The organism is Lawsonibacter faecis (genome assembly GCF_014287675.1).
Taxonomy (GTDB): domain Bacteria; phylum Bacillota; class Clostridia; order Oscillospirales; family Oscillospiraceae; genus Pseudoflavonifractor; species Pseudoflavonifractor faecis.
Genome location: NZ_JACOPQ010000003.1, coordinates 1 through 57671, shown reverse-complemented (window position 1 = coordinate 57671; position 57671 = coordinate 1). Strand labels below are relative to the sequence as shown.

Annotated in this window: 41 protein-coding genes, 1 tRNA gene and 1 pseudogene (1 of these 43 running past the window's edge); 22 read left to right on the top strand and 21 right to left on the bottom strand. The window is 56.9% G+C overall.

The window, feature by feature from the left end; all coding sequences use genetic code 11:
* The 6 genes from H8S62_RS04675 to H8S62_RS04650 form a co-directional block, all read right to left on the bottom strand.
* A protein-coding gene (locus H8S62_RS04675) for a carbohydrate ABC transporter permease (RefSeq protein ID WP_186918640.1) crosses the window boundary here: on the bottom strand, window positions 1-14 show its 5' end (the start). It extends 820 nt beyond the left edge of the window; the window shows 14 of its 834 coding nt (coding positions 1-14); it begins with the start codon at window positions 12-14; the stop codon falls past the left edge of the window.
* A 26-nt stretch (window positions 15-40) separates the two neighbouring features.
* Window positions 41-922 carry a carbohydrate ABC transporter permease gene (locus H8S62_RS04670; RefSeq protein ID WP_155147837.1) on the bottom strand — a complete coding sequence of 294 codons (882 nt, stop codon included), beginning with the start codon at window positions 920-922 and terminating at the stop codon, window positions 41-43.
* A gap of 83 nt (window positions 923-1005) precedes the next feature.
* The gene (locus H8S62_RS04665; protein ID WP_186918639.1) at window positions 1006-2466 is read right to left on the bottom strand and encodes an ABC transporter substrate-binding protein; all 1461 of its coding nucleotides are present in this window, start codon (window positions 2464-2466) and stop codon (window positions 1006-1008) included.
* Between the two features lie 31 nt (window positions 2467-2497).
* A complete protein-coding gene (locus H8S62_RS04660) occupies window positions 2498-3874 on the bottom strand; it encodes an FAD-dependent oxidoreductase (RefSeq protein WP_186918638.1) in 1377 nt (458 codons plus the stop codon).
* 2 nt (window positions 3875-3876) lie between these two features.
* Window positions 3877-5466 carry an alpha-amylase family glycosyl hydrolase gene (locus tag H8S62_RS04655; RefSeq protein ID WP_155147831.1) on the bottom strand — a complete coding sequence of 530 codons (1590 nt, stop codon included), beginning with the start codon at window positions 5464-5466 and terminating at the stop codon, window positions 3877-3879.
* 131 nt (window positions 5467-5597) lie between these two features.
* Window positions 5598-9494 (bottom strand): S-layer homology domain-containing protein, encoded by a 3897-nt coding sequence (locus H8S62_RS04650; RefSeq protein WP_186918637.1) that lies wholly within the window; start codon window positions 9492-9494, stop codon window positions 5598-5600.
* A 224-nt stretch (window positions 9495-9718) separates the two neighbouring features.
* Between H8S62_RS04650 and H8S62_RS04645 the strand changes: the two genes are divergently transcribed.
* Window positions 9719-10513 (top strand): AraC family transcriptional regulator, encoded by a 795-nt coding sequence (locus tag H8S62_RS04645; RefSeq protein ID WP_186918636.1) that lies wholly within the window; start codon window positions 9719-9721, stop codon window positions 10511-10513.
* Here the strand turns inward: H8S62_RS04645 and H8S62_RS04640 are convergent.
* Window positions 10486-11742, bottom strand: a complete 1257-nt coding sequence (locus H8S62_RS04640; protein WP_155147826.1) for a zinc-binding dehydrogenase — start codon at window positions 11740-11742, stop codon at window positions 10486-10488. The two genes, H8S62_RS04645 and H8S62_RS04640, sit on opposite strands and share 28 nt — an antisense overlap.
* Before the next feature lie 25 nt (window positions 11743-11767).
* Entirely contained in the window at window positions 11768-12703 is a 936-nt protein-coding gene (pfkB, locus tag H8S62_RS04635; RefSeq protein ID WP_186918635.1) for a 1-phosphofructokinase, read from the bottom strand.
* Between the two features lie 188 nt (window positions 12704-12891).
* Here pfkB and H8S62_RS04630 point away from each other — a divergent pair, with 188 nt between their 5' ends.
* The gene (locus H8S62_RS04630; protein WP_186918634.1) at window positions 12892-13644 is read left to right on the top strand and encodes a DeoR/GlpR family DNA-binding transcription regulator; all 753 of its coding nucleotides are present in this window, start codon (window positions 12892-12894) and stop codon (window positions 13642-13644) included.
* Window positions 13645-14542: 898 nt separating this feature from the next.
* On the opposite strand, the gene H8S62_RS04625 is transcribed toward H8S62_RS04630, so the two are convergent.
* Both H8S62_RS04625 and H8S62_RS18290 read right to left on the bottom strand, forming a co-directional pair.
* A tRNA-Gln gene (locus tag H8S62_RS04625) sits at window positions 14543-14616 on the bottom strand.
* 139 nt (window positions 14617-14755) lie between these two features.
* Window positions 14756-14887: a hypothetical protein gene (locus H8S62_RS18290; RefSeq protein ID WP_256283446.1), complete on the bottom strand. Its 132-nt coding sequence runs from the start codon at window positions 14885-14887 to the stop codon at window positions 14756-14758.
* 349 nt (window positions 14888-15236) lie between these two features.
* Between H8S62_RS18290 and nrdR the strand changes: the two genes are divergently transcribed.
* Window positions 15237-15692, top strand: a complete 456-nt coding sequence (nrdR, locus tag H8S62_RS04620; protein ID WP_155147820.1) for a transcriptional regulator NrdR — start codon at window positions 15237-15239, stop codon at window positions 15690-15692.
* Window positions 15693-15756: 64 nt separating this feature from the next.
* Window positions 15757-16530: an enhanced serine sensitivity protein SseB gene (locus tag H8S62_RS04615; RefSeq protein ID WP_155147817.1), complete on the top strand. Its 774-nt coding sequence runs from the start codon at window positions 15757-15759 to the stop codon at window positions 16528-16530.
* A 68-nt stretch (window positions 16531-16598) separates the two neighbouring features.
* Here the strand turns inward: H8S62_RS04615 and H8S62_RS04610 are convergent, their stop codons facing one another.
* Window positions 16599-17948, bottom strand: a complete 1350-nt coding sequence (locus H8S62_RS04610; protein ID WP_186918633.1) for an MATE family efflux transporter — start codon at window positions 17946-17948, stop codon at window positions 16599-16601.
* Between the two features lie 122 nt (window positions 17949-18070).
* On the opposite strand from H8S62_RS04610, the gene H8S62_RS04605 reads away from it, so the two are divergent.
* Window positions 18071-18601 carry a PadR family transcriptional regulator gene (locus tag H8S62_RS04605; protein ID WP_186918632.1) on the top strand — a complete coding sequence of 177 codons (531 nt, stop codon included), beginning with the start codon at window positions 18071-18073 and terminating at the stop codon, window positions 18599-18601.
* 82 nt (window positions 18602-18683) lie between these two features.
* Here H8S62_RS04605 and H8S62_RS04600 read toward each other — a convergent pair whose 3' ends face one another.
* Together H8S62_RS04600 and H8S62_RS04595 are read right to left on the bottom strand one after the other, a co-directional pair.
* Entirely contained in the window at window positions 18684-19064 is a 381-nt protein-coding gene (locus H8S62_RS04600; RefSeq protein WP_155147811.1) for a DUF4363 family protein, read from the bottom strand.
* The gene (locus tag H8S62_RS04595; RefSeq protein ID WP_155147810.1) at window positions 19061-19744 is read right to left on the bottom strand and encodes a DUF421 domain-containing protein; all 684 of its coding nucleotides are present in this window, start codon (window positions 19742-19744) and stop codon (window positions 19061-19063) included. The genes H8S62_RS04600 and H8S62_RS04595 overlap by 4 nt, the downstream gene beginning before the upstream one ends.
* Before the next feature lie 237 nt (window positions 19745-19981).
* Here H8S62_RS04595 and H8S62_RS04590 point away from each other — a divergent pair, with 237 nt between their 5' ends.
* From H8S62_RS04590 to guaA, 5 genes are all read left to right on the top strand, one after another.
* Window positions 19982-20851, top strand: coding sequence for a metallophosphoesterase (locus H8S62_RS04590; RefSeq protein ID WP_243255349.1), 870 nt, complete (start codon window positions 19982-19984; stop codon window positions 20849-20851).
* Between the two features lie 237 nt (window positions 20852-21088).
* Entirely contained in the window at window positions 21089-22180 is a 1092-nt protein-coding gene (locus H8S62_RS04585; RefSeq protein ID WP_173023802.1) for a carbamoyl phosphate synthase small subunit, read from the top strand.
* Entirely contained in the window at window positions 22180-25479 is a 3300-nt protein-coding gene (gene carB, locus H8S62_RS04580; RefSeq protein WP_155147806.1) for a carbamoyl-phosphate synthase large subunit, read from the top strand. Before H8S62_RS04585 ends, carB begins: the two co-directional genes overlap by 1 nt.
* A gap of 178 nt (window positions 25480-25657) precedes the next feature.
* Complete coding sequence (locus tag H8S62_RS04575) at window positions 25658-26515, top strand: PHP domain-containing protein (protein WP_243255386.1); 858 nt, start codon at window positions 25658-25660, stop codon at window positions 26513-26515.
* Entirely contained in the window at window positions 26512-28053 is a 1542-nt protein-coding gene (guaA, locus tag H8S62_RS04570; RefSeq protein WP_186918630.1) for a glutamine-hydrolyzing GMP synthase, read from the top strand. The genes H8S62_RS04575 and guaA overlap by 4 nt, the downstream gene beginning before the upstream one ends.
* Window positions 28054-28263: 210 nt before the next feature.
* Here the strand turns inward: guaA and H8S62_RS04565 are convergent, their stop codons facing one another.
* Window positions 28264-28797 (bottom strand): helix-turn-helix domain-containing protein, encoded by a 534-nt coding sequence (locus H8S62_RS04565; RefSeq protein ID WP_019541686.1) that lies wholly within the window; start codon window positions 28795-28797, stop codon window positions 28264-28266.
* A 189-nt stretch (window positions 28798-28986) separates the two neighbouring features.
* Here H8S62_RS04565 and H8S62_RS04560 point away from each other — a divergent pair, with 189 nt between their 5' ends.
* The 6 genes from H8S62_RS04560 to H8S62_RS04535 all read left to right on the top strand — a co-directional run bounded on the left by H8S62_RS04560 (window position 28987) and on the right by H8S62_RS04535 (window position 35826).
* Window positions 28987-29175: a helix-turn-helix transcriptional regulator gene (locus H8S62_RS04560; RefSeq protein WP_016412724.1), complete on the top strand. Its 189-nt coding sequence runs from the start codon at window positions 28987-28989 to the stop codon at window positions 29173-29175.
* Window positions 29176-30252 (top strand): site-specific integrase, encoded by a 1077-nt coding sequence (locus H8S62_RS04555; protein ID WP_019541685.1) that lies wholly within the window; start codon window positions 29176-29178, stop codon window positions 30250-30252.
* Window positions 30252-30572, top strand: a complete 321-nt coding sequence (locus H8S62_RS04550; RefSeq protein ID WP_019541684.1) for a plasmid mobilization protein — start codon at window positions 30252-30254, stop codon at window positions 30570-30572. The genes H8S62_RS04555 and H8S62_RS04550 overlap by 1 nt, the downstream gene beginning before the upstream one ends.
* Window positions 30573-30579: 7 nt before the next feature.
* Window positions 30580-31734, top strand: a complete 1155-nt coding sequence (locus H8S62_RS04545) for a helicase RepA family protein (RefSeq protein WP_031583915.1) — start codon at window positions 30580-30582, stop codon at window positions 31732-31734.
* A 320-nt stretch (window positions 31735-32054) separates the two neighbouring features.
* The gene (locus H8S62_RS04540) at window positions 32055-33398 is read left to right on the top strand and encodes a plasmid recombination protein (protein WP_036376036.1); all 1344 of its coding nucleotides are present in this window, start codon (window positions 32055-32057) and stop codon (window positions 33396-33398) included.
* A 508-nt stretch (window positions 33399-33906) separates the two neighbouring features.
* On the top strand, window positions 33907-35826 hold the full coding sequence (locus H8S62_RS04535) for a tetracycline resistance ribosomal protection protein Tet(W) (RefSeq protein WP_011526261.1): 1920 nt from the start codon (window positions 33907-33909) through the stop codon (window positions 35824-35826).
* 325 nt (window positions 35827-36151) lie between these two features.
* On the opposite strand, the gene H8S62_RS04530 is transcribed toward H8S62_RS04535, so the two are convergent.
* From H8S62_RS04530 to H8S62_RS04515, 4 genes are all read right to left on the bottom strand, one after another.
* Window positions 36152-37210: a site-specific integrase gene (locus H8S62_RS04530; RefSeq protein WP_186918629.1), complete on the bottom strand. Its 1059-nt coding sequence runs from the start codon at window positions 37208-37210 to the stop codon at window positions 36152-36154.
* Window positions 37211-37277: 67 nt separating this feature from the next.
* Complete coding sequence (locus tag H8S62_RS04525; RefSeq protein ID WP_155152001.1) at window positions 37278-37469, bottom strand: helix-turn-helix transcriptional regulator; 192 nt, start codon at window positions 37467-37469, stop codon at window positions 37278-37280.
* Between the two features lie 81 nt (window positions 37470-37550).
* Complete coding sequence (locus H8S62_RS04520; protein WP_155151999.1) at window positions 37551-38357, bottom strand: hypothetical protein; 807 nt, start codon at window positions 38355-38357, stop codon at window positions 37551-37553.
* A gap of 78 nt (window positions 38358-38435) precedes the next feature.
* Window positions 38436-39671, bottom strand: a complete 1236-nt coding sequence (locus tag H8S62_RS04515; protein ID WP_173023604.1) for a site-specific integrase — start codon at window positions 39669-39671, stop codon at window positions 38436-38438.
* A 243-nt stretch (window positions 39672-39914) separates the two neighbouring features.
* On the opposite strand from H8S62_RS04515, the gene H8S62_RS04510 reads away from it, so the two are divergent.
* The 6 genes from H8S62_RS04510 (at window position 39915) to H8S62_RS04485 (ending at window position 45923) form a co-directional block, all read left to right on the top strand.
* Complete coding sequence (locus H8S62_RS04510; protein WP_155151995.1) at window positions 39915-40127, top strand: helix-turn-helix domain-containing protein; 213 nt, start codon at window positions 39915-39917, stop codon at window positions 40125-40127.
* A 136-nt stretch (window positions 40128-40263) separates the two neighbouring features.
* Window positions 40264-41256 (top strand): AAA family ATPase, encoded by a 993-nt coding sequence (locus tag H8S62_RS04505; RefSeq protein WP_155151993.1) that lies wholly within the window; start codon window positions 40264-40266, stop codon window positions 41254-41256.
* A gap of 27 nt (window positions 41257-41283) precedes the next feature.
* Complete coding sequence (locus H8S62_RS04500) at window positions 41284-43830, top strand: S8 family peptidase (RefSeq protein WP_341481014.1); 2547 nt, start codon at window positions 41284-41286, stop codon at window positions 43828-43830.
* Window positions 43831-44410: 580 nt separating this feature from the next.
* A complete protein-coding gene (locus H8S62_RS04495; RefSeq protein ID WP_186918628.1) occupies window positions 44411-44821 on the top strand; it encodes a DUF3788 family protein in 411 nt (136 codons plus the stop codon).
* 51 nt (window positions 44822-44872) lie between these two features.
* Window positions 44873-45349: a DUF5412 family protein gene (locus H8S62_RS04490; RefSeq protein ID WP_155151990.1), complete on the top strand. Its 477-nt coding sequence runs from the start codon at window positions 44873-44875 to the stop codon at window positions 45347-45349.
* Between the two features lie 43 nt (window positions 45350-45392).
* The gene (locus H8S62_RS04485; RefSeq protein ID WP_243255347.1) at window positions 45393-45923 is read left to right on the top strand and encodes a hypothetical protein; all 531 of its coding nucleotides are present in this window, start codon (window positions 45393-45395) and stop codon (window positions 45921-45923) included.
* A gap of 285 nt (window positions 45924-46208) precedes the next feature.
* Here the strand turns inward: H8S62_RS04485 and H8S62_RS04480 are convergent, their stop codons facing one another.
* From H8S62_RS04480 to H8S62_RS04475, 3 genes and pseudogenes are all read right to left on the bottom strand, one after another.
* On the bottom strand, window positions 46209-52892 hold the full coding sequence (locus tag H8S62_RS04480; RefSeq protein WP_243255345.1) for an InlB B-repeat-containing protein: 6684 nt from the start codon (window positions 52890-52892) through the stop codon (window positions 46209-46211).
* Window positions 52893-52928: 36 nt separating this feature from the next.
* A pseudogene (locus H8S62_RS18645) lies at window positions 52929-56012 on the bottom strand (InlB B-repeat-containing protein); the annotation flags it as partial.
* A 493-nt stretch (window positions 56013-56505) separates the two neighbouring features.
* Window positions 56506-57671 (bottom strand): hypothetical protein (locus H8S62_RS04475; RefSeq protein WP_186918626.1); only part of this gene is annotated, 1166 nt, incomplete at its 5' end.

The following is a 57671-nucleotide window of genomic DNA, read 5'->3' as shown; positions in this document are numbered from 1 at the left end:
TCTCTTTTCTTCATATGGCTGTTCTCCTATCCAAAGACGGTCAGTAGTGGACCCATTTCTTTTGTCCCCAGAAGTTAAAGAGGGTGATGGCCAGGATGATGGCGAAGAGGACCACGGCCTCGGCGCTGGCGTAGCCGAACTTGTAGGACTGGAAGGCGTCCTGGTAGATCTCCACCACCAGGGAGGTGTTGCCCCGGGTGGCTGTGCCCAGGGTGATGATATTGATGGCCGAGAAGACCTTGAAGGCGGCGATCATCCGGACAACCACCAGATAGAAGGTGGTGGGGGAGATCATGGGGAAAGTGATATGGACGAACTGCTTGAAGCCTGTGGCCCCGTCCAGCTTGCCCGCCTCGTACAGCTCTTTGGGCACGTTCTGGAGGGCGGCCATGTAGACGATGAGCTCATAACCCACCGCCGTCCAGATCAGGATGAGGATGATGGGGATTTTGTTCAGCTCCGAGTTGGACAGCCACCGGGGCACCTCCTGAAGGTGGAACACGTTGAGCAGGACGTTGTTGATGATGCCGTCGTCCCGGAACATGAATTTAAACACCGCTGCCAGAGCCACCATATTGGAGATGTAGGGGATGAAAAAGGCCAGGCGCAGGGTCTTTTTCAGATAGACCTTGCCGTTTAGGACATAGGCCAGGACCAGAGCGATCAGGATGGAAATGGGCACGGTGGCGACGGTGTAGATCACTGTGTTCACCACGGCCTGGCGGAAATTCTGATCCCCGGCCAGCTTTGCGAAATTCTCCAGACCCTTCCACTGGATGCCGCCCCATCCGGACAGAAAGTTCCACTCGGTGAGGGAGAGAAACAGGGAAAAGAAGAAGGGGAAGGCCACGAAGACCAGGAACACGATGAGGGCCGGGGCCACGAATACATAGCCGGTCAGGTTTTCTTTTCGTTTCCTCATGGGTCAAATCTCCTCTGTTGGGATGCCCGCCGGCGGCGGCCCCCCGAAGGGGGTGCCGCCGCCGGCAGGCGCAGAAAAGGGGCCTATTGGGCATCCTTGATGGCGGCATCGGCCTCGGCCTGGGCTGCGGCCATGGCATCCTCGGGGGACATCTCCCCATTGAGGGCGGACAGACCGTAGCTCTTCAGGATACTGGCCACCTCGCTGTTGGCGGTGTTCACCGTGTCGATGAAGCCGGGGGCGGCGGTGTTGCCCACCACCCGCTTGAAGCTGTCCACATCCACAATGGCGGCGGCGGAATCCTCGCTGCCGAAGAGCATGGTGATGATGTTGGCCGTATCGGTGCCCTTCCAGGTGGACTGGTGGCCGGCCACGGCCAGGTACTTGGAGCCGTAGGTGGAGTACCACTTCAGGAATGCCTCTGCGGCGGCCTGGTCCTGGCAGCCGGTGGTGATGCCCGCATGGGAGAAGTAGCCCACGCCGGCCATATAGTTGGTCTGGCCCTTTTCCTCCACCGGGTAGGGGGCAAAGCCGGTGACAAAGTCGGTAGGGTAGTTCTCGGTGTCACGGAGGAAGCGGATCATGTTGTTGGTGACGATGGAGGCCACCTTGCCGGAGGGATAGGTGTCCTGGCCGGAGGTGCCGTCGGCCCGATAGATGGACTTGGGATACCAGACTTTGTCCTCCAGCTCGGCCTTGATCTCCCGTTTCAGGGAGTTCAGGATGATGGGGTCGCCGAAGGAGGACAGGCCGGTGGCGTCGTCATAGTAGTTGTCCCTGCCGGTGACCTGGTACTTGGGGAAGGTAAAGCACTCAATGGAATGGCTGTCGGACCCGCCGTAGACCGACACCTGGCCTCCGGCGTCCGCCTGGGTCATGGCCTCGCAGGCCGCCAGATACTCGTCCCAGGTCCACTCGGCGGGCAGCTCCCCCAGGCCGGCGGCGTTCCATGCGTCCATATTGACGCAGATATAGTAGGAGATGCCGCCGCAGGGCAGGGTGTAGATCTTGCCGTCGTAAGTATAGGCGTCGGTGCCCCAGTTGTCCGTCAAGCTGATGCCGTCCCCGGCGACCAGGCCGGTGAGGTCCTGATACAGGCCGTTCTCCCAGCGCAGATAGGTGTTGGCCAGGCCGAAGGAGGCCAGCACGTCCACCTCCTCGGACATGATGGCGGCGTTGACGGAGAGGTTGCCGTCGGCATTGTTGGAATAGGTGGTGAGTTCCACTTTGATGTTGGGGTAGGTCTGGTTGAACTCGGCGATCATGTCGTTCATGCCCTGCTCCCCCTTAAAGGGAATCCAGAACCGGACGGTGCCGCTCATGCCGGTGTCCTCTTCCAGAATCCAGCTGGTGATGTCGCCGGCCGCAGGCGCGGTGCTTGCCGGAGATTCGACGGGCGCGGGGGCGGTGCTTGCGGGCGCCGAGGGGCTTGCCGCAGGTGCGGATGGGGCGGGGGTCTCAGCGCCCGGGTTTCCGCCGCAGGCGGCGAGGGCCAGCGCCATACTGAGCGCGAGCAACAGAGCCAATACTCTCTTCTTCATCATTTCTTTTCCTCCTTAATAAATTTGGACTGTGTTATAAATAGGCGCCGGTGCGCCGGAGTCTCTCTTGCAGGCCGGGTATATTCACGTCCCGGGGGGAAATCCGATCTCTCGCCGCCATGGCCGCCGCGGTACCCGCCGCCTGGCCCATGGCCATGCAGGGAGGCATCACCCGCACCGCCCCGGCGGCCTCGGACTGGGCGGACAGGCTCCGGCCCGCCACCAGAAGGCCGTCTACGTCCTGTGGGACCAGACAGCGGTAGGGCACGCCGTAATACCTGCCGTGTTCCACGGCGATGTACTGGTTGCTCTCGGGACCAAAGCGGCCGTGGACGTCCACGGAGTTGGAGCACAGGAGAATGGCGTCCTGGCTGACCCGGCCCTGCAGGATGTCCTCCAGGGTGAGCCGGTACTCCCCCCGGATATGGCGGCTCTCCCGGATACCCAGGGTAGAGCCGGTGCTCATAAGCCGGGCGTCCGCGCAGCCGGGGACGTACTTGTGCAGGAAGGCCATGATCTGTTCCGCCTGACGGCGTCCCTCCACCTCTCCCCGGGTGAGGCTCTCGGCGTCGGTGGCGTCGATGTCCATGATGCGGGAGGTGTTGACGCTCCACTCGTCCTCACGGACCCCCTTGTATAGGCCGATGGAGGTCCGGCGCAGATCCCAGTCCCCGGCCTCCCTGGCCTGGGTCACCCGCCAGTGGAGGCTGCGGTAGTTCACGCCGTTTTCCCGATGGAAGGTGTGGCGGTGCTCCGCCACATCCCGCTCCAGGGCGGGACTGTCCACATGGGAGATGCGGAAGAAGAGCGTGGCCGGCTGGGTGATCCCGGCGGCCTGGTTTCCCTTTTCACAGGGGACTCCGGCGCGAAAGGCGGCGTCGGCGTCGCCGGTGCAGTCCACCGTCACCTCGGCCCGTGCGGCGGAAAAGCCGCTCTTGGAGTGGAGGACGGCCCCGGCGAAACGGGTCCCTGCCAGGATGGGCTCCGCAAAGGCGGTGTGGTACAGGATGTGGACCCCAGCGGCGGTGAGCATATCGTCCAGCAGCTTTTTCAGGATTTCGGGATCAAAAGGGGTGACATGGTCGTGGCCCAGCTCGATCCAGGAGGTGTAGGGGGTGCCCTGGCGGACCTGGGCGGGATGGATGGCTCCGCCCCGCGCCACCAGAGCGTCCACCACCTCGGCGAAGAGGCCCCGGAGGATCATCTCCTCCCCGGCGGCGTCGTAGCAGGTCATAAAGGGGCCCACCAGCCCGGCGGTGGCCATGCCTCCGGCGCAGCCCCCTTGCTCCACAAGGAGGACCCGGGCGCCCTCCCGGGCGGCGGCCACAGCGGCGCAGAAGCCCGCCGGCCCGGCGCCCAGCACCAGCACGTCGGCGTCGTAATGAAGAGCGGGGGAAACATGCAGTTCCATGGCTAGATTCCTCCTGTCGCACAGCGGAAGATGGTGGCTGACGCCCGGGGTACGGAGAGCCTCCCGTCACGCACCGCCGCCGCGCCGTGGTTGGAATAGAGGACTTCTCCCAACTCAGGCAGGGAACAGGTACACTCCACATCCTGCCCCAGGGGATTAAGGACCACCAGCACCGAGCCGGTCTCCCCGGTGCGGCGGTAGACCAGGGGGTAGGCGTTTTTCTCCGCGAATAGGAACTCCACCCTTGCGCCCGACTGGAGGGGCTCGTTGTTCAGGCGCAGGCGGATCAGCCTGCGCACCTCCCGCCAGAGAGACCCCTCAGTCTCCATCTGAGCCCGGACCCTGGGACGGTCCGGGTCCGGGTCCAGGGGAAGATAGAGCCTGTCTGGCCGGGCGTCGGAAAAGCCGTCGTTCACGTCGTCGTCCCACTGCATGGGGGTGCGGCTGCCCGCCCGGAGACTGCGGCTGCCCTCCTTGGAGGTGAGACCCTCCACCCAGCGCATGCCGATCTCGTCGCCGTAGTAGAGAAAGGGGGCCCCCGGCATGGTCAGGAGAAAGGCGTAGGCGATCTTCAGCTCCTCCTGGTCCAGCTTCCCGGCCATGCGGACCATGTCGTGGTCCCCGGTGGGGATGCAGATCAGGCCCTTGCCCGCAGTCAGCTCCAGGTTGCGCCGGTATACGGCCAGGAACTCCGAGAAGTCCCCGCCGGAGCGGGAAAAGTAGGGTCGTTCCACCCGGAACAGGTCCAGGTAGTGGGAGGGGCCGTTGTGGAGCAGGAAGTCCATGTGGAACCCGGCCAGGAGGGACAGGTCGGGCCGTCCCCACTCGGAGATCATCACCGCCTGGGGGAACTCCGCGTCCAGAAAAGCCCGGAACTTCCGCCACAGCTTGACGTTGCCCATGCCGTCGGGGTCGTTTTTCACCAGGCTGCCCGCCATATCCACCCGGAAGCCGTCGCAGCCCATGCGCAGCCAGAAGCGCATCACGTCCTGGATGGCCTCGCGGGTGGCGATGGCCTCGGGGGAGTCGGTGGCGGACTGGTAGGGGGCGCTGACCACCTCGAACCCGTAGTTCAGGCAGGGCTGGCAGGTGTAGTAGTTCACGGCGCACAGCCCGTCCCGCTCCCCCACGCCCAGGATGAAGGAGCGGATATTGGAGCTCTGGTCCCCGCCGGGCCGCTTCAAATCAAAGCACTGGGTCTTGTCCTGGGTCCAGACGTACCGCTTGGTATAGGGGTTCTCCTCACCACGGCAGGAGGCCCGGAACCAGGGGTGCTGGTCCGAGGTATGTCCCGGCACCAGGTCCAGGATGACGTGCATGTCCCGCCGGTGGGCCTCACGGAACAGGCGGCGCAGGTCGGTATTGGTGCCGTATCGTGGGTGGACGGTGTAGTAGTCGGAGATGTCGTAGCCCCCGTCCTGGAGGGGGGAGTCGAAGCAGGGGTTGAGCCAGAGGGCATTGCAGCCCAGCTCCCGTATGTAGTCCAGCTTTTCGATAATGCCGGGGAGGTCGCCGATGCCGTCGGCGTTAGTGTCCTTGAAACTCTGGGGGTAGACTTCGTAGAATATCGCATTGTCGAGCCAGGAGCCCATACTGTTTTCCTCCGTCTGTCCGGCAGGATCGCCGTTGTTCTGTCTCTATTATAGGAAGTGCCCGCCGGGGACACAAGAAGGGGGGCGGCGGTCCGCCGGACGATAATTGCTGTCCGCCGCCCCCGCGGCGTTTACCGGCTCAGAAGGAAGCGCATCAGCATGGCGGAGACCTCCGCCCGGGTGGCGGTCCCTCCGCAGGCCAGGAGGCCGGAGCGGCCCTTTACGATGCCGGTCTCCACCGCCCAGGCCATGGCCTCCGCCGCCCAGGGGCTGACGGCGCCGCAGTCCGCGAAGTCCGCCAGGCTTTCTCCGCTCTCGGGGGACCCCGCATAGCGCCAGAGCATGGCGGCGAGCTGCTCCCGGGTGATGAGGCCGTCCGGGTCGGTGCCGTCGCTGATGCCCTGTGCTTTCGACCATTCCAGACCGAGCTGCCACCAGCTCTCGCCTGCGGAGGTGTCCTCACCCGCCAGTCGGGCCAGGGCGGTCATCAGCGTGCCCCTGGTTACTTCGGCGCCGGGGGCAAAGGTATCCTTTCCGGTCCCCCGGAGGATACCCCGGGCGCCCACGAAGGCCGCCGCTTCGGCGTACCAGCTCCCGACGGGTACGTCGGCATAGCCGCCGTCTGCCGTCACGACCCGGACCGTTCCGCTCGTGGGCACCGTGGCCCGGACGCCGCCCTCGGCGGGCACGGAGTCGGGCAGAATTTGCTCGGTCCCGTCGGGCAGCGTCAGCACCGCCACGGCGGTATTGCCGCGCTCCGCGGACGGAATCAGAACTTCGGCGCGCTTCCCCGCGGGAACCGTCACCTCGGTCCGGGAGTCCCCGGCGGCGGAGACGACGGTCTTCACCACCGCGCCGCCGGGGTAGGTGGTGGTCGTGGTCACCGCGCCGGTGGCGCGGTCGGTTTTGGTCACGGTCTTGCTGCCGTCGCCGTTGACGGTAGTCTCCGTCTTCACTGTGGAGGAGGAGCCGGCGGGGGGGACGTAGGCGGCCGGAGCGGCGATGGGAATGACCGCATCGTAGGCGGTCAGCCACTCGCCGGTGGTGAAGTCCCGGGCCCGGAGGACGATCTCCGTGTCGTACACGAACATGATCCAGCTGGTGGGCACGCGGGTATAGCCCCGAGCCGCGCCCTTCAGGGAGGACAAATTGACCTCGGTGAAGGAGTCTCCCGCCGCGGTGGTTACGGCCACAGGGCCGCTCAGAGCCACAGAGCTGTGGAGGTGGCCGCAGAAATAGACCAGATTGTCGTATTTGGCAAACATCTCCCGGAGAATTTTGTCCTGGGTGCCGATGGAGTTGTCCTCCACGCGCTGCTCCCGGTAGTAGGAGAGGGGCACGCTGTCGATGAAGGGGAAGTGGCAGACGACGAAGGTCGGCTTGCCGTCCTCGCTGTACCCCGCCAGCATCCCGTCAATCCACTCCAGGGTGTCGGACTCGAAGATGACGCCGTGGCGGATGGGGTCCACCGCATTGCCGTCGCGGCCGTTTTGAACCTCCGTCTGGGCATTGCCGGTCTGCTCCTGCTCGTCGGTGTTCAGCACCAGGTAGTGGTAGCCCCCCAGGGTCATGCCGTAGCAGAAGTTCTTTTTATCGTCCAGCACGCCGCCGCCGTAAACCCGGTCTTCGCCGTCAGAGATATGCTCCTGCACCCGATCCCGGTAGGTGTATGCGCCGGTCGTGAAGCGCTGGTTCTCATTGATGTAATTTACCTCATGGTTGCCCAGGGCGGCAATGAGCTGGGTGTCGCTTCCGTAGTCGGAGAGAACCTCGTTCATCAGGTCGAAGGCCTTGTTGCCCGCCTCCACGCTGGCATTGTCGGCGAAATCGCCGGCGCTGACCACGCCGTCCATCTCCAGGCCCGTCTGCGTCCGCAGCTTCTTCAGGTCGGCGAAGACGGTCTTCAGCTCCGCCCCGCGGGCTCCGGCGGTATTGATATGGATGTCGCTGAGAAGCAGCATGGTCTGGTCGGCCTTCCCGGCGGGGCTCAGGAGAAAGGCGTCGAAGGCCTCCTTCAGCTCAGTCCGGGCCTCATCCGCCCGGGCCTGGTCCCGCACGGTGAGGGTGGCGGCCAGGGCCTTCATCCCGGCCGTCTTTTCCGCCATGGCCTGAACGTCCGCCGCGTCGTACTCGGGCCCCACGGTCTTCAGCCGCTCCTCCACCTCGCAGATCAGGGCCTTGAGGGCGTCCAGCCGGTAGCCGGCCTGGATGTCCAGATAGGGCAGGGCGGCGGGGTAGAGGGTGAAGTCGTCCACGTAGGCGTTGCCCAGGCCGTACTCTCCCGCCAGGTCCGCGCCCAGGGCCAGGAAATTGCTGCCCAGCGCCTGGCCCTCCGCATCGGAGATATCGAAGGAGGCCGTCTCCTCGCCGTCCACGTAGATTGTATAGGCCCCGGAGCGGTCATAGACGGCGGCCACCCGGTGCCAGCGCTCGTCCTGGAGCTGCCAGATGCCCGTCCTCTCGTGCCTGCCGCCGTAGATGTCGGTGACGCCGGACACGATATAGGCCGGCTGGGCCATATTGGCCATGGCGATGCCCGAGGCGGTCAGGCTGGAGTGGTCCTTGTTGGAGAAGATCAGCCCGCCCCGCTTGGCGTTGGTAAAGTCCAGCCCGTCGCCCGCGTTGGCCGCATTCGCCGCCAGGGCCCACTCATCGTTGCCGCCGTTGACGCTCTTGTACCAGAACACCAGGGTAAAATCGTTCCGGCTGATGTCCACGCCCTTCAGGTTCCAGAAGGTAATGTACTGCTGGGCGGGAACGCCGAACTCATTTTTCAGATAGAGGGCCTTGCCGCCGTCGTACCCCAGGCCGAAGGCGGGGTCCCCGTGGAGCGTGCCGTCGTTCCCCCTGCCGGAGGCGTCGTGGGCGGCGCCGTCCTCAAAGTCCAAAAGGAGCACCGGGGCGGAATCGGTATATTCCGGCTCCGCCACCGTCACCGTGCCCTCGCCGGACCAGGTGACCCCCAGCGGCTTGCTGGTGTACCCGCTGAGGGTGAGGGAGCTCCCGGCCGTCACGGTGACGGACTGGGTGGACAGATCGCTGCTGGGATAGACCGCCTGGCTCTGCCCGGTCAGGACGCTCTCGTCAAAGGCCGCCAACAGGCCGGCGGGGAGCTGGCCGGAGAGTCCGTTTATGGTCAGGGAGGCGGTGGTAAAGCCGTCGACGGTCCCCGTCGTCTGGAGCGTCCCGCCGTCAACAGTCACGTTCAGCTTCCCGTTGGAGGTGCCGGCCTTGACAAATCCGCCCAGGCTGCCGCCTTCCAGACGGACCGTCATATCTCCGCCGATGCTGCCGCCGCTGAGCGCGGGGAGGGTCAGTCCCTCGTATGATCCGCCCTGTATGGTGATGTCGACGCTGCCGTTTGCGGTGTTTCCGCCCGCTATAAGGGACCCGGCCGCAGTACCGCCCACCACAAGCGCGGCGGTATCGATTTTCTTATAATCGTTGCATGCGTAAATGCGATCGTAGGTCCCGCTGAGGACCGTCAGGCTGGAGGCCTCCGAGTCGGTCTGGGAGTAGCCGCCGCAGAGGAAGATGGTCTTGGAGCCATCCTCCTTGTCTGTGACCACGCCTTCGCCAATGGTCAGGACCCGGCTGCTGTAGAGGCGCGCGTTGCCCTTTGAGCTCACCCTCAGCGTCAAATGTTCCAGGGCCGATCTGGGTGTAAGATGAAAATGCCCGGCCCGGTTAAAATAGAGGGCGGCCTCGGGGTAGTTCGTCTCGCCGTCCTGCCCGGTAAAAGTGACGTCGCCGGAACTGGCCAATATGAAATGGGCCCCGTCGGAGTTTAGGTTGATCTGGTCCATCAGGACCACGGTCCCCTCTCCGCCCGTCAGCTTTCCCACAGCCGCCTGTAGGGTCTTTACTGGGAGTTGGGCGCTTTCGCCCGAGTTGTCGTCGTCGCCGGTACTGCTCACATAGATCTTGGAGACGGTCTGCTCCGGCAGACCGTCTCCCGCGGCCCGGGCCGCGGGGACCATCGCCAGCATCATCGCAAGGGTGAGAACACATGATAAAAACCGTTTCATTCCAGCCTCCTTATCTGCCTCTGGGCACTCCGTGTTGTTCCGCTCGGGTCCAAATGCCGCGCACTCCCCCCTCCGTATACCGGCACTGAATGACAAGTCTGGGTAGAATTCTTGTTTGAAAGCCTTCATTGCATGGCATTGCCATCCGTTCGCGGCACTTGTTGGAAACTTTTCGTTGTGCTATACTCAATCCAATGCTTTCTGCTGCGGGGAGGGAGTCCGTCATGCGCTATGAAAACCGCCTGTCCCAGCGTTACCATGTGCTGCAGCGCCGGAATATCGGATGCCGCCCCAACCTCCACCGGGACTTGGAACTGGTCTATGTATGCCGGGGCCGGTGTCTGCTCCATACGGGGGGACGGGCCTGGCCCATGGGTGCGGGCTGTCTGGCCCTGTTATTCCCCAACCAGGTTCACTTTTTCGAGGACCAGGGGGAAAACGAGTGCTATCTCCTGGTCTGTTCCCCGGACGAATTCCCCGAGTATCAGGGTGTATTCCAGAATCAAATGCCCGAGGTGCCGGTGGCAGACTGCGCAGGGGCGGAGCTGCCCGCCCTCTTCCGGCGGCTGCTGGAACTGGCCCAGGAGGTGAAGGGGGACGGGGACCCCTTTCGCCGGGGCCGGCTGCGGGGCTATGCCCTGGCTCTGCTCAGCACCGCCCTGCCCCTTTTCCAAATGACCGCCGTTGGTACGGGGGCCTCCACGGTCCGGCGGCTGCTGGACTACTGCGACGCAAACTACATGCAGCCCATTACTCTGGAACAGGCGGCCCGGGCGCTGGGCCTCAGCCCCTACCGCATCTGCCACATCTGCGAGGAACGGCTGCACGTCAGCTTCCACCGGTTCCTCTGCGCCCTCCGGCTGGAGCGGGCCAAAGACCTGCTGTCCAGTACCGGGGATACGGTGACCCAGATCGGATACGGGGTGGGATTTGGATCTCTGCGGGCCTTCAACCGGCAGTTCCGGGCCTATACCGGGATGACGCCCACCGACTACCGGGTCCAGTGCTCCAGGAGATAGGCCTCAGCCTCCGGACACCACAGGCCACGCCTGGCCAGGCAAAGGTCGGCCAGGTATCCGAACCGGGGGTCCTCCGCAGCCTTGGCGGGGAAGTCTTCAATGGCGGTGAGAGGCATGTCGATCTGCGTATAAATCAGCTTTTTTCCGCCCGGCAGCTCCGGCAGGCGCAGTGTTGCCTCCGCCGCCGCGTCCAGACCGCCGATATGGGTGACCATCACCGCCGGGTCCAGAAGTCCCCTGGCGCTCAGGTCCAGGGACTCCATCAGGTCGTCGGTGTTGCCGCCGGTGGTGCCCATGATGTGGGTGGCATTATAGTGGACATCGTAGAAGTTCATCCGGGCGCTGAAGGCGGGGTCCATTGGCCCGGCAAAAAAGTTCAGACACCCGTCCCGGCCCAAAACGGCGCTGGAGAGCTCCACCACGGCTGACACGGGCGCGAAGGCGAACACGTCGTCGAAGCCAGCGCCGCCGGTGAGGGCCCGGAGGGCTCCCGCCGGATCGGCGCTCTGTGCGGTGTTGACCAGGCGCAGGTCGATACCGGCCATTCGGGCCTGGTCGGAGAACAGGCTCCGAGCCCGATCCAGCCGGGCCTGGTCCTGGTCGGCCACCACAAGCATACCGGGTCGGCGGTCGCAGCACAGGGCGTAAGCCACGGCCCCCAGGCCCATGGGTCCGGCCCCGGCCAGGATGGCGGTCCGTCCGCCCTCCATGATGCCCATCTCGTGCTCATAACAGCCCATCCGTGTGTGGTAACAGGCATGGAAGGCCCCGATACAGCAGGACATGGGCTCTGCCAGGGAGGCCTCATAGAAGGCCCGGCCTCTGTACTCCATCAGGCAGCCCAGCTCCATCACCTCGGCCGGGATGATACAGTAGGTGGCGTCCCCGCCGAAGAACTCATAGGAGTAACCGGGGCTCCACATGGTACCCTTGTAGTTCAGGGCGGGCTGCTGGGCAAATTTCATACCGGGCCGGAATCTGTCCCTGTGCTTTTCCCCAACCTGGACGATCTCGCCGGCGAACTCGTGGCCCATGATGGCCGGATGCTCCGCCACGTCGGGATGGACCCGCTTGTGCGCTGTGCCCAGGACGGCGCATTTGTAGGTCGACATACAAATTGAGTCGGAGATCACCTTGACCAGGATCTCGTCCTCTTTGATGGCGGGCAGCTCGAACTCGTCCAGCCGCAGGTCGTTGGCACCGTGCAGGCGTACCGCTCTTGCTTTCATATCCTCTCTCCTCTCCGGTCGGCGGTCATACAAAAAGCCGTTCAAAGCGCACCTGGGGTATCAGCGCAAGGACGCTCTCCCGCTCCGCGGCCTGTGTGCCGCTGCACATGACATTGGCGGCGGAGGCCGCCACCGCCAGGCGCACCGTCTGTTCCAGGTCCATCCCCCGCTCCTCGCAGAGAGCCAGGGCCGCCACCATGGCGTCTCCCGCTCCCACCGTGCTGCCCACCTCCACCCGGAGGCCGTGGGCCCAAAGACCGGCGTCCGGGGTGAGGAAGAGGGCGCCCTCTGCCCCCAGGGAAACCACGACCTTTTCCGTGCCCCCCCTCAGCAGGCTTCGCCCCGCTGCGGCTGCCTCTTCCAGCGTTCCCAGCTCATGCCCCACAAGACAGGCCAGCTCATGGCGGTTGGGCTTGACGAGCTCGGGCTCCGCCTCCAACGCGTTGCGCAGGCTGTCTCTGTCCGCGTCGAGAAAGACCTTCACGCCCGCAGAGCGGCAGGCCTCCGTCCAGGACCGGTAAAGGGTGGGGGCCGCCCCCTGGGGAAGGCTGCCCGACAGGACCACAATGTCCCTTGGGGTCAGCCGGCGCAGGAGCCTGGTCAGCATCCCGGAAAGGACCGCTTCGTCCGCCTGGATACCGGGCTCGTTGATGTCGGTGTTGGTATGGGAGGCGGGGTCCACGATCTTCAGATTGGTCCGGGTCTCACCCTCCGTAAAGGTGAAATCGCAGGTCAGTCCCAGGGCCGTGCAGGCGTCTGCGATCTGGCGCCCGCACCGGCCTGCCAGCAGGCCCACAGCCACGCTCTGTCCACCCAGGGCGTGGATGACCTTGGAAACGTTTATGCCCTTACCGCCGGGATCCAGGCGCAGGGAGGACATCCGGTTGACCCCGTCCAGCGCCATATTGGGGACCAGAGCTGTTTTATCCAAGGCAGGGTTGAGCGTGATTGTATAAATCATAGGAACACCTTTGTTTCAAAAGTTTTAAGTTGTTATTTCAACGAAACTGTAACACAATAAAAGTAAACTGTCAACAATTACTTTTATTTCAACAGAAAAATAAGGACGGTTTTTTAAATCAAAAATTCTGCCGGTTGATTTTCTGCCCCATTCTGGTATAATGTTTATAAAAAAGCAGGAGGTCCGTCATGGAACAGCGCCGAAAGAGTATTGTGGAATTCGTCAACCGGGAGGGCGCCGTCAGCTTCGCCAGCCTGAAGGCCGCCTTTCCCAATGTGTCGGAAATGACGCTGCGCACAGATTTGAAGTTTTTGGATCAGGTCAATCAGATTATTCGGGTCTACGGCGGTGCCAAATCGGTGAACTATGTGGTGGGGACTGACGATCTGCTCAGCAGGCGGAGTGAACGCAATAAGGATAAAAAGGTCCAAATTGCCGAGAAAGCCGCCGCCGTTTTTCAAGCCAATACCACGATTTTTCTCGATTCCGGCTCTACGGTGACGGAGCTGGCCAGACGCATCCCGGATCAGGACTGCCTTGTGTTTACCACGGGGATCGACTGCGCCTGTGAATTGGCCAAGCGAAAACAGCCCATCGTGCACCTGCTGGGGGGGCGGCTCAACCGTACCAGCATGTGCGTGACAGGGGTCACGCCGCTGACGGAGCTGGAGCGCCTGCACTTTGACGTGGCCTTCCTCGGCATCAGCTGTTATAGCCAGGAGGCGGGCTTTGGCTGCGGCTCTGAAGAGGACTGTGAGTTGAAAAGGGTCGCCATCCGCCGATCGGCGCGGACTGTGATGCTGATGGACTCTGCTAAAATCGGCCTGTCCAGCACTTACACGGTATGCGGGCTGGACGAGGTGGACACCGTCATCTCAGACGGGGGAGTGGACCGGTTGTTTGCGGAGGCCTGCGAGACAAGCGGCGTACAGCTGCTGTAATCGGATTGTACCGCCTGAGGGGGACATATCCTTGCCATACCGATAGCTGGCGATGAAGCCGAACCCCTGCAGTCCGACAAAGCAGGCTTCTTTGAAAAAGGATGGTTTGCCACGTCCGTTTGAGAACTGACTCGCAGCGGCAGCGTCTGGTGCTGTTTCAGTTCGCCCTTTCCTCCCCGTCGCTGCGAACCGGTGCCGCTCAGCCTGTCGAAAAAGCCGGATTCTCTTTGTGAGAATCCGGCTTTTTCGACAGGCTTTCAAGAATGAATTTTAAGGCGCCAAAGGATAGTTATACAGAGAAAGAGCGCAGGATATTAGGAGAGATCAAGAACCTCTTCCCCGCCAGCAGCGGCGACGGAGCGGCCCTGATGGTGGGCGGCGGCGAGTACGAAGACAGGGGGAACTATTACAGCTTCTCCGTCTACAGCGATACGGAGGAGGGGGCCTGCGCTCCCTGGACGCCCTGGAGAGCGCCGGATTCGCCCAGGGCTCAGACTCCGTCTATTCCGGAGCCGGCGGGTCTTACGCCAAGACCGCCGGCGGAGAGGTCCTGCGCTATCAGAGCGAGAGGGTACTAGTAATGAGTACAACGAAAGGCTGGCTGTGCGCAATGACGCACCAGACACCTGAGTGCATGACCCCCGCCACACCTACGCGGTGCTGTCGCTCCAAAACAGGGACGATGCAAAAACCGTCCAGGGCAACCTGGGCCACGCAACGGCGGCCCTTCCCCTGGACGTATACGGTCATGTATCGGAGAAGATGAAGAGAGACAGCGCGGACAGGATGGAACGGTACTTAAAAGGGGCAATCAGCCGCTAAAGGGTATGGCAAAGGGTATTTCTCCCCAAATGGGCATGAAAAAACCTTGGAACCATTGAGATTCCAAGGTTTCATCTGGCAGCGGGAGAAGGATTCGAACCCTCACAAACAGAGTCAGAGTCTGTCGTGCTACCCTTACACAATCCCGCTATTTGACTGCCGCACTCTCGTAAGCGCAGGGTTTATTATACCAAAACAAACAAATTTGTCAAGTATCATTTTTTATTTTTTCTAAATTTCAAAGAGAAGCTGGGACCGGGGCGATTTTTGCCCCGGTCCCAGCCCCATTTTAGAACTGCTCCTGGTTCTTGCTCTTGTTCTGAGCCTGGTTGCTCTTTTTGTTCTGGGCGTTCTGGTTGCTCTTGTTCTGTGCATTGCTGCGGGACTTGTTCTGGGTGTTGTTTTGATTGTTCTCCTGCATGAAGCTCACCTCGCTTTCACTGTCTCTATTATTTCCGCGGGGTGGGGGAGAATATACGGCCCACGGAAATAATTTCAAAAAAGGCGTACCACATTTGTTTGAATCATGGTATAATAACCGCAATGCGGTATCAGCGGTGTCACACCGGCTTTACCGGCCTTTTGGCGCGGCAGGCAAATCCTCAGCGCGGAGGACCGCCGACGGTGCCGGATACCACATAACGCCGCGCGCCTGCAGCAATCGCCCCAATGTGGCTATGCTTTTGAAAGCGGGTTTTGCTTAGTCCATGCAAAAACGTGGATAAAGCCTCATGCGAAAGCAAAGTTCTGATATTTAGGAGGAAACGGCCATGAGATGTCCTTTCTGCGCCAACCCTGAGAGCAAGGTGGTGGATTCCCGTCCCGCCGACGAGGGCGCCAGCATCCGCCGCCGCCGGGAGTGCCTGGAGTGCCACAAGCGCTTTACCACCTACGAGACCATGGAGAGCCTGCCCGTGGTGGTGATCAAGAAGGACGGCAGCCGCCAGACTTTTGATAAGAGCAAGCTCCTCAACAGCATGATCCGGGCCTGTGAGAAGCGGACCGTCTCCTTCGACACGCTGGACAAGATCGCCGATGAGATTGAGCAGACTCTCCAGAACGAGATGGACCGGGAAATTCCCTCCGCCCGCATCGGCGAGCTGGTGATGGACAAGCTCAAGGACGTGGACGAGGTCTCCTATGTCCGCTTTGCGTCGGTTTACCGGCAGTTCAAGGACATCAGCACCTTTATGAACGAGCTCAACAAGCTGCTGGCGGAGAAATAAAATAAACGGAAAAGGCCGCGGCCGGTTCGCCGCGGCCTTTTTGATACGAAAGGAACGAGACAGCATGGAAGGATTCGACGCAAGCAAGCCCGTAACCAACCCCGAACTCAAGGCCGCCGTGGCGGCCCTGCGGGAGCAGGGGAGCGGGGAGGCGGAGCAGAAATTTATCGCCGCGCTGGAGCAGGCCCACTTCCTGGCCCCTGTGGCCATTGAGCCAGCTCCCGCCGCAGCCGGGGCGGACGGGCAGGCCACCCTGACCGAGGATACCCGGGTGAGCTTTCAGCTCATCTCCCGCCAGGACGGCGCGGTATTTTTCCCCGCCTTCTGCGATTGGGAGGAGCTGGGCAAGTGGACTCAGACCCCGGGCCAGCAGACCATTATCGCCACGCTGGAGGACTACACCGCCATGATTCTTGGGCAGGACGGCGAGGCGGGAGGCTTCGTCATCGATCCCTTCGGGCTCAACCTGGTGGTGCCCAGGGAGTTCCTCGCCGCGCGGAAGGGGCAGATGATGGAGCAGACGGTCTCCAAGGATACCGAGGTCATGCTGGGGGAGCCCAGGGAGTACCCCACGGAGATGGTGGAGGCCGTCAAGGCCCACCTGAACGGAGTGGCCCAGGTGAAAAACGCCTGGCTCCGGCTGATGCTGAAGGAGGGCCAGCAGAGCTACCTCATGATTGTCGAGTGCGAAGGCGGCGACCTGCGGGCCATCTTCAACGGCATCGGCCAGGCGGCGGTGGCCCACCTGAACGGGTTGAGCCTGGACCTGACGCCCATGGAGGGGGATTTCGCCCACGGCGCGGTAAAGGACGTGGAACCCTTCTTCACCAGGGCGTAGACGGAACATGAAAACCGGCCCGCTCAGGGCCGGTTTTTTTATGGATTGTTCTCCCGGCAATGCCGCTGCTATGCGGGCGGCGAGAGCTCCCGGTGCAGCCCCGCGGCCATATATGCCGCAATGGCGGCAGAGATGACGTCGGCGATGGGCTGTGCGTAGAGAATGCCGTTGAGTCCCCAGACCTGGGGGAGGAGCAGAATCACAGGGAAGAAGCAGATGCCCTGCCGGCAGAGGCCGAGGAAGAACCCCTCCTTTGCCCTGCCGAGGGCGAGGAAGAGGGAGGAATAGACGGTATAGAACCCGAAGAGCAGGAAGGTCAGTCCGTTTGCCCTCAGCGCCGCCTGTCCGGCGCGTATGAACAGCGCGTCGCCCGGTGTAAACTGAGAGATCACCGCCGCGGGGAAGAGGGCCATGCCCAGGCCGAAAACGGCGCAGAAGCCGGTGGTCCACAGGGTGGCGGTCCTGACGGCCTCCCGCAGGCGGGGTATATTTTGCGCCCCGTAGCTGTAGCCCGCGATGGGCTGAAAACCCTTGATGAAGCCAAACACCATCAGATTCCCCATGGAGATGATGCGCGAGACTGCGCCGAGCCCGGCGATCACAGAGTCGCCGCAGCCCCTGGACTGCCGGTTTATCAGTGCGATGGAGAGGCTGGTGAGCAGTTGAAATATCATGGTGGGCACGCCGATTTTCAATATCTCCGCCATGATTTCCCTGGAAAAGCGGCAAGCCCTGACGCTGAAGCTGAAAATGCTCCGTCTTCTGAGAATGTAGAAGAGATAGACCAGCGCGGAGGCGGCCTGGGATATGGCCGTGGCAATCGCCGCGCCGGCGACCCCCATATCCAGTACGAAGATGAAGACGGGGTCCAGGGCGATATTCAGCGCCGCGCCCGCCAGCATGGTGCCCATGGTGGTTTTGGCGGCGCCCTCGCTGGTTACGATGTTGTTCATGGTGACGTTGAAGACGTTGAACACGGAGGAGACGATATAAATCCTCCCATAGGTCAGCGCATAGGGGAGAATGCTTCCGGTCGCACCCAGCAGAATGAGAACCGGGCGCAGAAATGCGACCGTGCAGAGGATGAAGGCCGCGCCCGCCAGGATGCTGCCGAACAGGGCGGTGCTGGCCGCCCTGTCTGCGGCCTCTCTATCTCCGTGTCCCAGCAGTCTGGCGATATAGACCGCCGCGCCGTTTCCGAACAGCAGCCCCAGACCGACCACCACCTGCCCCAGGGGGAAGACGACGGCGACTGCGCCCATCGGGCTTTCTCCCAGCCCGCCCACGAAATAGGCGTCCACCAGGTTGTACAGCGCGCTGATCATCATGCCCACCATAGTGGGCAGTCCCATGGCCAAAAGGGCCCTGGGGACGGGGACGCTGCTCAGCAGCGCCGTTTTTTTCTCGCGTTGCAACATCGTGCGTGCTCCTTTCTCTTGACAGAAGGTATCGAATATAGTACTATAAATTATAGTATTAACTGAGGAGCACATACTACTATAAATTATAGTGGTTGTCAAGAGGGAGGAAGGAGTATTTTATGGCGGCAATTGACCTGATAGTACTGGGTATATTAAAAAAAGAGTCCCTGAGCGCCTACGATATTCAAAAGCTGGTGGAGTATCGCAACATTTCCAAGTGGGTGAAGATCAGCACGCCCTCCATCTATAAAAAGGTCCTCCAGCTGGAGGAGAAGGGGTATATTAAAAGCAGCGCCGTCAGGGAGGGGCGAATGGCCGAAAAGGCGGTCTACACCCTGACGGAAGCGGGAGAGGGCGAGTTTGAACGCCTGATGCTGGAGATTGCGGCGCAGCCGATCCGCTTTTTTCTGGATTTCAACGCCGTCATTGTAAATTTGGCCGGCCTCTCACCGGAAAACCGAGAACTGTGCCTGACAAGCATCGAAAACGGCGTGAAAACGCTGAAAGCCTACCTGGCGGACAATATCGGCGCGAAAGAGCATGTTCCGGAAATCCCGGAGACAGGGATGGCGGTGCTCCGGCAGCAGCTTTTATTGGCCCAAGCGGTTGAGGCGTGGATGGCCTCTTTAAGAGAGGGCCTCGGAGAGTAGCGGCGCAGCCCCCAGATTGTCGATAAGGCGGCATGAACAGCGTGTTCATGCCGCCTTCCGGTTCTGAAATTCAGCCGCAGGGCTACAGTACGTTTTTCAGCGTGAGCTGCTCCGCCTCGTAGAGCAGCTCGATCTGAGCGATGAGCCGGGCGTTGGCGGCGGAGTACTCGCCGCCCTCCTGACAGTTGATGAACTCGCGCACCTCCTGAAAGCTGGTGTTGACGTCGTCCACCTCGGTGTGGCGCAGAAGGACGTGGAGATAGACGGCGTGGCGGTCCCAGTTTTCCACAGCCTGCCGGGTGAGCTCGCCGGCGGTCTCCCAATCCCCGTCCTCGGCGCCGATCTCCGCACGGGTGAGGAGGGTGGTGAGCTCGTTGGTAAAGCCGCTGAGGTAATGGGTATTATAGAGGGTGGCGGCGAAAACCAGGGCCAGAATGCCGCACGCGATCCAGAGCCGTTTCATCCCGCCGTCACATCCTTTGCCACGAAGTAGACCCGGTTCTGCTCGTCCACGGTGAGCAGGAACACGTCCTTGGAGGAGTTGACCTTGTGCTCGGAGAGGCGCTTTTCCAGCCACTCATGATTCAGCCCCCGGGTCTTGAGGTTGTGGTCCAGCACCCGGCCGTCGTTGATGATGACGATGGGCAGGCCCACGTCGTCCGGGGCGACGTTCATCTGCTCCGCCGTCACAGGGAGCTGGTTTGCGTAGGGAAGGACGGAGATCTGGCCGTTGGTCTCCAGAATGGCGTACTTTACGGTGGAGATATCGCTGACCCCCTTCATCCGCAGCTCCTCCATGAGCTCGTCCACGGTGAAGCGGTTCTTTTTCATCTCACGCTGGTGGAGCTTGCCGTTTTCCACGATGATGCTGGGCCTGCCGCAGATGATGGCCCGGAATTTGACGCTCCTCATGGTGAGCACCGAGAGAATCATGGTGATGCAGAGCAGGGTCAGAATGGGGATAATGCCGCTGAGCAGCGGAATGCCGAAATCCTGCATGGGAACGGCTGCCAGGTCCGCGATGATGAGCGCGAGCACCAGCTCCGACGGCTCCAGCTCGCCCACCTGGCGCTTGCCCATAAGCCGCACGCCGGCGATAATGAGCAGATACAGAATAATCGTACGCAAGAATGCGATGACCATGAAATGACCTCCCAGGCGATAGTTTCAATGAACAGTATCGCCCGAACGGGCGGCAATATGCGCCGGCTGAAAACGGGCCGGGTAAAAAATGTCACATAATTTTAAAATCAGGCAAATAAATTTATGTTATTCTCAGCTTACCCATTAGGGTGTATCTGAAAAGTCTGTGCAGGGCGTCTTTCCCACTCGAGATCCACACCACCCATTTATCAGATACACCCTGTAAGGAGCGCTGAAATGACTAAAAAGAAAAAATGGATGAAGCTGTTACTTGTCTGCGTATTGCTGCTGGGGGTGCTTGGGGTGACGGTATTCCGCGCGTTTGACACGGCGCTGACGGTGCGCGCCTATACGGTGGAGACCGGGAAGGTGAGCGCCCCCGTGCGCCTGGTGCTGCTGACGGATCTCCACTCCTGTGACTACGGCGAGGGCCAGCGGGAGCTGCTGGACCTGGTGGAGGCCCAGTCGCCGGACGCGGTGCTGCTGGGGGGCGATATCGTGGACGACGACGAGCGCCTGCCCATTGAGAACGCCCTGACCGCGGCGCGGGTCCTGGCGGAGCGTCACCCCACCTATTATGTGACAGGGAACCACGAGTTCTGGACCGGAGATGTGGACGGCGTCCGGGCCCGGCTCTCCGCCTGCGGCGTGACACTCCTGGCGGGAGAGTGCGCGGAGCTGGAAATCCGGGGACAGAAGGTACAGGTCTGCGGCGTGGACGACCCGAGCGCCGGGGAGGCGGAATGGCACAGCCAGCTGGACCGGGTGACGCAGGCTGTGGAGGGGGATGCGTTCAGCATCCTGCTGACCCACCGGCCCGAGCGGGTGGAGGACTATGAGGGCCGGGGCTTTGACCTGGCCCTGGCGGGCCACGCTCACGGGGGTCAGTGGCGGCTGCCGGGCATTGTCAACGGCCTGCTGGCGCCCGACCAGGGTCTCTTCCCCAAATACGCCGGCGGCCGGTACGACCTGGGGGAGACCACGCTGATCATCAGCCGGGGCCTGGCACGGGAGTCCACCCGGGTGCCGCGCATTTTCAACCCGCCGGAGGTGGTTGTTATCGATCTGATGCCTTGCCGGGACGGCGGCCGGGAATCTGTAAACTAAAAAAGAGTTATTTGTGCTAAAAAAATTACATCTAAGGCGCATCGACGGACAAAACCGGCGATGCGCCCCTCTCCTTTGTCGAAAACCACGTTTTTCAGAAGAAAGGACAAAAGTCTGAAATTTTGTGTTGTCACGGGGGGGATTTTGAGATAAAATCAATCAGATAAATAGATGGGGAAGCGTGCGGGCGAAGCGACAGGCCGCGTGCTTCCCCTGATTGAAAGGCGGGATACCAGAGTGAAAGCGACCCTTATTTTGGCAAACGGCGCGGTATTCACGGGCAGGAGCATCGGCTCCACGGCCGACCGGGTCTGCGAGATGGTGTTCAACACCTCCATGACGGGCTACCAGGAAATTCTGACCGACCCCTCCTACGCCGGACAGGGTATTGTGATGTCCTATCCGCTCATCGGCAATTACGGCGTGAACAGCGAGGACAACGAGTCCGACCGACCCTGGGCCGAGGCGCTGATTGTCCGGCACATCTCTCCCAGGGGCAGCAATTTCCGCTGCGAGACCGATCTGGACAGCTATCTCAAACAATTTGATATTACGGGCATTGAGGGCGTGGACACCCGCGCGCTGACCCGGATACTCCGCAACCAGGGGACCATGAACGGCATGATCACCTGTGCGGAGCATTTTAATATTGAGGACTGTATGGCGCGGATCAGAGCCTACCGGGTGGAGGGCACCGTGGAGAGGGTGACCCGCAGTGCCCCCGAGGTGTTTGCTCCCGCCGTGGACTGCGGAAAACCCCTGCGTGTGGCCCTGATGGATTACGGCGTAAAGCGCAGTATGATCGGCTGCCTCACGAACCGGGGCTGCGAGGTCACGGTGCTGCCCGCACATACCAGCGCCGGGGAGGTGCTGGCCGGCGGCTTCGACGGCGTGATGCTCTCCAACGGACCGGGCGACCCGGCGGACAACGTGGAGATCATCGCTGAGCTCAAGAAGCTCTACGAATCGGAAATTCCCATCTTCGGCGTGTGCCTGGGCCATCAGCTTCTGGCCCTGGCGACGGGCGCCCAGACCCGCAGGATGCGCTTTGGCCACCGGGGGGCCAACCACCCGGTCAAGGACCTGCGGACGGGCCGCAGCCAGATCACCAGCCAGAACCACGGCTACGTGGTCTGCGCCGACAGCGTGGACCCCGCCGTGGCCGGCATCTCCCACGTGAACGTGAACGAGGGGAGCGTGGAGGGCCTCCAGTACAAGCGGCCCAAGTGCTTCACCGTCCAGTTCCACCCGGAGGCCGCTCCCGGCCCCAAGGATACCAAATACCTCTTTAACCGCTTTATTGAGAACATGAAGGGAGGCGACCTCTGATGCCGAAGAATCCGAACATCAAGAAAGTGCTGGTGCTGGGCTCCGGCCCCATCGTCATCGGACAGGCCGCCGAGTTTGACTACGCCGGCACCCAGGCCTGCCGCGCCCTGAAGGAAGAGGGCGTGGAGGTGGTGCTTGTCAACTCCAACCCCGCCACCATCATGACCGACAAAGACATCGCGGACCACGTGTATATCGAGCCTTTAAATCTGGCCTCGGTGGAGCAGATCATCGCCAAGGAGCAGCCCGACTCCATCCTGCCCACCCTGGGCGGCCAGACCGGCCTGAACCTGGCCATGAATCTCCATGAGCAGGGCATCCTGGAGAAGTACAACGTGCGCCTGCTGGGGACAAGCCCCGAGAGCATCCGCAAGGCGGAGGACCGCCAGGGCTTCAAGGACGCCATGGAGGAGATCGGCCAGCCCTGTGTGGTGAGCGACGTGGTGGAATCTGTGGAGGACGCGGCGGCCTTCGCCGCCTCCATCGGCTACCCCGTCATCGTCCGCCCCGCCTACACCCTGGGCGGCTCCGGCGGCGGCATCGCCTACGACGAACCCTCTCTCCGGGAGATCTCCGACCGGGGCATCCACCTCTCACGCGTGGGCCAGGTGCTCATCGAGCGGTGCATCTCCGGCTGGAAGGAGATCGAGTTCGAGGTCATGCGGGACGGCGCGGGCAACGTCATCACCATCTGCTCCATGGAGAACGTGGACCCCGTGGGCGTCCACACCGGCGACTCCATCGTGGTGGCCCCCACCCAGACCCTGGCCAACCGGGAGTATCAGATGCTCCGCTCCTCCGCCCTGGACATCATCTCCGCGCTGGAGATTGAGGGCGGGTGCAACGTGCAGCTGGCCCTGAACCCCGACTCCTTCGAGTACGCGGTCATCGAGGTCAATCCCCGGGTCTCCCGCTCCTCAGCCCTGGCCTCCAAGGCCACCGGCTACCCCATCGCCAAGGTGGCCGCCAAGGTGGCCCTTGGGTACACCCTGGACGAGATCCCCAACGCCGTCACCGGCGCCACCACCGCCTGCTTCGAGCCAACGGTGGACTACTGCGTATTGAAAATCCCCCGCCTGCCCTTCGATAAGTTCACTACCGCCAGCCGGACCCTGGGCACCCAGATGAAGGCCACCGGCGAGGTCATGGCCATCGGCAACTCCTTCGAGGGCGCGCTGATGAAGGCCATCCGCGGCCTGGAGCTGCCGGTGAAGAGCCTGCGCATGGCGGGGCTGGAGGACGCCTATACCGAGGAGATCGAGGAGCGGCTCGTCAATATCGACGACCAGCGGCTCTTCGTGGTGGCCGAGGCCCTGCGGCGCGGCTTCTCCCCGGAGAAGATCAACGCCATCACCAAGTACGACATCTGGTTCCTGGACCGCCTGCAGACCATCGTGGACATGGAAGACGCCCTGGAGAAGGGCCGTCTGGACGCGGACACCCTGCGGGAGGCCAAGGAGATGGGCTTCGCCGACAGCTGGATCGCCGCCCTCGCGGGGAAGGAGCGCAAGGAGATCAAGGCCCTCCGGGAGAGCTTCGGCATCCGCCCCGCCTTTAAAATGGTGGACACCTGCGCGGCCGAGTTTGAGGCCCAGACGCCCTACTACTACTCCACCTACGACGGGGAGAACGAGGCCGCCCAGCCCCTCAGCCTCCCTGCGGTGGGCGAAATCGCCCCCAATATCCCCTCCGCACCTTATCTGGCGGCCAGTACCCAGGCCCCCCACCGGGCCGATGCCCCCGCCGGGGAGAAGAAGAAGGTCCTCGTGCTGGGCTCCGGCCCCATCCGCATCGGCCAGGGCATCGAGTTCGATTACTGCTCGGTCCACTCGGTCTGGGCCTTCAAGCGGCTGGGGTATGAGACCATCATCATCAACAACAACCCCGAGACCGTCTCCACCGACTTCGACGTGGCGGACAAGCTCTACTTCGAGCCGCTGACCGCCGAGGATGTGGAGGCCGTGGTGGAGCTGGAGAGGCCCTGGGGCGCGGTGGTCCAGTTCGGCGGGCAGACCGCCATCAAGCTGGCCCAGGCCCTGACCGACATGGGGGTGCCCATTCTCGGCACCCCCGCCGACGGCGTGGACGCCGCCGAGGACCGGGAGCGCTTCGATGAGATTCTCAACGAGTGCAGGATTCCCCGTGCCGCGGGCAGGACCGTCTTCACCGCTGAGGAGGCCGTGGCCGCAGCCAACGAGGTGGGCTATCCCGTGCTGGTGCGGCCCTCCTACGTGCTGGGCGGCCAGGGCATGGAGATCGCCTACAACGACAAGAACATCACCGACTTCATGCGCATCATCAACCAAAATGTGCAGGAGCACCCCATCCTGGTGGACAAGTACCTCATGGGCCGGGAGGTGGAGGTGGACGGCGTCTTCGACGGCGAGGACGTGCTCATCCCCGGCATCATGGAGCATGTGGAGCGGGCGGGGGTCCACTCGGGCGACTCTATCTCCGTCTATCCCTCCCTCCACATTGAGGACAAGCACAAGGAGACCATGCTCCGGTATACCCGGGATCTCTCCAAGGCCCTGGGAGTCATCGGCCTTGTCAACATCCAGTTTGTCATCTACAACGACACCGTCTACGTCATTGAGGTGAACCCCCGCTCCTCCCGGACCATCCCCTATATCTCCAAGGTCACCGGCGTGCCGGTCATCGACCTGGCCACCAAGGTCATGCTGGGGAGCAGGCTCAGGGACCTTGGCTACGGCACCGGCATTTACAGGGAGGCCGACTACTACGCCGTCAAGATGCCCGTCTTCTCCTTCGAGAAGCTCACCGATGTGGACACCGGCCTGGGGCCTGAGATGAAGTCCACCGGTGAGTGCCTGGGGCTGGCGGAATCCTTCCCCCAGGCATTGCTGAAGGCCTTTAAGGGGGCCGGCATGAAGGCGCCCAAGCGCGGCGGCCGGGTGATTATCACCGTAAAGGACGAGGACAAGGCCGAGATTACCGGCATTGCCCGGGGCATGGCGGACATGGGCATTGAAATCCTCGCCACCGCCGGCACCGCCGACGCGCTGGAGGCGGCGGGCGTACAGTGCAGACGGGTGGCCCGTGTGTCCGAGGCCCACCCCAATATCATCGATATGATCGGCTCCGGCACCGTGGATCTGGTCATCAACACCCCCACCCGGGGCCGCAAGCAGAATTCCGACGGCTTCAAGATCAGAAGATGCGCCGTGGAGCACTCGGTGGCCTGTATCACCGCTATCGACACCGCCCGGGCCATCCTCACAGTCCGGGAGCAGGGGCGGAGCGACCAGCTCCGGCCCATCGACATCACCGCCATCTGACCTGACGCCCCTTAAGGGGGAAATACGGCGGCGGCGGACCGACAAATTGACGAAAAAGAGAGCCGTCGGACCGCTCAGGTCTGGCGGCTCTCCGCGTCCGGGAAGTATTGTGTTTTAAGAATGAATATGATATTCTAAACTATCAAAAAATGGAGGGGAGGTTCATCTGGTGGCATGGATGGATTCCATCGCCGATCTGCACGTCCACTCCTGCTTTTCCGACGGGACCATGACGCCGGCCGAGCTGGTGGATGCGGCGGCGGCGCGGGGCGTGGGGCTGCTGGCCCTCACCGACCACGATCTGCTGGAGGGGGCGCGGGCGCTCCGGGACCTGCCCGGCAAAAAGGGGGTGTCCTGTGTCCCCGGCGTAGAGCTGGACGCCATGGACTTCGGCTTGAACTTCCACATCCTCGGCTACGGCGTGGACCTGGACGACCCCTGCTTTCAGGCGTTTTGCAGGGAGAACCGTGAGCGCCTGGAGGAGGTCAACCGCAGGCTGATTGTAAAAATGGAGCGGGCGGGGGAGCCGGTCTCCCTGGCGGAGTACGAGGCGTTTACCTACGAGCCCACGCTGGGCGGCTGGACGGCCCTGCACTATTTCCTCAGCAAGGGACTGACGGAGAAGCTGGCCGGCGGCCTCTCTGTTTACGGAAAGTACAGCCACTCCTACAGCTGCGTGGGCTTTCCATCCATCTCGGAGGTGAGCGGGCGCATCCACGCCGCCGGGGGCCTGGCGGTGCTGGCCCATCCCGGCGAGGTGATACCGCAGGAGGATATGGCGGCGTTTCGCGCCGCCGTTCTGAGCGCCATGGCCCAGGGGCTGGACGGCATCGAGTGCCACTACTCGTTCCACCCGCCCGAGGTGACGGAGCTGTGTCTCGCCCTGTGCAGAGAGCATGGCTGGCTGGTGACCTGCGGCTCCGACTGCCACGGCGGCTTCGGGCGCAGCCGGGTGGGAGAGCTCCCCGTCAAGGCGGGCAGTCTCCCCGGCATTGAGCGTATTGCGCACTTGATTGAGAAAGGAACACCTGAATGAACCATCAACTCGTTATTGTCCTGGATTTCGGCGGACAGTACAACCAGCTCATCGCCCGCAGAGTGCGTGAGTGCGGCGTGTACTGCGTTGTGCTGCCCTATACCACCCCCGTGGCGGAGCTCAAGGCTATGAATCCCATCGGCTTCATCTTCACCGGCGGGCCGAACAGCGTCTATGAGGAGACCGCCCCCCGCGTGGACAGCGCCGTTTTTTCGCTGGACGTCCCGGTGCTGGGCATCTGCTACGGCTGCCAGCTCATGGCCCACAGTCTGGGCGGACAGGTCACCGCCGCCCGGGAGGACTCCGCCCGGGAATACGGCAAAACCGAGACCTTCTACGATGCGGGCTGCAGGCTCTTCAAGGGACTCCCTGAGCAGGGCGTGTCCTGGATGAGCCACGGGGACTATATGGCCAGGGTGCCCGAGGGCTTCACCCTCACCGCCCACAGCGCCGCATGCCCCAATGTGGCAATCGCGGACGAGGCGCGGGGGTTCTACGGCGTGCAGTTTCACCCGGAGGTGGGCCACACCGAAAACGGCGTGGCGATGATTCGCAACTTCCTCTACGAGGTCTGCGGAGCCGCCGGCGACTGGACCATGGAGGACTATATGAAGACCTCCATCCGGGCCATCCGGGAGAAGGTGGGGGATGGGAAGGTGCTGCTGGCCCTCTCCGGCGGCGTGGACTCCTCCGTCTGCGCCGCACTCCTGGCCGAGGCCATCGGAAAGCAGCTAACCTGCGTCTTCGTGGACCACGGCCTTATGCGGAAGGACGAGGGGGACGAGGTGGAGTCCATCTTCGCCCAGCGCTCCGCCAACTTTATCCGGGTGGACGCCGAGACGCGCTTCCTCATCAGGCTGGCAGGCGTGGATGAGCCGGAGCGCAAGCGGAAGATCATCGGCGAGGAGTTTATCCGCGTCTTTGAGGAGGAGGCCAGGAAAATCGGCGCCGTGGATTTCCTGGCCCAGGGCACCATCTACCCGGACGTGATCGAGTCCGGCGCGGGAGACGCCGCCGTCATCAAGTCCCACCACAACGTGGGCGGCCTGCCGGACTATGTGGATTTCAAGGAGATCATCGAGCCGCTGCGGCTGCTCTTTAAGGACGAGGTGCGCCAGCTGGGCCGGGAGCTGGGTCTGCCGGAGTATCTGGTCATGCGCCAGCCCTTTCCCGGTCCCGGCCTCGCCATCCGAGTCATCGGGGACCTCACCAAGGAGAAGCTGGACACCCTGCGGGAGGCGGATTTCATCTTCCGGGACGAGATCGCCAGGGCGGGGCTGGACAAGGGCATCAACCAGTATTTCGCCGTCCTCACCAACACCCGCAGCGTGGGGGTCATGGGCGACGGACGGACCTACGACTACACCCTGGCCCTCCGGGGCGTGACCACCAGCGACTTCATGACCGCCGACTGGGCCCGCATCCCCTACGAGGTGCTGGACAGGGTCAGCGTGCGCATTGTCAACGAGGTGGCGGGGATTAACCGCATCGTGTACGATATCACCTCCAAGCCCCCCGCGACCATTGAGTGGGAGTGAGTTTTTGAAACTCCGAACCCGTTGCGGCACAACGATTTTGCGGTTTTATATCTCTCTTTTGATAACGATTTGATAACGCTCCCCATAGGCCGTATCATTCTGTATCCCCAGTGGATTGCGGGTAAAGAATGTTCTTTTGCGGCTTATAAGTGAGGACAACCATATTAGAAAGCCCTTACCGATGGCAACGTCGGTAAGGGCTTTTGCTGTCTATTCATCAGTATCGGGGCTATCTTTGAGTGCATCCACCAGGAAATCACTCAATTCCTGTGAGGGAACTTTTGCCCACCGCAGGGTGGTGTCGTACTTGGGGTAGTTGTACCGCCAGCGGTCATAGTCCTCCCTGGTGATCTCCCCGGCCTCCAGCTTCTTGGCCTGCTCCGCCCAGGCGGACAGCATATCAAGCATATTGGCATAGGTCTTGCCTTTGGATTTGTCCAGACGCAGACAAACCTCGCCGTCAATCTCCCCAATAGTCAGCCCCCGAATATCCTCCAAAGCAAAGAGGGTGTGCATCAGGCCGATGTCGGTATCTATGTCAGGGACGGTCAGGGCATCAGGGGAAATATCAAAGAAGTCAGCCAGGGTCTTTGTCAGGTCGGCCTTGGGGGTGCGGCTCCCGGTTTCATACTGTGCCATACGCACATCGGCGGAGCGTTCCGGGAAACCCACCACCATGCCAAGATACTTCTGTGTGATGCCCTTCATGTTGCGGAAGAAACGAATACGTTCACCAATCGCCATAACTGCCAACTCCAATCTATGTAATGGGGACACTTGAAGTATAACAGATATGTTTAGACCAGTCAAGAGAAAAATAAATAAATTTGTTTATATTTTCTCGTTGGAAGGTCTTGACATAACGGAATAGAGTTAGTATAATAGGACTACGTTAAGCAAATAGCGTTAAATCAAAAGAAAGGAGGAATCCATATGGAGAACAGATTCATCCGGGCGGAAGAAGTTGCGGACGAGCTGGGTGTATCGAAGCCCTACGCCTATAAACTCATCCGGCAGCTCAACGAAGAATTGAAGGACAAGGGCTTCATCACCATCGCAGGGCGGGTCAACCGCCAGTATTTCAACGAACGGCTCTACGGGGCCAGAAAGGAAGGGAACTAAATGCCAGTCTTTAAGGACGAAGCAAGAGGAACATGGTACGTCATGGTGCGGTATCAGGACTGGACGGGGGAGCGCAAACAGAAGTGCAAGCGTGGCTTTGCCACCAAACGGGAGGCCCAGGAGTGGGAGCGCAGTTTCCAGATGCAGACCTCCGGCGACCTGGATATGACCTTTGAAGCCTTTACCGAGCTTTACACCAAGGATATGAAACCCCGGCTCAAGGAGAACACCTGGCTGACCAAGGAGAACATCATCCAGAAGAAAATTCTGCCCTACTTTGGCAAGCGGAAGATTAGCGAGATCACCACCAAGGACGTGATCGCATGGCAGAACGAGTTGCTGGCCTACCGGGACGAGAAGCGCAAGCCCTACTCGGCTACCTACCTCAAAACCCTGCACAACCAGCTTAGCGCCATCTTCAATCACGCTGTCCGCTTCTATGAGCTGCGCTCCAATCCCGCCGCCAAGGCTGGGAACATGGGGTCAGAGGAACGGAAGGAAATGCTGTTCTGGACGAAAGCGGAGTACCAGAAGTTTGCAGATGCCATGATGGACAAGCCCGTTTCCTACTACGCCTTTGAAATGCTCTACTGGTGTGGTATTCGGGAGGGGGAACTGCTGGCCCTGACCCCGGCAGACTTTGACTTTGAGGCCGGGACGGTGAAAATCAGCAAGTCCTATCAGCGGCTCCACGGCAAGGACGTCATTACCACGCCAAAGACGAAGAAAAGCAACCGCACCATTAAAATGCCCAACTTCCTCTGTGACGAGATGAAGGATTACCTGGGGATGCTCTACGGTATCAAGAAGAAGGAGCGCATTTTCACCATCACGAAAAGCTATCTCCACCATGAGATGGACAGAGGGGCGAAGTCGGCAGGGGTCAAGCGTATCAGAATCCACGACCTCCGGCATTCGCACATCTCACTTCTGATTGACATGGGCTTCTCCGCTGTGGCGATTGCTGACCGTGTGGGGCATGAGAGTATCGAGATCACCTATCGCTATGCCCACCTGTTTCCGTCCAAGCAGACGGAAATGGCAGACAAATTGGACTTTGAAAGGATGGGAGCGTAATGTCAGCTAAGAATTTGGACACTCACAACCGCTGGAGGAACAAGACCGTGGCCTTCCGGGTATCCCCGGAGGAAAACAAGCAGATTGACGCCGCTGTGCGGCTCTCTGGCCTGACGAAGCAGGACTACATCACCCGGCGGCTCTTAGACCGGGCCGTGGTGGTGCAGGGCAATCCCAGGGTCTACAAGGCCCTGCGTGACCAACTCGCCGCCGTCCTGGGGGAACTGCGGCGCATTGAGGCCGGGGGCGACGTGGGGGATGAACTTCTCGCCACCATTGACCTTATCTCAGTGACGCTGGGCGGCATGAAGGAGGATTGATAGATTGATGGATTCCAGAGAAACGAAAAGGACTGTCCCGGTTCCGTCTGTTGGCGCAGACGGGGAACAGCCCAATTCTCAAACAACTACCCAAAGTATAGCAGAGGAAACGGCTGAAAACAACCCCCAAGAGAAAGATTTAGAGGAAATGCTCCGGGATATGCGGCGCATGAACGACCCAGCCTACCTCCACACAGTTTCCATGAACGACCTTTACCAGAACATCTACCAGAGCAGACCGCCCGTAATAGACGGTCTGCTCTACCCTGGGACGTACCTCTTTGCGGGAGCGCCCAAGGTGGGCAAGTCGTTCCTGATGGCCCAGCTTGCCTACCATGTCAGCATGGGCCTCCCCCTGTGGGGCTACCCTGTCCACAAGGGGACTGTCCTCTATCTGGCGTTGGAGGACGACCACCGCCGCTTGCAGGGGCGGCTATACCGAATGTTCGGCACAGAGGGCACCGACAATCTGCTCTTTGCGGTCTACGCCAAACAGCTTGGCGTTGGCCTGGAGGAACAGCTAAAGAAGTTCGTCCGGGAACACCCGAACACCAAGCTGATTATCATTGACACCCTCCAGAAAATCCGGGAGGCTGGTGGGGATAAGTACAGCTACGCCAACGATTACGAGGTGGTGGGTAAGCTGAAACGCCTTGCCGATGATTGCGGCGTCTGCCTCCTGCTGGTACACCACACTCGAAAGCAACAGGCAGATGACAAATTCGATATGATCTCCGGCACCAACGGTCTGCTGGGAGCGGCGGACGGGGCCTTTCTTCTTCAAAAGGAGAAGCGGACAGACGGCAGCGCCGTTCTGGACGTGGCCGGGCGTGACCAGCAAGACCAGCGATTCTATCTTACCAGGGACAAGGAACGGCTGATATGGACGCTGGAGCGTACGGAAACGGAGGCATGGACAGAGCCGCCCGACCCGGTGCTGGAGGCCATAGCCGCCCTTGTGACGGCGGAGAAGCCGACCTGGGGTGGTACGGCCACCGAGCTGGTAGCGGCGCTCCAGACCGACATGAAGCCCAACGCCCTGGCGATGCGGCTAAACGTCCGGGCCGGGAAGCTGCTGATAGACTACCACATCCGCTATGAGAACAGCAGGAGCCACGCCGGGAGAAGTATCAGCCTGACGCTGGAACCGTCCCAGGCGTGACGACCGTGACGGCTGTGACGGCTTTTTTGAGAGTGGCGGCGGTGTCTGAAACATCGTCACGGTCGTCACGGCTGTCACGGGGAGCAGCAAAGTTTAGGCGGGGTGCAGGGTGCCCTTTTCAAAGGGCGGCCCTGCTGGGGGAGGCAACCGCAGTTGCCGGGGGCAAAGCCCCCACACCCCCTCGGAGAGCCCACGACACTTTGCAGACCGAAGGGATGAAAGTGTCATAGTGGGTTATTACACTTCCTGCAGGAAGTGCCTCCCCCGAACCCCCGTCCTCTTTCAACAACCCAACATCTGAAACAGGAGGATTTTTGCCTATGGCGAGAGGCGACGGTATTGACCGTACCAACGCAAGAAATATGAGGCTGACCGAAACCAAGATCGGTAACACCCAGCAGCACAACGAGCGTGAGAAGGATTCCTATGTCAATCAGGACATTGTACTGGAGCGGACGCCGCTCAATGTCCATTTCAAAACCCCGTCTGCCGGGTATCGGGAGATGTTTGCTCAAATGGAGGCCGACGGCGTGATCTCCACCCGTGGCATCAAGGAGGATGCCTTTCGATACGGTGAGTTGGTCTTTGATGTAAACTCCGCTTACTTCTACAATCACGGCGGGTATGACTTCGCAAAACAATTTTACACCGAAGCCTATAAAGCCGCAATCAAAATCGTGGGCGGAGAGCAGTATATTTTGTCGGCGGTCATGCACGCTGACGAGCGCAACCGGGCCATGTCCGAGGCGCTGGGGGAGGACGTGTACCACTACCACCTCCATGTGGTTTATATCCCGGTAGTGGAGAAGGAGATACGCTGGACAAAGCGGTGCAAGGACAAGTCCCTGGTGGGCAAGGTCAAGGAAACGATCATGCAGGTGAGCATGAGCAAGAAGTGGGCGTCCAAGCCCATTCTGGACGAAACTACCGGGGAGCCGTTACGCACAGCTAAGGGCAAACCCGTTCTACGAAAGTCGTACAGTGTCCTGCAAGATGATTTCTTTGAGCATATGCGCTCCGCTGGCTATGACGATGTAGAGCGTGGGGAACGTGGTAGTTCCGAAGAACATTTGACTGTTACGCAGTTCAAGACGGAGCGTGAGCAGGAACGGCTTGCACAGCTTCAAGAGGTGTCGGCGCTGGCCCAGGTTGAGGCCGACAAAAAGAATAAGGAGGCAGCATCAGCTGAGAAGAAAGCGGCCCAGGCCAGGGCTAAGCTGGACGATGTAGCGCCCTTGCTCAAGGGCATGGAGAAACTGGCGGCGGACTTCTCCGACGACCCGGAGCGGACGCTGCCGGAGGCGGGGCCGCTGGAATCGGCCAAGTCCTACCGGGAGAAAAAGGCCAAGCCCCTTTGGGAGAAGATCGTCAAGGTGCTGCGCTCCGTCTACCGGGCCTACTTCGACCTCAAGAGCAAGTTTGAGCGGTTGCAGAGCGCCTATGATCGTGAGGTCAGTAAGAACGGCTCCCTGTCAGCCAGGATTTATGAGGTTTGTGCCGAGAGGGACGGCTTGAAAGGGCAAGTCAGGGACTATGAGCGGGTCAGACGGGCCATTGGCCCGGAACAGGCGGACAGGATACTGGAGGCAGCTTACCAGCAGGAACAGGTCGAAAAGGAGCAGAAATGGGGTGCAAGGTCAAAAATAAGGGTAGGCGCACGATAATCACAAAAAATGGAGGTAATTTCATGGAAAAGTACATCTTTGACGAGGGCAACGGTCTGTGGTATGAGTTGCAGAGGGACTAACAATATTCGGGCGTGTGCGGCGGAAATCGTGGACACAGAAATTATTTGCGCATGAGGCCCCAAATCGGAGGGTGTCCCGGTGAATGCCCTCCTGATTTATTTGGGACAGCGGGTAAAAACTTCTTGCATTTTAGAGTGTGCTATGCTATACTGCTGTCATCCTGATTTGAGGAGTCTATTCAACATGCGGCAAGGTATTCTTAAATAAAATTTGATAATGGGCACAAAAATAATTGCCCCTTGCAGGGGCTTGGTTTTTGTACCCAATTTAAGAATGCTTTTGCCTTTTTATCAAATATCGTGACGGATAACGGCTCATGTTAGCTGAATGCGTTTCTATGTATCCGAAGTCATGATCCCCAGCGGTAAAAGTATTTGCCGCTGGGGATTTTTGCGCCCTTTTGGGCCTTGTATGGAGGATAGACATGAACATTATCAATATCGGGATTCTTGCCCATGTAGATGCGGGCAAGACGACACTGACAGAAAGCCTGCTGTATGCCAGCGGAACCATTTCAGAGCCGGGGAGCGTCGAAAAAGGGACAACGAGAACGGACACTATGTTTTTGGAGCGGCAGCGTGGAATTACCATTCAAACGGCAGTCACTTCTTTCCAGTGGCACAGTTGTAAAGTCAATATTGTGGATACTCCCGGCCACATGGATTTCTTGGCAGAGGTATACCGCTCTCTGGCTGTTTTGGACGGGGCCATCTTGGTGCTCTCCGCTAAAGATGGCGTGCAGGCCCAGACCCGTGTTCTGTTCCATGCCCTACGGAAATTGAACATCCCCACCATTATCTTTATCAACAAGATCGACCAGGTTGGCATTGATTTGGAGAGCGTATATCAGTCTGTTCGGGATAAGCTCTCCGCTGATATTATCATCAAGCAGACAGTGTCGCTGTCCTCGAAAATAACTCTGACAGAAAACACTAGTGCAGAGGTGTGGGATTCGGTCATCGAAAATAACGATGAGTTATTGGCAAAGTATATCGCAGGAGAATCAATCAGTCAGAAAGAACTTGCGCAAGAAGAACAGCGGCGAGTTCAAGACGCCTCCCTGCTCCCGGTCTATCATGGTAGCGCCAAAAACGGCCTTGGCATTCAACAGTTGATGGATGCGGTGATAGGGCTGTTCCAATCGACCAAGGAACAGGGGAGCGCCGCCCTGTGCGGTAGAGTTTTTAAGGTGGAGTATACAGATTGCGGCCAGAGGCTTGTCTATCTGCGGCTATACAGCGGAACGCTGCGTCTGCGGGATACGGTGGCCCTAGCCGGGAGAGAAAAGCTGAAAATCACAGAGATGCGTATTCCATCCAAAGGGGAGATTGTTCGGACAGATACCGCCCATAAGGGCGAAATTGTCATCCTTCCCAGCGACAGCTTGAGATTAAACGATATATTGGGGGACAAAACCCAACTTCCTCGTGAAATGTGGAGTGATGTTCCCTTCCCTATGCTGCGGACGACGATTACGCCAAAAACGGCAGAGCAAAGAGACCGGTTGCTGGACGCTCTTACGCAAATTGCGGATACTGACCCGCTTTTGCACTACGAGGTGGATTCCACCACCCATGAGATCATTCTTTCTTTTTTGGGTCGGATGCAGTTGGAGGTTGTTTCCGCTTTGCTGACGGAAAAATACAAGATTGAAACAGCAGTGAAGGAACCCACCGTCATTTATTTAGAGCGGCCGCTCAAAGTGGCCAGTCACACCATCCATATCGAGGTGCCGCCTAACCCGTTTTGGGCATCTATCGGACTGTCTGTTACACCGCTCCCGCTTGGCTCCGGTGTAAAATACGAGAGCCGGGTTTCCCTGGGATACCTGAACCAGAGTTTTCAAAACGCTGTCATGGATGGTATCCGTTACGGTTTGGGGCAAGGCTTGTGTGGCTGGAACGTAACGGACTGTAAGATTTGCTTTGAATACGGACTTTACTATAGCCCGGTCAGTACGCCGGCGGACTTCCGCTCATTGGCCCCGATTGTATTGGAACAGGCATTGAAGAAATCTGGGACGCAGTTGCTGGAACCTTATCTCTCCTTCACCCTCTATGCGCCCCAGGAATACCTTTCCAGGGCTTATCATGATGCGCCGAAATACTGTGCCACCATCGAAACGGCCCAGATAAAAAAGGATGAAGTTGTCTTTACTGGCGAGATTCCCGCCCGTTGCATACAGGCATACCGTACTGATTTGGCCTTTTACACCAACGGGCGGAGTGTGTGCCTGACGGAACTGAAAGGGTATCAGGCCACTGTCGGCGAGCCAATCATCCAGCCCCGTCGTCCAAACAGCCGTTTGGATAAGGTGCGCCATATGTTCAGTAAGATTCCTTGATACGCCACAGCAAGGATGGTTATTGCATTTCCCTGCCTTTCGTGGTAAAATGTAGTTGTAAACCACCAGAGAAAACAACAACCCTGCTACCCCCCGTTATCACCACCGATAACAATTTGATAACAGCCCATCGTATAGGGCTGGATAATATGGACACATCAAATAATCAAAAAAATGAGGTATCAAATTTATGAAGCAAAATCCGTTAAATATGATGCCCAACAACGAGTGGGAATAATGTAACCCTTGCCGCAAACCCTGTATTCGTCGGGGTTTGCGGCTTTCTCTTTTACCCCGAAGTACACAAAAGGTACACGAAATGGGGTTAAAAGAAACTTTGCAGTCTCTCAGCTACTTCTCCCTGCTTGTTGGGGTAGAGGTGAGAGTAGGTCTGCAAAGTGGTTTTTATATCTTCATGACCCAGCCGTTCACTGATTAGGAGTGGAGAGAATCCCATCTCGATCAGCAGGCTTGCGTGGCTGTGGCGAAGGTCATGAATTCTGATAACCTTGACGCCGCTTTTCTTGCAGCCTCTGCTCATCTCATGTTTGAGATAGTGCTTTGTCACGGTGAATAATCGTTCATCTGGTTCGTAATCTACAAGTTTTTCAGCATAAGACTTTACAAGGTCGCAGACAAAGGGCGGCAAAGTAACTTTCCGTTTGCTTTTTGGTGTTTTGGGCTCAAGGATCAGATCCTCGTTGTCGAGCCGTGCGTAGTTTTTGCTGATCGACACTGTGTTCGCATCAAAGTCAAAGTCGTTTAAAGTCAGTGCCAGCATTTCTCCAGAACGCATCCCCGACCAGAAGAGCAGATTGAAAATGGTCGTGGAAACGATCTTATCGCTGACAGCTGCAACGAACTTCTTAAACTCATCCACCGTCCAAAACAGCATACAGTCCGCATTCTTCTTCCCCATAGAGCCACAAATCCGGGCTGGGTTTTCCGGGAGCCTGTAATATTTACAAGCAAAGTTGAAGATTGCAGAAACCTGATTATGTACCGTTTTCAGATACGTCTCGCTATAGCCGGCAGGATGCGAAATCAGTGTCGTTTGCCATTGCCGAATCGTAGTTGCGAAAATTTTATTGATTGGCGTATTCCCGAAGTAAGACAGTACATGGGTGCCTATGAGAAATTGTTTGTTTGCATAGGTCGTAGGCTTTAGGCGCGGCTTGCAGTCCTCCATATAGAGTTCTACGAGTGAGGAAAAGAGCATATCGCAGGAAGCATGCGCCTTGCTTAAAAACTCCGTTTCATAGGCTTTCGCTTCTTTTTGCAGCTTAAAGCCCATTTTCTTTTTCTGTGTCTTTTTGCCCGTCCAATCAGTAAAAACAAATTTGCAATACCACAATCCGGTTTTTAGGTCTTTGTAGGTAGGCATTTGCACCTCCTTCTGCTACCACAACTTTATTTTATCATGGTTTCGGTTGGGTGTATATGATCACAGATCATAGATAAATATTTTCAAAAAAGTATCGAGAGGAAATTTTACCGGCAATCGTGATTTTGCCCTGCGCCTTGAGTTCGCCATTTAATCGTTGTATGATGCGATAAGCTGAACTTCTTGAGATATGAAGGATTTCCGCAACATCGGTAGCGGTTAAGAATCTCTTATCCTGCTGATGATTTGTTGGATACATATAGTCCTCCTTTGGATGTAATGGCATAAAGAAGCACCACCTATTGGGAATGAACCCAATGAGCGGTGTTGTGTGTGGTGGCTATAGCCCTGCCAGCAAGGTTTGAAAATAGGCGATAAAGACTGCTTGTGTGGCCTCCGGTATTGGCGGATAAGAATCATACTGCTTTAACTCCGGCTGCCGGAGCATGGTCATGGCAAAGAGGTGAGCGAATAGTTCGCTGAGTTCTTCTATACTACCTGCGGTTTGGGTGGTTCGCATCAAGCCATCTAGTTGCACAAACAGCTCAGGCAATACCAATAGGCTGCCAGTCAACTTGAGATTGAGCAGATGGCCCAGTTCATGGAGTAGTATGGAGCCAGGGTTTGTTTTCGTATCTCGCTGAATATGGGGCAAGATGATATCGCAGGTCCACTGTCCATCCGGTGTGGTATAAGGTCGGCAAAGGGCATCATAGGTTCGGTGGGCATCGTTCGGCAATAGCAGATACAAAAGCGCATCGCCCAGCACCTTTTTAGAAAAGTCATAACGCTTGTCCAGTATGGATAAAATGTGCGTGATCTCCTGTACTGTGATCTGTGGTCCATCGGCGCAAAAGTAGTCCTGCTGAAGATGATCAGCAATCTCCATCAGGTAGTCACGGTTTGCCTTAAGGCTGCTTTGATAGCTCCAATTGCGATAGAGGTAGGTAAAAACAGCAGACGTGCCCTCGCAGATATACCAGTTTCTATGCCCAGATAGTAGACCGTTTAGATAATGGCGCTGACAACGCTCCTCCAGCGTACTATATAGCTGTTTACACTCGTCCTGTTTTAAATCAGTCCGAGTAGCCTGTTCCTTGAGGTAATCGCCCAAGGCATTAAATGTTTTGCAGTGGTCTATATTCATGGAGATATCTCCTTTTCCTTTCGATATGGGATAAGATTTTGGATTCCCTTCTTGTATACTGGATAGACCTATCGCCTCCTAAGAGATAGGTCTTGCGTTCGATTCCTGTTTACTATACCCTTTTTGGAAAAAGGCCTCGTCCATGCGTTTTGCATTGGTCATGCGGTTATTTTCTAAAATGTGACCATACAGGTCGGTAATCATATCTACTTGAGCATGGCCGGAGTCCCCCTGCACCGCCTTAAGATCTCCCTGTGACAGCACCAGCTTATATGTGATACTGCTGTGTCGCAGGCTGTGGAAAGTCACTTGTGGCAGGCCAGCCACTTTCAGCGCCTCGTGAAAGCGGTCGGTTAAAGTGTGCTCCTGGATGGGACGTCCATCCGGATAGCAGAAAATGAGTCCCAGCTCGGTTTCTGGAGAGGATGTCCTAAAGGCTTTCAATTCCGACATTACTGAGGCTGGCAAATAGATAACCCGGTTGCTGGCTTTTGTTTTAGGACGCTTAAGCACTAGCGTAGTGCAGGCAGTATCCAGCAATGGTGGAAATTGATGGAGAATATCTCGTCCCTGTAGCATGGTCAGCGCATGGTTACTGACCCGGTACAGGGTTTTGTTTACCCGTATGGTTCCCTCAACGAAATTTACGTCCTGCCAAGTCAGTGCCAGTAACTCACCCTTACGCAGCGTTCCCGCAAAGGCGAGTGTCACGGCCATGTGCAATATAGGGTTGGTGCAATCATCTAATAGCTGCCATACTTGTTCAGGGATGAGGAACGCAAGGGAAGTGGGATGTGACTTTGGCAGTGATGCGCCGTGAAAAGGGTTTCGCTGTAAATACTCCCATAGCACCGCCTGCTCAAAGGCACTGTGCAGCAGTTTATGGAGGCTGCGCAGAGTTTGTGTGGTAATTGGTTTACCTGTAGGCTCATGGCAGCGACCACCTTGTTGTGGTAACTGTGCAAAGCGGTGGTATAGATGTGCCACCACAAGGGGAGTGAGTTCTTCAAGGCGCATCATGCCGATGGCCGGGATAAGATAACGACGAATAAGGCTGTAATTGGCTTGATAAGTGGATAGTGACCAATGGCTTACTCCATATAGCTCCACGTATTGCACAAAAAATTGCTCCACCGTCTGTACACACTGGCGGCGGACTTTTGTTCGTGTATGTGAGCATAGTTCCAGCAATTCCTTTCGTTGCTGCGCCTCCTCAAGACTGTAGTAGGTCTCCCATTTTTGCCTTTTCTTTTCGCCCGAGGTATCTGTATAGACAACCGCATAACTTTTGTTGCGTTTTACAATAGATGCCATAATATTGATTCCTCCAAAGAACTTTATTGCGTTAAAAACGCTGCTATTTAGAGTAGCATCTATGTGCAATTGGGTAAAATGCCAATGTGGAAAACAGAATTGTTGAATAGCTGTGGATGTGGTGCAAACATCCGTTTTTTCAGAACAATTTGTAGGGCTCCCTACTGAGATAATGAAATAGTACCCTATGTTTGACATTGGCTATAGCTGATGCTATACTTTAATTCATTGAGGTGAATTAAAATGCCAATTGAAGAAATTCTTAGATCAATTCGAAAAGAACTCAATATTTCTCAAGAACAACTTGCTCGCGAGCTTAATATAAGCTATACAACCATAAATCGCTGGGAAAATTCTCGCCGTACTCCTAGTCGATTGGCAAAAATGCGGCTTTTGGAATTCTGTGTCGCACATGGCATATCTAAAGAGATTATTAATACTTTGGAATGCTTATAGCATAGCTTATTTACTTTATAAGAAGATTTTTAGAATAGGGAGTTTAACATCTTTTGCTAAAACCAAAAAATAGATGCTTGTTTGGGAGCAAAAGTCTATACTATGCAATACCGTTAGTAGATAAGGAGAATGTGCTATGGCGAGAGCTGACTTGCTGAAAAAGCTCTTTGTAAGCCACAAAACAGGCGATCACGAAGCTTTCTATAGAGTGGCTCAAGAGATTATAGAAGATGAGCGTAAAAAAAACCACGGTATTCTCGCCGATGAGTTAAAACTTATCCTAAATGGTTCGGCACAGCCGAGGCGCTCAGTTTCCACATATTCCTCAAATATTGGCAAGGTGAAAGATGAGGATGTGAGACTGTTTGAGATCATATATCCAGAAAAGTATTTTTCTGATTTGATTGCAATGCCGCAAATGCAGCAGGAACTTGAACGAATTGTTAATGAATTTCAGAACTGGGATGTTCTTGTTAGTAATGGAGTTGCTCCAACAAAACGAATTCTTTTCTATGGTGCTCCTGGCTGTGGAAAGACTCTCGCGGCCCAAACACTTGCGTCTGAAATCGGCCTTCCGATGATATATGTGCGTTTTGATGCGGTGATTTCCTCATATCTTGGTGAGACGGCATCCAATCTCAGAAAAGTCTTTGATTTTGCTCGACAAGATAGCTATGTGGTTTTTTTTGATGAATTTGATGCCATAGCAAGGAGCCGAAACGATCCTTTTGAACACGGAGAGATAAAGCGCGTTGTAAATACTTTTTTACAGCAATTGGATAGCTTCAAGGGAAAATCATTGGTGATTGCTGCAACAAATTTTGAGCAGTCTTTAGATTATGCCATTTGGCGGCGCTTCGACTGTACGTTACGCTTTGACATGCCTACCAACGATGCAAAGATGCGGCTATTCTGCTTGCGTCTTAAGTCTTTAGATGGTGCGAATCATATTTTTGCTGAATTCTTGAATGAAACGGATGGCTTCACTTACGCAGATGTAGAGCAGACTGCTAATTTTGTACGAAAACAATGTGTACTTGAAGGTAGGAAGATATACACAAAAAGAGATATTGAGCAAGCGGTACAACGGCAAAAGGAGAATGTTGCTTTGCGGAAAACTCAGTATTGAAACTGATATACGGAGGAGGAAATCGTTGTGGCTGATAGGATAGAAATTAAAAAGGAAGATTTATCTGCCTTATATGGACGATTCAGAAGAAATCCAAACCCGCCAAGGCCTCCGGCCCGCCAGCCAAGTCAGCATGGTGGTAAGCTTAAACAAGATTGGGATACCACTGTGGCCGATATTAAAGCCTCTCGAAGAGTGAGTGGCATTGATACAGATAACCTCATGGTTCTGGAATTAGTTAGTGATGCCCTGTCGGCAACTTCGTTAGACAGGCTTCTCAGTATGTGCAATTTGTGGATTGTTGAAGAAGTGAAACTTCCCCAGTCCGAAAAATCCAAACTTGTTGTTCAATTTGAAGATGCCTCCGCTATGTCCACTTTTGAGAACGAGCGTTTATTATATATGCAAGACAGCTCTGAACGAGGTACTCTTGCTCCAGGTCAACGCAGAGAATTATTTGATTGCATTGAAGAAATACGCAAATTAAAGCGTGATGATCGTATCGGGCAGAGACTTAAAAAGCACCTTGACTCTGGGAAGACGTTGGGAAATGACTTCTTCACTGTAAATATTGATGTTTGGTATAACGGTGACCAGGGTACAATTCTCGAAATTGAAGCGCAAATAAGGAGTGCACTGGGGACAGGTGGCAGTCAATTATTGGGTGATCTGTTTGAGTTGCAGACCCTCTTGCTTGGGCGCGCTAAAGTTAACGAATTTACTTTGAATGTATTGCTGGATCTTGACGTCATTGCATGCGTAGATTTCCCAATGGAAACAATACTTCATGACTATAGCGGGCTTTATGCTCAGGATTTTACACCAGTTGTCCATAACGATCTGGATGAAAATGCACCACTTGCTACAGTTATAGATTCGGGAATTTTTTCTGGAAATCCTCTACTCTCAGCAATTATTGTAGGTGAGGAGGATTTTGATTTTACTGAAAATACAGCCTCTGATCTGAACGGACACGGAACTGGTGTGGCGGGAATCGTAGTATATGGAGATTTTTCCCATATATTTAATGAAAATCCAATTTTTAAACCATTGGTTCGACTATGTAATGGGAAAGTAATGCACGATGATGGACAAGGTAACCCCGTATATTCAAAAGAAAGGCGTCCAGAACAAATAGTAAAAGAAGCAATTGAATACTTTAATGAACACTACCACTGTCGTGTTTTCAATCTTTCTTCAGGTGATTTGGATTATCTATATGCTGGTGGTAGACAATTGACTTGGGCGGGAATGCTCGACCAACTCGCACGGGATTTGGATATTGTTATTATTGTTAGCGCCGGAAACCAATACCCTGATCTGCCGGATTTCATTAGCCGAGATGACCTCTGTCAAAAAGTACGTAACCAGCTATTGAATCCAGCGCACCGCCTAATTGACCCCGCGACTGCGGCTTTAGCTGTTTCGGTTGGTTCAATTACCCGGGGTGCGACCCCAGATGTGCGAACAGGTATCACTGCTATTGCTGCGGGAAACGCTGGTATGATGTCAGTATTTACACGTGCAGGGAAAGGTGTCAATGGCGCAGTGAAACCTGAATTTGTAGACTATGGTGGAAACTATTCTGTTAGCCAGATTACTCGTGGCACCAGTCGTTGGCGTACTAATGACAGGCTTATGATGGAACCGACTACAAATCATACAAATGATAAGTCTTTTAGAGGGTGGGTAGGAACCAGTTTTGCTGCACCCCATGTAACCCATTATGCTGCCAGATTGGAAAGATTATTGGAAGCACAAATAGATGAGGCACCTTCTGCAAATCTAATTCGTGCAATGCTTGCGAGCGCAGCTTGTTGTCCTGATGAGCTTCGCTCCTGGGCCGAGGATGCGGTCGATGCAAGCCATGTAGGTATAAGGGCACAGAAAGCTGAAAATCGTTTGCGGCTTATTGGTTATGGCAAAATTGATGATGAAGTCCTCTTCTCAACTGCCGATGACCCTAAGCATGTGACCCTTTTTGCAGAAGATGAGCTAACATTGAGGTCACTGCATCTCTATAAAATTCCAGTGCCAACTGAGTTTATCAATGTAAAAGGAGCCAAAAGAATATCGATCGGCTTTGCCTACAACCCGCCAACACGCATGAGCAGAAAAGAATATATTGCTAACTCTCTATTTGTTGAGGTGTTCCGCAGAACTGATGCGGAAAAGCTTCTGAACTTTGCCCAGAAAAAAGAACATGGCTTAGAAGAAGATGCTGATGCTGCTTTAGAAAACTTTCGGAAACAATATGGTGCGGCATTCGAACCCGGAAGTACCACAATTCAGAATAGTACGCTTCAACAACGGGTTTGGGCGAAGGGAAAAACGGGTGGAAAAGATTTACTTTGGGACGAGAATGAACCTTATATTTACATACTTATAACAGGAAAAGAACGATTCACCCATGCTGAAAAGGAAATACCACAGTCATACGCTCTTGCGGTAACATTTTCTTATGATGCAGAAGAAGATATTCTATTGCATCAAAAAATAGCCGAAAATGTCAGTATTCGTAATCGCGTTGAGGAGCGTACTCGTATTCGTGAACGTATCCAAAATCAAGGATAAATTTTTTTAATTTCAGTGCTTTTGATCAAATATTTGCATAATTTTTTATTGCAAAAACTGTTGATTTGTTGGTGCCGTGAAAACAGATTCCATAAATCAAGGCATGGGCCTATTTACAAAAGCCCATGCCTTGATGTGGTAGCATTAATATTGTAAGTTGAAATAGTGAACAAAAGCATTGATTGGCGAAGTAATAGTACATGTGAGACCTGCGAAACTGCAGTACACGAAAAGTACACGGATCCTTTGCAAATCAAAAAAACTTAGAAATCGAGTGGAAATTTAGCGAATAAGGACACCAAAAAGCATTGAAAATAGCTGTGAAAACGATCCCAGAACAGAGTGGGAGTAACGAAAAAGCGCCCGAAACTCTTGCATGCAAAGGGTTTCGGGCGCTTTTTTGTTCAGCCGGATGGCCGGAGAGACCGATGAAGTCTTTACCAGAAGCACTTATTTGCAACAGGGCCTGGGGACTACCCACTTCTCAAGAGAGAAAAATTGTGGTAGGATTGAGAAAAGGACGCAGTGGCCGCATCCGGCGGAGGAAAGAGCCGCACCGAAGGAATTTCAGGGTGGATTTATGTACGAAAGAATGCTGGACAGGCGATCCGCCCCTACTACAGAGGAGATGGCGGAATACTGCGGCGAGAACGCGCAATTATTCTCTCAGCTGAACGATTGGCTCGGCAGGAGCCATGGCACTGAGCAGAAGGCCGCGTTCCCCTATGGAAACCGATACGGCTGGGGTATTGCCCATAGAATCAGGAAGAAGCTCATCTGCAATGTTTTTGCGGAGCACGGCGCCTTTACCGTGATGATGAGGCTGTCGGACGCCCAGTTTGCGTCCGTATACGGTCTGCTGTGCAGGTACACGCAGGACTGTATTGACCATAGATACCCCTGTGGAGACGGAGGCTGGATTCATTACCGGGTCACATGCAGAGGGCACTTTGACGATGCTCAAAAACTGCTGGCGGTGAAGCTTGCGTGAATGTCCGTGGGAGTGTACCGGTTGGTTACGGCAGGAGAACGGAGGCGTTTAATGGTGGCTCGTTCAAAGAGAAGACATCTGCTTTTCATTATCCCTGCCGTCATCGCGCTCTCGGCGGTCGTCTATTTCAAGCTCTATCACATCGACAGGAGCCGGATGGACATCGCCATCGGTCAATGCGCCTCGGAGTCTCCGGACGGCTGCTACAGGGTGACGGTGACCCTCTACCCCATAGGCGATTTCCGGTATATGGACTCGCAGGAGGAGATGGAGGCGTACCTTGAAGAAAATCACTCGGAGGCGTACGTGATTGCCGACTTGATGTGGGACCCCACGGTGCGGGAGGACGGCGCCGTCGTGTGGCTGGCCGAAAACCGGAAGACCATCTTTTACGGCCGCTATGACGGCCTCCCGAGCACCATCGCTTGGCTGAATAATGAGACCGTAATAATTAACGGCAGGACGCTGAAATTGCCGCAGGAGGTCTACGACTACAGGCGGACGTTTGAACTGCCTTTTTTAAAGTAAGGCTTAGAAAGCGAGTTTCAATCAACGAGCGGAGGGGCATCTTATGTTGGACGGTATGGATTACCGGCAGGGGCAGGAGCTGATGCAGAGGCTGTGCAGGGATGGCCGCCCGGGCCGGCTGGAGGTATACGGTAATCTTGTCGTGCATTATCCCGGCCGCAAGAGACAGGGGGACTACCGCCTGGAGATGGTGGGGGACAGGGTGCCCACACACGCGGATATCTGCCGTATGCTCCACGACATGATCGTGCAAAACGGATATTCCTTTGAGCAGCTCGACAGCCTGCTCGACTCGCTCTACAAAAACGGGACCCGGGTGCCAGAGAGCGATGAGAAGCTGCGGTATCTGCAGCATTTAATCTACTGGGTCACCCTGCAGGAGGAGATCAACTACCCCCGGGCGGGGGGCTACGCTGGGATTCGCTTGGCATACTGCCGGTTTTATGAGGCAATCTACTGCGCAAAGAGCGGCGCGTTTCCCCTGGATGAGGTAATCGGGCGATGCAACAACCACGGCAGGCAGAGGCCCGTGCTGTACGATCTGGAGGACGCCCCGGAGTATTATCGATACTGATCTCAGGCGTCTATTTTGCTTTTACGAGTAACGGAAAAAGCGGGTGGGAGCAATTGCTCCCACCCGCTCAGTCTGTCGCCCACCTCCGCAAAGTTCCGTCATCCGCAGACGACGGGATAAAATGAATGTCCGTCATTTCCGGGGACATGTGCCTGTAAAATGATACTTCTCATGGTGGATGAAACGACTTTTTCCAAGAAATTGAGCCCCATATGACAAGCTGAGCATAAGAGCGCCGGGCCGGATGGCCCGGCGCTCTTATGCTATTAGATCCTATGGCTGAGATTATTTTGTGATGAGTGTTACCAGCCGCTGCAGAATGATGGCAACTTCGGCGCGGGTAGCGCCGCCCTGGGGATCCAGCCGCCCGCCGTCCTTTCCGCCGACCAGACCCGAGCCAACAGCCCAGGACATGGCGTCGGAGGCCCAGGAGGCGGTAGAGGCCCCATCATGATACTGGTCAAGGCGACCGGCTGGCGTGGTATCCAGCCCTGCCGCGTCGGCATAACGGTAGAGGAAGGTGACCAACTGCTCTCTGGACAGCGCCTGTTCGGGGGAGAAGGTGCCGTTACCCAATCCGGCGACGATTTGGTTTTCAGACGCCCAGGCGACTGCGTCGGCATAATAGGCGCTGTCGTCCACGTCGACGAAGCTGGCGGAACCCTTTGCGCGGGTGCTGTTCTCCAGGCGGTGGAGGACGGTTACAAGCATTCCGCGGTCCATGGGGAGTACAGGGGAGAAGGTATCGGCGCCGGTTCCGGAGAAAAGTTCGTGAGAACTGGCGAAGTCCACGGCGGAACTGTACCAGTCGTCCGGTGCCACATCCGTAAAGGTCTTGCTGTTGTCGATAATCCGGATGGTGGCGGTACCCTCCAGCAGGGCGACCAGGGAACCATCGGCAGCCACAGATTTTTTAATAATCTGGGTCGTGCCGTCCTCCTTCAGAAGTACGGCCACTGTGCCGGCCTTGACTTCAGGTACGGGCACTTCCACGGCCAGACCGGAGGGCATGGTGCTGACGGTTGTTCCGCCGGTGCTGACGGAAATCCGGACAGTTGCAGTATCCATCTGTTCGGCTGATATCCGGACAGTCTCGTTCCTGCCGCCGGCCAGAGCAGACAAACTGTCGTTGGGGATGGTTACTGTGGCCACAGGGGTTTCGACCTTCACAGAGGCGTTGGTCTTGTCGGCCACATCGCCCACTGTGGATGCAGGAAGCTCAACCGTCGCTTTTTTCACCGCATCGGATTCCGATTTGCTCAACTCGGGCCGGATGACAATTTCCTTGCTCTCGTTTTTGGCCGCCTCTTCCACAAGCTGGCCGGCAGTCTCCTGATCCACTGTACTGGTGGCGGTATCGCCCTTGACCGTGGTTTCGGGTGTGTGGGTGACGGAGTCGCCCGGGACAGAAGGTGCGGGGTCAGGCTGGACAGTGGCGCCGCCACCGCCGCCGCCACCACCGCCACCACCGCCACCACCGCCGCCGCCGCCGCCGCCCTGGCTGCTCCAATGGGCATAGAGGGAGTGGTTGGCAAGTTCGGATACAGTGGTGTCCTTGGTGACCAAGCTTCCACCGCTCCCGGCTGTGAACCAGCCGCCGAACGTGTAGCTGTCGCGGGTGGGGGTCGGGAGCTCGCCGTAGGCGCTCTGGTAGGTCACGGATTTACTGCTGATGCTCACCTTGCCGCCGGCGGGCTGGAAGGTGACGGTAAAGCTCTTGGGCTTCAGGGCCTTTACAGCGGCGTTCAGGACTGCAGCGTAATCGTCGACTTCCGCCTGCTTCTCGGTGCCCAGGCCGTAGACCACGGCGTTTTTCGCTGCAGTCACGGCAGCAGCCGTATCGCTGGTGTAGCCGGCGAGGTCGCCCCGGACGGAGGCCAGGGCAGCTTCCACGGCGCTGTAGTCCGCGCCGGTCCAAGTAATACCGCCCTTGTCGGCCCAGGCCCAGGTATAGCCACCCTGGCGCTGGATGGACAACTGGAAGTCCAGCGTCAGGACATCCGACTTGCCGGATGCGGTATAGCCGTTGGCCTCCTTGGTGGACACCGTCCATACCGCCTTGGGACCGGCATACACCTTGGTCCCGGAGGTATTGATGATGCCGGCAAACGTTCCGTTATTGGTAAAGGACGCTCTGTCGGCCAGCGCCAGGGCGGCGGCGGGCCGGTCGGGGTATTGAGTGGTGCTGGTGTTCGGAAGATCCTTGAATGCATCGTAGAATACCACGGTACGCCCCTCGGTCACGGCGAGGGCGGCGTCGTCTGCGACCTCCATCGTTACACCGGTGAGCAGCTTGTAGTCGTTGACAAAGCGATAGTCGCCGCCGCTGAGGCGATAGGAGATATCGCCGTCGATGGGATAGAGGAAGTCGGCGGTGGTCAAACGGATGCCGACGATGGTCAGTGTGCTGCTGGCGAAGTCCGCGCCGCCGTGGATGTCGTATACCTCGCGGCCGTTCTCGTAGGTCTTGATGACATAGCCATCATCACTGGTGAGGCGGATGAGGCCGTTTGTTTTATCAATCTGGGGGAATCGGGTGTAGTTAAAGGTATCCCCGGCATACATCTTGACAAGGCCCGAGTAGGTCGCCCCGGAATCAATGCGCACGGCGGTTTCAATGTTGTGGCAGTCGTACTCGTTCATGGGGTAGACCCCGGCCTCGTACATTTTCAGGGCCTGGGTGCCGCCGCGCCAGTGGCGCACGACGTACAGGTCGTATACCGCGCCGCCCTTCTTGGCAGTGATGCTGCCGGCGCCCTTCACATAGCCGAACACGTCCAGCACACCGCCTGCGGGAACCAGAATATGGCCTGAGAGATCGATTTGGGCAAAACCACCGGTTACATCTTGATCGTAATGCCCGTTTCCGGGGCGTCCGGTCACGGCGTTTACCATGACGGTGCCCTCGATCGTCAGCGTGACGCTGGAGGGGATTGTTAAGGTACGGTAGTTGTGAGCGGCGGGGCCGACGCCGGTCTGGCCGGCGGTGCTGGTGCCGTCGGGGTTGAACTGAATTCCGTTGCGGTTGAGATAGCCGGGGTCGTTGTCCATACAGGGGAGCAGCAGAGTAACGCCTGCCGGAACGGTCAAATCCTCCGCCAGAGTCAGGTTTTTCTCCAAGCGGACAGTTTGTCCCTTTTCGGCCGCCCTGAGGGCAACGGTCAGGTCGGCATATGTTACGCCGCCGACAGAGGCGTCGTAATCTGTGCTGTACCGGGCGGTATAGGCGGCGTCCCCGCTTACGTCGGTGATGTCTTTATCCCACCCAGTAAAGGTGTATCTCCCGTTGAGGTCCGCAGGACGGTCGGTCTCAGGCGGCTGGGGCTTAGCGCCGTAGCGATAGGATTGGGTAGTCTCCTCACCGGCCACGCTCCAGGTTACGTTGTAGAGATTGCGGTCATAGTACAGGCTGAGGACCAGACTGCCGTCTCCCGTCACTGTGCCGGCGGCTGTGCTGGCAGAGGCACTGTAGGTGAAACCTGTGTAATTTTTCAATGTAGCCTGGACGGATGACCCCGTCGCGCCGGTCCTGGATTCGGAGACGTCGAGGGTATAGCCGCTTCCCTCCACGTTTTGCAGATAGTGGTTGACGGTATACGGCGTATCACCCACGGCGTTCCAGCGGGCAGTGAGGGTCTGGGGCGAAGTGATGGCGACCTTCGTCTCATCCGTAATCTGCACATCGCCTTCAAACCAACCGGCAAAGGTATAGCCGATAAGTGTGGGGGTGGGCAGGGGGGCGTAAGTGCCATCATAGGTAACGGTAAGCTCGGCGGGGGTCACCGTACCGCCGTTCGCGTCCAGCCGCACCTGATAGGTATTGGGCGTCCACTGGGCATAGAGAGTGACGGTGCCGTCAGCTGCGCTGGTAAGATTGGTTACGGCGGCATCTCCGGCGTAGGCGCTGCCCTTGCCGTCAGCGGCGGTGTTCCAACCAGCGAAGGTATAGCCTGTCCGGGTGAACGCGGCTGGAGCGAGGCTCTGTTCTACATCGTAGACGAAGCGCTGCGGTTCCATGTCGCCGGCGCCGCCGTTGGCGTGGAAGGACACCTGATAGTGATTTGCCGCAAAGGCGCCGGTAACGGTGATGTCGTTATCCGGCATCTTTTCCGGGAGTCCTGTCCAGCCGGAGAAGGTGTACCCGGTCTTAACCGGCGCATCCAGAGGGGAGAGGGACGTGCCATAGCCTACGTCCGCAATCACCTTGTACTCGACTCCGTCCACCAGGTAAGTGACGGTGTGCAGGTTGACGGACCACCGGGCCACACACACCATGTTTTCGGCGGGCATGGCGGCGGGGATTTCCGGATCCCATTTTACGAAGGTATGTCCCGTGAGGCTGGGGTCGGCGGGGGCGGTTACACTCGTGCCATAGTCCTGCGTGATGGGTGCGACGGCGCTGCCGCCGGCTGTATCGAAGGTGAGGGTATACGCATTGATTTTCCAGTGCGCGGTGTATTCCCTGTTGCCGGTGCTGCCCTTGGCGACGGTGACCGACTGATTGGCCGCGCCGGTAAGGCCGGTTCCGCTCCAGCCGATGAAGGTGTAGCCTTCCTTTGTAGGGTTATTGAGGGTGAAGGTTTCCGTCTCCACGGTATAACTGGTGGGATTGGCCTGGAACACGGAGCCGCCGTCCAGATGACAGATGAGGCTGTATCCGCCTAAGGTCCAGTGCGCGTAGAGGATGGTGTTGGCGGTGATTGCGACAACATCCGTGCTCTTTACCTCTGTTCCGCCGTTCTGCAGCGTGAACCATCCGTCGAATGAGTAGCCGCTGCGGGAGAGGATCGGCAGCTTATCATATTTTTGTCCGTAGGTGACGGTGATGGCAGGCGGCTCCACCGTGCCGCCGTTGGCGTCCAGGGTGACCGTGTATTGATTGGCCTCCCACTGCGCGGTAAAGGTGAGGGCGGTTTTTCCCATCTTGTCCGGCGCGGGATTCCAGCCGGTGAAGGTATGGCCCGGCTTGGCCGGCGCATCGGGAAGCTGGATGGGCGCGCCGTAGGCGTGGGGGACCGGATCGCCGTACTTGCTGCCGTCCACCATCCAGGTGACGTTGTGGGTGTTGTTGAAGAAGTCGATGGCGTACTCAGCCTGATATGCTACGCCCTCGGCCGTCTCAGCGTGGAGAATGACCGCAACTGTCTTTCCGTCCAGAACAGAGATGGGCAGACTGTCCTTTTCACTCATCAGGTAATTGGTAAATGCGTCGACTGTCTCAAAATCTCCGCCCAAGGCGGCCAATGCAATCTTGAACATGATTTGGAATTGATCCGAGGAAGTGGTGCCGCCGCCGGAAGCGCGCGTAAGAGCGTAGAGAGAGACATCCTTTGTCCCCTCGGTATCCCAAACGCGCAGCCCGGGGAACTCAATGGCCCTGATCTCCGTGTATCCGAACAGCTCGGTGAGGAAAGGGAGATCCAGCATGCTGAGGGCTTTGTAATCCTCCTGTATCATACGCACTGAGACCGCCTTCTCACCAAGGCTGAGAACTGCAATCTCTTTTCCGCCGGGAGCCAGGATATTGTTGGTCGGCACAACCGCGTCATGTACCGCCTGGTCGAGAATGCCCGCCGACGCAGTTCGGATAGCGTCGAAAAGGCTGCTGTGGTGGGATGTAAGCCCGTACTCCGCTTTTTGTGTGCTGTTGAGGAGGCTGTAGTAATTCCGTGCCGTCAACAAATTGTTGCTGTCGCTGAGGTCGGTGATGTCCGTCAGTAGCTGCAGGTAGGAGGTATACTGCGCGGTAACTGTGGTGTTGGATGTTACCCCGGTATAGCTGCCGTCCCAGGTATTGTCAAAGCGGTATCCGGGACGGGTGGGAGCGTCAGGCGGAGTGGCGCTGCCGCCGTGTCTGACAGTCTGAGTGCCAATTATGTGTGTGACATCGTTTTCGTCAATATACTGGAACGTAACGAGATAGGAGCTCTGCTCCCATTTGGCGTACAGCGTTAAATTTTCTGCGGGCATAGTAGTAAAGGAAAACGGCTGCGTGAGGTCCGCATCCCGGTACCAGCCCTTGAAATCGTACCCCGTCTTGGTGGGAGCGGCGGGAGTGCTGAGAGTTAAGCCATATTCGGCGGTGATGGCCGTGAGCTCGGTCCCGCCGTTGCTGTCAAAGGTAATTGTGTATTGATTTACCGCCCACTGGGCGATATAGGTGGTATTTTCTGCGGGGATGGTGTCGGGGAGTGCGGGAATCCATCCCTGGAAGGAGTAGCCGGTCTTCTCAGGATTGGCTGGCGCCTTAACCTCGGCGCCGTACTTGCCGGTGATGGGGGGCACCTCGGTGCCGCCGTCAGAATGTAACGTGATGGTGTAGCTTTCCCGGGGGTAGTAGAGCTTGAGCACCAGTTTGCCGTCGCCGGTGATGATACCGGAAGCGCCGGTGCCATCAATGGACGAGTCGTACCTGAACCCAACGTAGCTCTTCGGATTGGCATTGGCAGTGGAGTCGGTTTCACCGGTTAAGGGCTCGCTGTCTTTCAGCTCATAGCTGCCGTTCAAAGTTTCTTGATAGTGCTCTACCGTGTATGTTGTATCGCCCTTTGCGTTCCACTGGGCATACAGCGTGTGGTTCGCTGTTTCGGTCATTGCGGTGTCAGAAGTTATTTTTATTCCTCCGGTTTCAGCAGTAAACCAGCCGTTAAAGGTGTAGCCTGCACGGACGGGAGCGTTGGGCAGTTCGTATTTGCTGCCGTAGGGAATTGTTTTTTGCGTGTCTGCAGTGCTTCCATCCTGATATTTGAAAGTCACCGTGTAGGAATTGACCGTCCAGTTGGCGGTGTAGCTCCGGTTGCCGGTGCTGCCGGCAGGAATCACGACGCTTTTGGCAGTCCCGGTCAAACCGGTTCCGCTCCACCCGGTGAAATCCCAGCCGGTGTGCGTGGGGTTGACCAGGGTGATGTCGCCGCTCTCAACGGTGTATTCGCTGGGATTGGACGCCCCGCTGGGCAGAGAGCCGTCCATCAGATTGTATGCGATGGTGTAGGTAATGAGATTCCATTTTGCGTAAAGGGTCAGGTCTCCGGTTTGGCCGCCGGCAATGGTCTCTGCTTTATCGCCGCTGAATTCTGCGTTAAGGTACCAGCCGCCGAAATTATAGCCTTTGCGCGTGGGTGCGGACAGAACAATGGATTCTGTGCCGATGGTATAGTGGTCAGGTATGCTTGTCCCACTGGGTAACGCTCCACCGGCCAAGTCATATGTGACGGTATAAGAGATGCTGTTCCTTAAAGCGGTTAACTTGGCATACTCATTAGCCAGAACATTTTGTGCGGCGAGGCTGAGTTGTGCATAGTTTGAAAGCGCGGCGTCGATTGCGGCCAAATTTTCATTGGTGGCAGTCTCAAGCGCGAGAACAACTGCGTGGGCAGCACGGAACTCTGATACTCCAGCCAGAGTCCAGACACCAGCTAGAGTATGGTCGGCGGCATACGGGACAGTGACTGTTGCAGCAGTCGGTGAAGTTTTGTCGCCGCTATAGTTATCATATGTATAGCCGTCGGTTCCGGCTTTGCGCTCTAATGCGCCCTCTGAACCCTTGTACTCCGCGCCTGAAAGGATATCAAACAGCGCTGTTCCATCAAAGAGTTGTGCCTTGAGAGTTCGGACGGTCTGAGAGGTAGTAGTAGCAGGCTTCAGATAGCTCTGACCTTTTAACACACCCTCTTTGGACTCTACTAAGACTTTAGAGCCTGAATCAGTAGAAATGGTACCTGTGCCTGTGGTTTGTATTACGCCGCCAATTGTACCGGATACAGTTAACTTACCATCAACAACAAATGTAGCAATTTCGGAGAGTCCGCTTGCAGATAGCTTCTGATTATCTGGATACAATGGACCAGCATAAAACTGGTCAGTAAAACCATCATAAATAGCTAGAGTACCTGGGATATCCAATATAGCGTTTTTACCGACTGTTAGCTGTGCGCCGGGTAAAAGTTTGAGCATAGTCGGGATAGAGTAGTTGCCATCTTCTAGTGTAATATCAAAATTATACGGTACCGGGAAAAGAATACCTTCAGTGGTAACGGTTACAGTAATTCCAACCGTTATCTTCATAGATAATATGCCGGTACTTGCACCTCCGTAAATGACGATACTTGTACGGCCTACAGCAGATTTGCCTGCCCAAATTGAGTCAGGATTATATGTTGCAGTGAGTCGGGCAGATTCTGATAGATTGATAATTGCATTTTCTGTCCCGATAACTCTTGCGGTTGTTTTATTGTGAGACGTACCACTTGATATGAGGTCACAGTATCCATATAATTCACCGCCGCTCTCTATCGTGAGGGGCGCTTGAATATTAAGCATAGTATAGCTATTAAAAGGGGTGACTTTGTTGGTTTTAGCCGCGACAGCCATATAGGTACCACCGCGAAATTCACAAACAATAAATGGTTCATAAACATCGCCGCCAGGTTGTACTTCAATAGTTCCACTGCCTATGATGTAACCAGTACAGCTAAGAATACCTCCATTTTCTACAATGATGGCAGAACTGCTTGCTAAGTTTATATTGCTGTGATCACCAACCGTTTGACCGCCAAAACCAGTATCGTTACCTCCGTTGCATGATCCGGTAATGCCTCCTACCACTAACTTTGACTCAGCAGGAACCGTAAGCTCGGCACCTTCAGCTAGGGTCAATGTATATATGAGGTCATCCAGTGGTCCTTTAATAAAATCTGAGGCACTATTGGGGGACTCGGAGTTAGCGAAGGGATGCTTATCTGATGATGAGTTAATTTCCGTTTTTTTATAATTGTATGGTATAAGAAGGGTAGTGTTAGATTTAAGCGCAACTTGGCCGGATAAGGTATCATTTCCGATTAAAATAATTGTTTCGCTGGGTTGCGAAGCATTGATTGCAGCATTGATACTGTCGTAAAATGCTCCCTCAATTCGTGCAGTGTAAGCCAGTGGGGGCGCGAAAATTGCATGGATTAAAGATGAATCGATAGCGGTGTGTATATAAGTAGGCTCACTGGAAAGAAGATGATTTTTATTATCCACCCAACCATAAAAAGTATTTGGCTCTTTAGGGGTGGCAGTCAGAACAACCTCAGAACCGGCAAGAACCGATAGCTTAGAGCTGGATGTCTGACCGTCACAAGTGATAGAGACCGACCCGCTGTTTTCTGCGGGCGGCTCTAGAGTAATATCGACTAAATCGTTACGGAATGCAATATTAGACAGCGCGGCTTGTGCATCAGGTGAAACACAATAACTGGATATATATAAAATTCGTTCCTGACCGGCTTCCGTGTCGGTCAAATTAATTACCTTTGATCCTGTAACACCGCTGGGCAGCATATCACCGACACTATACTCATCGGGCGTAAGTTCCGTATCGATAGAGATATAAACGTAGGATTTGTTATCCTGAGCTATTGCCGTGGTATCATAATCAAATTGCAGCACTCCCGGACCGGTGATAGCCATTTTTAGTAAAGTTACCTGTCCTCCCTCTTTGCCGTTGGGGGAGAGAATACCATCTGCAACACTCCAAGGAGCATCGCTCCTGGTCGTAAGGCTGGTTAACCCGGTTCCGGTTATGTCGCCTAATGCTATCCAGTTGAAGAACTTGGCAGAGATAGCATCCGCGTACTCAAACGTATGAACTAACTCCGCCAGAGAAGAAAATTTAACGTTATTGGCGCTCCAATACCAACCATCAAAGTAACAGCCAGCTTTGGGAATAGCTGTTACCGTAGCATCCTGTCCCTTGAGCACGGCAATGGAACTTCCAACTGAAACAGTGGAATTGTTATAATTAACGTCGCCAAGAGAGGCATCGTAATGTATTGGAATATTTAAAGTCTCCGGAGGGGCATCAGTAGGTTGAAATGTGGCAGTAACATTAGAACTTTTACCTAACTCAACATAGAGAATTCCGCTAGAAATATCTTTGCTCGTAAAGTCGACAAATGTATATCCATCGGCTGGAATAGCAGCTAATTTTATATAAGCATTATTGCCACCAAATCCAAAATCGACAGCAGGTAAAGTTAAGACCGTGGTTGTATTTTCACTACCTGAAATAGACTTAGTGGCTACTGAACTGGGCTCACCAGTAGTCATATCAATTACACAGGATTCTGCTGTTACAGTACCGCCGCCGCCGGTAAAGGTAATATTTAGGGTTACTGTGGTTTGCTCTGCCGCAAATGAGGTTGAAGTGTCTACTGGGGTGGCTTTCCCTCCCTGCGCAGGCTCGGAGGAATCTTCCGGGAGTGCTTCCTCCTCCGCTGGGATGGTATCTTCCGCAGCGGGTACGGAGGGGTCCTCCGTGAGGACGTCATCCTCAGCGAAGGCAGGGAGGGGGAGGAGGGACAGGAGCATGGACAGCGTGAGCAAAAGGGAGAGGGTACGCAAGCGGGCTTTCTTTTTCATGATGGGACTCCTCTCGGTGATAATCGGAATTGGGGCTGCGCGTATTCCCAGTCCTGAAAACGCGCAACGAAACGGTCAAGCGCTATAACCGTTTCGTTCTGCGTTTTCAGAAAAAGAGAGCCGCGCAGGCAGGCAGATAAATCTGGCTGCCTGCGCGGCTGAGGTCTGGTAGTTGTAAATTTTACTCGGCTACGCCGAAATCAATGTTGATGGTAACGGTATTTCCATCCACGTCGCCAATGACCTTGTTCACGAGAGAAACAAGATTCTGAGCAATGCTATAAACGGTGGTGGAATCGCGAAGGTCATCAAGGACATTATCATAATCCGCAGTCAGACCGCTGATAGAGATGGTAACATCCTTATCGAGAGTCACGATGCTGGAGCTGACGGCCAGCTGAGTGTTGGCCTTCAGGACGCCGACGATCTGAGCGCCGTTGAGACTTGCGGCGTCGGCCTCGGTATTCAGCTTAACGGCTTCACGGATAGCGGCCTGCAGGGCGTCCATATCGTTGAAGTTGTCCAGTTTAAGGCCGTCTCCAGCATATTCGGACTCAAACTCGAGGCGGTCGGTACCGATTTGGAGATAGGAACCCTTGGCAATAAAGACAAAGCTGTCGTCCTCATGGGTGGTGGAGGTGACATTGGCGGTGAGAGCCTGCCAAGCCTCGCGGGTCTGCTGGATATCCTCGGGCGTGGCGGTGATTGTAGCGAGCTCAGCACCCTTATCGCCCTTGAGGTTGTAGGTGTAGGGGCTGCCGTCGATGGTGCCGGTGATGGTGCCGGACGCAAAGGTAAACGCATTGCTCAGCCAGGAGCCCAGGTCCGGATTGGCAGAAAGGCCGGTGGAAATGCTGATCGTGTGCTCACGAGCCTCGCCCACACCCAGGCTACCCACATTCTGCATCTTGGCATACAGCGTCAGAGTGCTGGAGTTGACTTCTTTGTGGGGAACAGTGACCATGGCGGAGTAGTCATTATAGACGATGGCGTCAACGGTAGTGGGGTCGTCGCCGCCGCCGGAGACAGCCAGATAGAACTTCATGGCGTTGCCGTCCTTGCCGGGGGTATGAGTTTCATCGTTCTCACACTTGCCATCAACAAAGTTGTGGCCCAGCGCGGGAATAACGCGGGTATCGCCGCAGGAGCAGGTCTCGAGGCCGTTGGTGGTGCAGGTGGCGGCGGTAGTCTCGGTGTAGCTGTGATAATGTACATTCCCGCTGCTGCTGGAATTGGTGTTGTCCTTAATCTCCTTGCCGTCGGAGTTGGTGGGGTTCTTTGTGCCGGGGGCCACGTCCACGGTGGTGGGCTTCTTGCCGTCCAGGACCACGTCGTCGGCCTTGACCT

Excerpts from the sequence above, each read along its gene's own strand:
- H8S62_RS04640 (WP_155147826.1), bottom strand. The coding sequence starts at position 11,742 with ATGAAAGCAAGAGCGGTACGCCTGCACGGTGCCAACGACCTGCGGCTG.
- H8S62_RS04515 (WP_173023604.1), bottom strand. The coding sequence starts at position 39,671 with ATGGCATCTATTGTAAAACGCAACAAAAGTTATGCGGTTGTCTATACA.
- carB (WP_155147806.1), top strand. The coding sequence starts at position 22,180 with ATGCCGAAGAATCCGAACATCAAGAAAGTGCTGGTGCTGGGCTCCGGC.
- H8S62_RS04650 (WP_186918637.1), bottom strand. The coding sequence starts at position 9,494 with ATGAAACGGTTTTTATCATGTGTTCTCACCCTTGCGATGATGCTGGCG.
- H8S62_RS04670 (WP_155147837.1), bottom strand. The coding sequence starts at position 922 with ATGAGGAAACGAAAAGAAAACCTGACCGGCTATGTATTCGTGGCCCCG.
- H8S62_RS04575 (WP_243255386.1), top strand. The coding sequence starts at position 25,658 with ATGGATTCCATCGCCGATCTGCACGTCCACTCCTGCTTTTCCGACGGG.
- guaA (WP_186918630.1), top strand. The coding sequence starts at position 26,512 with ATGAACCATCAACTCGTTATTGTCCTGGATTTCGGCGGACAGTACAAC.
- H8S62_RS04595 (WP_155147810.1), bottom strand. The coding sequence starts at position 19,744 with ATGGTCATCGCATTCTTGCGTACGATTATTCTGTATCTGCTCATTATC.
- H8S62_RS04615 (WP_155147817.1), top strand. The coding sequence starts at position 15,757 with ATGGAAGGATTCGACGCAAGCAAGCCCGTAACCAACCCCGAACTCAAG.
- H8S62_RS04510 (WP_155151995.1), top strand. The coding sequence starts at position 39,915 with ATGCCAATTGAAGAAATTCTTAGATCAATTCGAAAAGAACTCAATATT.
- H8S62_RS04490 (WP_155151990.1), top strand. The coding sequence starts at position 44,873 with ATGGTGGCTCGTTCAAAGAGAAGACATCTGCTTTTCATTATCCCTGCC.
- H8S62_RS04505 (WP_155151993.1), top strand. The coding sequence starts at position 40,264 with ATGGCGAGAGCTGACTTGCTGAAAAAGCTCTTTGTAAGCCACAAAACA.
- H8S62_RS04545 (WP_031583915.1), top strand. The coding sequence starts at position 30,580 with ATGGATTCCAGAGAAACGAAAAGGACTGTCCCGGTTCCGTCTGTTGGC.
- H8S62_RS04630 (WP_186918634.1), top strand. The coding sequence starts at position 12,892 with ATGGAACAGCGCCGAAAGAGTATTGTGGAATTCGTCAACCGGGAGGGC.
- H8S62_RS18290 (WP_256283446.1), bottom strand. The coding sequence starts at position 14,887 with ATGCAGGAGAACAATCAAAACAACACCCAGAACAAGTCCCGCAGCAAT.
- H8S62_RS04610 (WP_186918633.1), bottom strand. The coding sequence starts at position 17,948 with ATGTTGCAACGCGAGAAAAAAACGGCGCTGCTGAGCAGCGTCCCCGTC.
- H8S62_RS04605 (WP_186918632.1), top strand. The coding sequence starts at position 18,071 with ATGGCGGCAATTGACCTGATAGTACTGGGTATATTAAAAAAAGAGTCC.
- pfkB (WP_186918635.1), bottom strand. The coding sequence starts at position 12,703 with ATGATTTATACAATCACGCTCAACCCTGCCTTGGATAAAACAGCTCTG.
- H8S62_RS04645 (WP_186918636.1), top strand. The coding sequence starts at position 9,719 with ATGCGCTATGAAAACCGCCTGTCCCAGCGTTACCATGTGCTGCAGCGC.
- nrdR (WP_155147820.1), top strand. The coding sequence starts at position 15,237 with ATGAGATGTCCTTTCTGCGCCAACCCTGAGAGCAAGGTGGTGGATTCC.
- H8S62_RS04550 (WP_019541684.1), top strand. The coding sequence starts at position 30,252 with ATGTCAGCTAAGAATTTGGACACTCACAACCGCTGGAGGAACAAGACC.
- H8S62_RS04495 (WP_186918628.1), top strand. The coding sequence starts at position 44,411 with ATGTACGAAAGAATGCTGGACAGGCGATCCGCCCCTACTACAGAGGAG.
- H8S62_RS04655 (WP_155147831.1), bottom strand. The coding sequence starts at position 5,466 with ATGGGCTCCTGGCTCGACAATGCGATATTCTACGAAGTCTACCCCCAG.
- H8S62_RS04485 (WP_243255347.1), top strand. The coding sequence starts at position 45,393 with ATGTTGGACGGTATGGATTACCGGCAGGGGCAGGAGCTGATGCAGAGG.
- H8S62_RS04600 (WP_155147811.1), bottom strand. The coding sequence starts at position 19,064 with ATGAAACGGCTCTGGATCGCGTGCGGCATTCTGGCCCTGGTTTTCGCC.
- H8S62_RS04480 (WP_243255345.1), bottom strand. The coding sequence starts at position 52,892 with ATGGACGGCTCTCTGCCCAGCGGGGCGTCCAATCCCAGCGAATACACC.
- H8S62_RS04560 (WP_016412724.1), top strand. The coding sequence starts at position 28,987 with ATGGAGAACAGATTCATCCGGGCGGAAGAAGTTGCGGACGAGCTGGGT.
- H8S62_RS04525 (WP_155152001.1), bottom strand. The coding sequence starts at position 37,469 with ATGTATCCAACAAATCATCAGCAGGATAAGAGATTCTTAACCGCTACC.
- H8S62_RS04540 (WP_036376036.1), top strand. The coding sequence starts at position 32,055 with ATGGCGAGAGGCGACGGTATTGACCGTACCAACGCAAGAAATATGAGG.
- H8S62_RS04530 (WP_186918629.1), bottom strand. The coding sequence starts at position 37,210 with ATGCCTACCTACAAAGACCTAAAAACCGGATTGTGGTATTGCAAATTT.
- H8S62_RS04660 (WP_186918638.1), bottom strand. The coding sequence starts at position 3,874 with ATGGAACTGCATGTTTCCCCCGCTCTTCATTACGACGCCGACGTGCTG.
- H8S62_RS04535 (WP_011526261.1), top strand. The coding sequence starts at position 33,907 with ATGAACATTATCAATATCGGGATTCTTGCCCATGTAGATGCGGGCAAG.
- H8S62_RS04590 (WP_243255349.1), top strand. The coding sequence starts at position 19,982 with ATGACTAAAAAGAAAAAATGGATGAAGCTGTTACTTGTCTGCGTATTG.
- H8S62_RS04520 (WP_155151999.1), bottom strand. The coding sequence starts at position 38,357 with ATGAATATAGACCACTGCAAAACATTTAATGCCTTGGGCGATTACCTC.
- H8S62_RS04555 (WP_019541685.1), top strand. The coding sequence starts at position 29,176 with ATGCCAGTCTTTAAGGACGAAGCAAGAGGAACATGGTACGTCATGGTG.
- H8S62_RS04565 (WP_019541686.1), bottom strand. The coding sequence starts at position 28,797 with ATGGCGATTGGTGAACGTATTCGTTTCTTCCGCAACATGAAGGGCATC.
- H8S62_RS04665 (WP_186918639.1), bottom strand. The coding sequence starts at position 2,466 with ATGATGAAGAAGAGAGTATTGGCTCTGTTGCTCGCGCTCAGTATGGCG.